The 51,673-nt window shown below is 65.3% G+C and carries 58 protein-coding genes, 1 tRNA gene and 2 pseudogenes (1 of these 61 running past the window's edge); 30 read left to right on the top strand and 31 right to left on the bottom strand.

Annotated elements, in window-relative coordinates; genetic code table 11:
- Nucleotides 1-106: 106 nt before the first annotated feature.
- The 5 genes from K0S66_RS11425 to K0S66_RS11405 form a co-directional block, all read right to left on the bottom strand.
- A complete protein-coding gene (locus K0S66_RS11425; RefSeq protein ID WP_301075523.1) occupies nucleotides 107-1,084 on the bottom strand; it encodes an aldo/keto reductase in 978 nt (325 codons plus the stop codon).
- Nucleotides 1,085-1,164: 80 nt separating this feature from the next.
- Nucleotides 1,165-2,010: a type 1 glutamine amidotransferase gene (locus K0S66_RS11420; RefSeq protein WP_301075522.1), complete on the bottom strand. Its 846-nt coding sequence runs from the start codon at nucleotides 2,008-2,010 to the stop codon at nucleotides 1,165-1,167.
- A 108-nt stretch (nucleotides 2,011-2,118) separates the two neighbouring features.
- Nucleotides 2,119-2,445 (bottom strand): hypothetical protein, encoded by a 327-nt coding sequence (locus K0S66_RS11415; RefSeq protein ID WP_301075520.1) that lies wholly within the window; start codon nucleotides 2,443-2,445, stop codon nucleotides 2,119-2,121.
- 192 nt (nucleotides 2,446-2,637) lie between these two features.
- Nucleotides 2,638-2,714: transfer RNA gene (locus tag K0S66_RS11410), tRNA-Pro, on the bottom strand.
- A 122-nt stretch (nucleotides 2,715-2,836) separates the two neighbouring features.
- Nucleotides 2,837-3,616, bottom strand: a complete 780-nt coding sequence (locus K0S66_RS11405) for a CsgG/HfaB family protein (RefSeq protein ID WP_301075519.1) — start codon at nucleotides 3,614-3,616, stop codon at nucleotides 2,837-2,839.
- 235 nt (nucleotides 3,617-3,851) lie between these two features.
- On the opposite strand from K0S66_RS11405, the gene lepA reads away from it, so the two are divergent.
- The 5 genes and pseudogenes from lepA (at nucleotide 3,852) to K0S66_RS11380 (ending at nucleotide 7,671) form a co-directional block, all read left to right on the top strand.
- The gene (gene lepA / locus K0S66_RS11400) at nucleotides 3,852-5,648 is read left to right on the top strand and encodes a translation elongation factor 4 (protein ID WP_301075518.1); all 1,797 of its coding nucleotides are present in this window, start codon (nucleotides 3,852-3,854) and stop codon (nucleotides 5,646-5,648) included.
- A gap of 185 nt (nucleotides 5,649-5,833) precedes the next feature.
- The gene (locus K0S66_RS11395; RefSeq protein ID WP_301075517.1) at nucleotides 5,834-6,022 is read left to right on the top strand and encodes a stability determinant; all 189 of its coding nucleotides are present in this window, start codon (nucleotides 5,834-5,836) and stop codon (nucleotides 6,020-6,022) included.
- Nucleotides 6,019-6,291: a type II toxin-antitoxin system RelE/ParE family toxin gene (locus K0S66_RS11390; protein ID WP_301075516.1), complete on the top strand. Its 273-nt coding sequence runs from the start codon at nucleotides 6,019-6,021 to the stop codon at nucleotides 6,289-6,291. The genes K0S66_RS11395 and K0S66_RS11390 overlap by 4 nt, the downstream gene beginning before the upstream one ends.
- 6 nt (nucleotides 6,292-6,297) lie before the next feature.
- Nucleotides 6,298-6,507: pseudogene (locus K0S66_RS11385) on the top strand (elongation factor 4); the annotation flags it as partial.
- 291 nt (nucleotides 6,508-6,798) lie between these two features.
- Nucleotides 6,799-7,671, top strand: a complete 873-nt coding sequence (locus K0S66_RS11380) for a hypothetical protein (RefSeq protein WP_301075515.1) — start codon at nucleotides 6,799-6,801, stop codon at nucleotides 7,669-7,671.
- Between the two features lie 201 nt (nucleotides 7,672-7,872).
- Here K0S66_RS11380 and K0S66_RS11375 read toward each other — a convergent pair whose 3' ends face one another.
- The 8 genes from K0S66_RS11375 to aroQ all read right to left on the bottom strand — a co-directional run bounded on the left by K0S66_RS11375 (nucleotide 7,873) and on the right by aroQ (nucleotide 16,189).
- Nucleotides 7,873-8,913, bottom strand: coding sequence for a hypothetical protein (locus tag K0S66_RS11375; protein ID WP_301075514.1), 1,041 nt, complete (start codon nucleotides 8,911-8,913; stop codon nucleotides 7,873-7,875).
- A gap of 64 nt (nucleotides 8,914-8,977) precedes the next feature.
- On the bottom strand, nucleotides 8,978-11,230 hold the full coding sequence (gene purL, locus K0S66_RS11370) for a phosphoribosylformylglycinamidine synthase subunit PurL (protein WP_301075513.1): 2,253 nt from the start codon (nucleotides 11,228-11,230) through the stop codon (nucleotides 8,978-8,980).
- 66 nt (nucleotides 11,231-11,296) lie between these two features.
- Nucleotides 11,297-12,739, bottom strand: coding sequence for a phospholipase D-like domain-containing protein (locus tag K0S66_RS11365; protein ID WP_301075512.1), 1,443 nt, complete (start codon nucleotides 12,737-12,739; stop codon nucleotides 11,297-11,299).
- Nucleotides 12,736-13,056 carry an ArsC/Spx/MgsR family protein gene (locus K0S66_RS11360; RefSeq protein WP_301075511.1) on the bottom strand — a complete coding sequence of 107 codons (321 nt, stop codon included), beginning with the start codon at nucleotides 13,054-13,056 and terminating at the stop codon, nucleotides 12,736-12,738. Before K0S66_RS11360 ends, K0S66_RS11365 begins: the two co-directional genes overlap by 4 nt.
- A 9-nt stretch (nucleotides 13,057-13,065) precedes the next feature.
- Entirely contained in the window at nucleotides 13,066-13,755 is a 690-nt protein-coding gene (locus tag K0S66_RS11355; protein WP_301075510.1) for a hypothetical protein, read from the bottom strand.
- A 127-nt stretch (nucleotides 13,756-13,882) separates the two neighbouring features.
- Nucleotides 13,883-15,232, bottom strand: a complete 1,350-nt coding sequence (gene accC, locus K0S66_RS11350; protein WP_301075509.1) for an acetyl-CoA carboxylase biotin carboxylase subunit — start codon at nucleotides 15,230-15,232, stop codon at nucleotides 13,883-13,885.
- Between the two features lies 1 nt (nucleotide 15,233).
- A complete protein-coding gene (gene accB / locus K0S66_RS11345) occupies nucleotides 15,234-15,722 on the bottom strand; it encodes an acetyl-CoA carboxylase biotin carboxyl carrier protein (protein ID WP_301075508.1) in 489 nt (162 codons plus the stop codon).
- Nucleotides 15,723-15,757: 35 nt separating this feature from the next.
- The gene (aroQ, locus tag K0S66_RS11340; RefSeq protein ID WP_301075507.1) at nucleotides 15,758-16,189 is read right to left on the bottom strand and encodes a type II 3-dehydroquinate dehydratase; all 432 of its coding nucleotides are present in this window, start codon (nucleotides 16,187-16,189) and stop codon (nucleotides 15,758-15,760) included.
- A 101-nt stretch (nucleotides 16,190-16,290) separates the two neighbouring features.
- On the opposite strand from aroQ, the gene thiS reads away from it, so the two are divergent.
- Entirely contained in the window at nucleotides 16,291-17,298 is a 1,008-nt protein-coding gene (thiS, locus tag K0S66_RS11335) for a sulfur carrier protein ThiS (protein WP_301075505.1), read from the top strand.
- Between the two features lie 70 nt (nucleotides 17,299-17,368).
- Here thiS and K0S66_RS11330 read toward each other — a convergent pair whose 3' ends face one another.
- The 5 genes from K0S66_RS11330 to rsmI form a co-directional block, all read right to left on the bottom strand.
- Entirely contained in the window at nucleotides 17,369-17,983 is a 615-nt protein-coding gene (locus tag K0S66_RS11330; RefSeq protein WP_301075504.1) for a DedA family protein, read from the bottom strand.
- A gap of 132 nt (nucleotides 17,984-18,115) precedes the next feature.
- Nucleotides 18,116-19,078, bottom strand: coding sequence for a glutathione synthase (gene gshB, locus K0S66_RS11325; protein WP_301075503.1), 963 nt, complete (start codon nucleotides 19,076-19,078; stop codon nucleotides 18,116-18,118).
- Nucleotides 19,079-19,132: 54 nt separating this feature from the next.
- Nucleotides 19,133-19,513 carry a YraN family protein gene (locus K0S66_RS11320; protein ID WP_301075502.1) on the bottom strand — a complete coding sequence of 127 codons (381 nt, stop codon included), beginning with the start codon at nucleotides 19,511-19,513 and terminating at the stop codon, nucleotides 19,133-19,135.
- A 54-nt stretch (nucleotides 19,514-19,567) separates the two neighbouring features.
- The gene (locus K0S66_RS11315; protein ID WP_301075501.1) at nucleotides 19,568-20,275 is read right to left on the bottom strand and encodes a VIT family protein; all 708 of its coding nucleotides are present in this window, start codon (nucleotides 20,273-20,275) and stop codon (nucleotides 19,568-19,570) included.
- An 87-nt stretch (nucleotides 20,276-20,362) separates the two neighbouring features.
- Nucleotides 20,363-21,232, bottom strand: a complete 870-nt coding sequence (rsmI, locus tag K0S66_RS11310) for a 16S rRNA (cytidine(1402)-2'-O)-methyltransferase (RefSeq protein ID WP_301075500.1) — start codon at nucleotides 21,230-21,232, stop codon at nucleotides 20,363-20,365.
- Here rsmI and K0S66_RS11305 point away from each other — a divergent pair.
- Genes K0S66_RS11305 through K0S66_RS11295 form a run of 3 tightly spaced genes read left to right on the top strand, consistent with a single transcriptional unit; the run spans nucleotide 21,231 to nucleotide 24,209 of the window.
- Nucleotides 21,231-22,472 carry a penicillin-binding protein activator gene (locus tag K0S66_RS11305; RefSeq protein WP_301075499.1) on the top strand — a complete coding sequence of 414 codons (1,242 nt, stop codon included), beginning with the start codon at nucleotides 21,231-21,233 and terminating at the stop codon, nucleotides 22,470-22,472. The two genes, rsmI and K0S66_RS11305, sit on opposite strands and share 2 nt — an antisense overlap.
- Before the next feature lie 58 nt (nucleotides 22,473-22,530).
- Nucleotides 22,531-23,181, top strand: a complete 651-nt coding sequence (locus tag K0S66_RS11300) for a DUF47 family protein (protein WP_301075497.1) — start codon at nucleotides 22,531-22,533, stop codon at nucleotides 23,179-23,181.
- 14 nt (nucleotides 23,182-23,195) lie between these two features.
- On the top strand, nucleotides 23,196-24,209 hold the full coding sequence (locus K0S66_RS11295) for an inorganic phosphate transporter (protein ID WP_301075496.1): 1,014 nt from the start codon (nucleotides 23,196-23,198) through the stop codon (nucleotides 24,207-24,209).
- A gap of 109 nt (nucleotides 24,210-24,318) precedes the next feature.
- Here K0S66_RS11295 and K0S66_RS11290 read toward each other — a convergent pair whose 3' ends face one another.
- Both K0S66_RS11290 and K0S66_RS11285 read right to left on the bottom strand, forming a co-directional pair.
- A complete protein-coding gene (locus tag K0S66_RS11290) occupies nucleotides 24,319-24,621 on the bottom strand; it encodes a polyhydroxyalkanoic acid system family protein (protein ID WP_301075494.1) in 303 nt (100 codons plus the stop codon).
- Nucleotides 24,618-25,049 carry a VOC family protein gene (locus K0S66_RS11285; protein WP_301075493.1) on the bottom strand — a complete coding sequence of 144 codons (432 nt, stop codon included), beginning with the start codon at nucleotides 25,047-25,049 and terminating at the stop codon, nucleotides 24,618-24,620. Before K0S66_RS11285 ends, K0S66_RS11290 begins: the two co-directional genes overlap by 4 nt.
- Nucleotides 25,050-25,175: 126 nt before the next feature.
- Between K0S66_RS11285 and lnt the strand changes: the two genes are divergently transcribed.
- Both lnt and metK read left to right on the top strand, forming a co-directional pair.
- Nucleotides 25,176-26,717: an apolipoprotein N-acyltransferase gene (gene lnt, locus K0S66_RS11280; RefSeq protein WP_301075492.1), complete on the top strand. Its 1,542-nt coding sequence runs from the start codon at nucleotides 25,176-25,178 to the stop codon at nucleotides 26,715-26,717.
- 58 nt (nucleotides 26,718-26,775) lie between these two features.
- Nucleotides 26,776-27,984 carry a methionine adenosyltransferase gene (metK, locus tag K0S66_RS11275; protein WP_301075491.1) on the top strand — a complete coding sequence of 403 codons (1,209 nt, stop codon included), beginning with the start codon at nucleotides 26,776-26,778 and terminating at the stop codon, nucleotides 27,982-27,984.
- Between the two features lie 56 nt (nucleotides 27,985-28,040).
- On the opposite strand, the gene K0S66_RS11270 is transcribed toward metK, so the two are convergent.
- Nucleotides 28,041-28,685, bottom strand: coding sequence for a phosphatase PAP2 family protein (locus K0S66_RS11270; protein WP_301075490.1), 645 nt, complete (start codon nucleotides 28,683-28,685; stop codon nucleotides 28,041-28,043).
- A 65-nt stretch (nucleotides 28,686-28,750) separates the two neighbouring features.
- Here K0S66_RS11270 and K0S66_RS11265 point away from each other — a divergent pair, with 65 nt between their 5' ends.
- A complete protein-coding gene (locus K0S66_RS11265) occupies nucleotides 28,751-29,431 on the top strand; it encodes a tRNA (guanine(46)-N(7))-methyltransferase TrmB (protein WP_301075489.1) in 681 nt (226 codons plus the stop codon).
- Here the strand turns inward: K0S66_RS11265 and K0S66_RS11260 are convergent, their stop codons facing one another.
- From K0S66_RS11260 to K0S66_RS11250, 3 genes are all read right to left on the bottom strand, one after another.
- Nucleotides 29,432-30,013: a CHAP domain-containing protein gene (locus K0S66_RS11260; RefSeq protein ID WP_301075488.1), complete on the bottom strand. Its 582-nt coding sequence runs from the start codon at nucleotides 30,011-30,013 to the stop codon at nucleotides 29,432-29,434.
- 132 nt (nucleotides 30,014-30,145) lie between these two features.
- Nucleotides 30,146-30,802: a M10 family metallopeptidase C-terminal domain-containing protein gene (locus K0S66_RS11255; protein WP_301075487.1), complete on the bottom strand. Its 657-nt coding sequence runs from the start codon at nucleotides 30,800-30,802 to the stop codon at nucleotides 30,146-30,148.
- 816 nt (nucleotides 30,803-31,618) lie between these two features.
- Entirely contained in the window at nucleotides 31,619-32,428 is an 810-nt protein-coding gene (locus K0S66_RS11250; protein WP_301075486.1) for a methyltransferase domain-containing protein, read from the bottom strand.
- A gap of 51 nt (nucleotides 32,429-32,479) precedes the next feature.
- On the opposite strand from K0S66_RS11250, the gene K0S66_RS11245 reads away from it, so the two are divergent.
- The 11 genes and pseudogenes from K0S66_RS11245 (at nucleotide 32,480) to K0S66_RS11195 (ending at nucleotide 38,815) form a co-directional block, all read left to right on the top strand.
- Complete coding sequence (locus K0S66_RS11245; RefSeq protein ID WP_301075485.1) at nucleotides 32,480-32,671, top strand: hypothetical protein; 192 nt, start codon at nucleotides 32,480-32,482, stop codon at nucleotides 32,669-32,671.
- Between the two features lie 139 nt (nucleotides 32,672-32,810).
- Entirely contained in the window at nucleotides 32,811-33,008 is a 198-nt protein-coding gene (locus K0S66_RS11240) for a hypothetical protein (protein ID WP_301075484.1), read from the top strand.
- Nucleotides 33,009-33,122: 114 nt separating this feature from the next.
- Nucleotides 33,123-33,287 (top strand): annotated as a pseudogene (locus K0S66_RS16810) (antibiotic acetyltransferase); the annotation flags it as partial.
- A gap of 152 nt (nucleotides 33,288-33,439) precedes the next feature.
- Nucleotides 33,440-33,751: a glycosyltransferase gene (locus tag K0S66_RS11230; protein ID WP_301075482.1), complete on the top strand. Its 312-nt coding sequence runs from the start codon at nucleotides 33,440-33,442 to the stop codon at nucleotides 33,749-33,751.
- 100 nt (nucleotides 33,752-33,851) lie between these two features.
- Nucleotides 33,852-34,157, top strand: a complete 306-nt coding sequence (locus K0S66_RS11225) for a glycosyltransferase family 2 protein (protein ID WP_301075481.1) — start codon at nucleotides 33,852-33,854, stop codon at nucleotides 34,155-34,157.
- 112 nt (nucleotides 34,158-34,269) lie between these two features.
- Nucleotides 34,270-34,680, top strand: coding sequence for a glycosyltransferase (locus tag K0S66_RS11220; protein WP_301075480.1), 411 nt, complete (start codon nucleotides 34,270-34,272; stop codon nucleotides 34,678-34,680).
- A gap of 84 nt (nucleotides 34,681-34,764) precedes the next feature.
- Entirely contained in the window at nucleotides 34,765-35,190 is a 426-nt protein-coding gene (locus K0S66_RS11215) for a glycosyltransferase family 2 protein (protein WP_301075479.1), read from the top strand.
- A 272-nt stretch (nucleotides 35,191-35,462) separates the two neighbouring features.
- Nucleotides 35,463-35,873, top strand: a complete 411-nt coding sequence (locus K0S66_RS11210) for a hypothetical protein (protein ID WP_301075478.1) — start codon at nucleotides 35,463-35,465, stop codon at nucleotides 35,871-35,873.
- Between the two features lie 340 nt (nucleotides 35,874-36,213).
- Nucleotides 36,214-36,822, top strand: coding sequence for an SRPBCC family protein (locus K0S66_RS11205; RefSeq protein WP_301075476.1), 609 nt, complete (start codon nucleotides 36,214-36,216; stop codon nucleotides 36,820-36,822).
- Nucleotides 36,822-38,018, top strand: a complete 1,197-nt coding sequence (locus K0S66_RS11200) for a zinc-dependent alcohol dehydrogenase (protein WP_301075475.1) — start codon at nucleotides 36,822-36,824, stop codon at nucleotides 38,016-38,018. The genes K0S66_RS11205 and K0S66_RS11200 overlap by 1 nt, the downstream gene beginning before the upstream one ends.
- 11 nt (nucleotides 38,019-38,029) lie before the next feature.
- Nucleotides 38,030-38,815 carry an SDR family NAD(P)-dependent oxidoreductase gene (locus K0S66_RS11195; RefSeq protein ID WP_301075474.1) on the top strand — a complete coding sequence of 262 codons (786 nt, stop codon included), beginning with the start codon at nucleotides 38,030-38,032 and terminating at the stop codon, nucleotides 38,813-38,815.
- Nucleotides 38,816-38,844: 29 nt separating this feature from the next.
- Here the strand turns inward: K0S66_RS11195 and K0S66_RS11190 are convergent, their stop codons facing one another.
- Nucleotides 38,845-39,513 (bottom strand): CerR family C-terminal domain-containing protein, encoded by a 669-nt coding sequence (locus K0S66_RS11190; RefSeq protein WP_301075473.1) that lies wholly within the window; start codon nucleotides 39,511-39,513, stop codon nucleotides 38,845-38,847.
- Between the two features lie 81 nt (nucleotides 39,514-39,594).
- Between K0S66_RS11190 and K0S66_RS11185 the strand changes: the two genes are divergently transcribed.
- From K0S66_RS11185 to K0S66_RS11170, 4 genes are all read left to right on the top strand, one after another.
- Nucleotides 39,595-40,509, top strand: a complete 915-nt coding sequence (locus K0S66_RS11185) for an oxygenase MpaB family protein (RefSeq protein ID WP_301075472.1) — start codon at nucleotides 39,595-39,597, stop codon at nucleotides 40,507-40,509.
- Between the two features lie 96 nt (nucleotides 40,510-40,605).
- On the top strand, nucleotides 40,606-43,140 hold the full coding sequence (locus K0S66_RS11180) for a TonB-dependent receptor (RefSeq protein WP_301075471.1): 2,535 nt from the start codon (nucleotides 40,606-40,608) through the stop codon (nucleotides 43,138-43,140).
- A gap of 27 nt (nucleotides 43,141-43,167) precedes the next feature.
- A complete protein-coding gene (locus K0S66_RS11175; RefSeq protein ID WP_301075470.1) occupies nucleotides 43,168-44,700 on the top strand; it encodes a long-chain-fatty-acid--CoA ligase in 1,533 nt (510 codons plus the stop codon).
- Nucleotides 44,697-45,443, top strand: a complete 747-nt coding sequence (locus K0S66_RS11170; protein ID WP_301075469.1) for an acyl-CoA dehydrogenase family protein — start codon at nucleotides 44,697-44,699, stop codon at nucleotides 45,441-45,443. The genes K0S66_RS11175 and K0S66_RS11170 overlap by 4 nt, the downstream gene beginning before the upstream one ends.
- Nucleotides 45,444-45,462: 19 nt before the next feature.
- On the opposite strand, the gene K0S66_RS11165 is transcribed toward K0S66_RS11170, so the two are convergent.
- A complete protein-coding gene (locus tag K0S66_RS11165) occupies nucleotides 45,463-45,876 on the bottom strand; it encodes a hypothetical protein (RefSeq protein WP_301075468.1) in 414 nt (137 codons plus the stop codon).
- Between the two features lie 113 nt (nucleotides 45,877-45,989).
- Between K0S66_RS11165 and K0S66_RS11160 the strand changes: the two genes are divergently transcribed.
- A complete protein-coding gene (locus tag K0S66_RS11160; protein WP_301075467.1) occupies nucleotides 45,990-46,352 on the top strand; it encodes a VOC family protein in 363 nt (120 codons plus the stop codon).
- Nucleotides 46,353-46,380: 28 nt separating this feature from the next.
- Here K0S66_RS11160 and K0S66_RS11155 read toward each other — a convergent pair whose 3' ends face one another.
- Together K0S66_RS11155 and K0S66_RS11150 are read right to left on the bottom strand one after the other, a co-directional pair.
- Nucleotides 46,381-47,565: an acyl-CoA dehydrogenase family protein gene (locus tag K0S66_RS11155; RefSeq protein ID WP_366520821.1), complete on the bottom strand. Its 1,185-nt coding sequence runs from the start codon at nucleotides 47,563-47,565 to the stop codon at nucleotides 46,381-46,383.
- A 32-nt stretch (nucleotides 47,566-47,597) separates the two neighbouring features.
- On the bottom strand, nucleotides 47,598-48,344 hold the full coding sequence (locus K0S66_RS11150) for a LuxR C-terminal-related transcriptional regulator (RefSeq protein ID WP_301075466.1): 747 nt from the start codon (nucleotides 48,342-48,344) through the stop codon (nucleotides 47,598-47,600).
- A gap of 127 nt (nucleotides 48,345-48,471) precedes the next feature.
- Between K0S66_RS11150 and K0S66_RS11145 the strand changes: the two genes are divergently transcribed.
- Entirely contained in the window at nucleotides 48,472-49,251 is a 780-nt protein-coding gene (locus K0S66_RS11145; RefSeq protein ID WP_301075465.1) for an SDR family oxidoreductase, read from the top strand.
- A gap of 50 nt (nucleotides 49,252-49,301) precedes the next feature.
- On the opposite strand, the gene K0S66_RS11140 is transcribed toward K0S66_RS11145, so the two are convergent.
- Genes K0S66_RS11140 through K0S66_RS11130 form a run of 3 tightly spaced genes read right to left on the bottom strand, consistent with a single transcriptional unit; the run spans nucleotide 49,302 to nucleotide 50,919 of the window.
- Nucleotides 49,302-49,760 (bottom strand): cytidine deaminase, encoded by a 459-nt coding sequence (locus K0S66_RS11140; RefSeq protein WP_301075464.1) that lies wholly within the window; start codon nucleotides 49,758-49,760, stop codon nucleotides 49,302-49,304.
- The gene (locus K0S66_RS11135; RefSeq protein WP_301075463.1) at nucleotides 49,757-50,422 is read right to left on the bottom strand and encodes a GH25 family lysozyme; all 666 of its coding nucleotides are present in this window, start codon (nucleotides 50,420-50,422) and stop codon (nucleotides 49,757-49,759) included. Before K0S66_RS11135 ends, K0S66_RS11140 begins: the two co-directional genes overlap by 4 nt.
- Nucleotides 50,423-50,436: 14 nt before the next feature.
- Nucleotides 50,437-50,919, bottom strand: coding sequence for a UPF0262 family protein (locus K0S66_RS11130; RefSeq protein ID WP_301075526.1), 483 nt, complete (start codon nucleotides 50,917-50,919; stop codon nucleotides 50,437-50,439).
- Nucleotides 50,920-51,038: 119 nt separating this feature from the next.
- Here K0S66_RS11130 and K0S66_RS11125 point away from each other — a divergent pair, with 119 nt between their 5' ends.
- Nucleotides 51,039-51,673: the beginning of a replicative DNA helicase gene (locus tag K0S66_RS11125; RefSeq protein ID WP_301075462.1), read on the top strand. Its footprint extends 856 nt past the window's final position; 635 of the gene's 1,491 nt are visible here — the first part of the coding sequence; its start codon is at nucleotides 51,039-51,041; its stop codon lies beyond the right edge, outside the window.

Here is a 51,673-nt window from a genome sequence, read left to right as displayed (position 1 = left end):
TCCTGCCGCCCCAGCCAGCGTTTTCTTGTCACCTCCGTCGGTACTTGGCTGCTCCGCGGTGATGCCCGCTCGTAAATATGCCGGGAGCTGCCCGTGCCGACGGGTGCTACCGGTCGACCTGCGGCGTGCGCTTTTTGGCGAACACCGGGAAACTGCTCGCCTCTCCGTAGTCGATCTCGCTTCCGGCATTCTCAAGAATACTCATGTCGTCTTCTGACAAGGCGAAATCGATATCGGCATTGTCGCGAAGGTGGATGATGTTCGACGTCTTGGGGAGTGGCAAGAGACCAAGCTGGAGGCAATAGCGGATACAGACCTGCGCGATGGTGACACCATAGCGCTCAGCGATGTGCGCGAGCTTCTTGCTCTGCAGGGCTGCGCCATGCGCCACCGGAGAATAGGCCTCGAGCAAGATGTCGCGCGATTGGCAATGATCGATCAGGTCGAATGGAGTGTTGCCGACGTGGGCGAGGACCTGATTGACCATCGGCGCGACTGTGCCGGACTCGAACAGATTGTCCAGATCCACGGCCTCGAAATTCGACACGCCGATCGCGCGTAGTTTCCCGCTGGCATAGGCTTCCTCCAGCGCTCTCCACGCTTCTCGGTTGCCCTCGAAGAAGCGGTCGCCTTCACGAAATGTCGTCCATGGCTGTGGACTGTGGATGAGCATCAGGTCAATGTGATCGAGGCCAAGCGCCTTGAGCGAAGCGTCGATGCGGTCGCGCGCGTCGGCGAAGGTTTTGCATTCGGCGGCAAGTTTGGTGGTGACGAAAACACGGTCGCGATCCACACCACTTTCGCGCAGGCCCTGACCGACGCCACGTTCATTGTCATAGGCCTGAGCGGTGTCGACGTGGCGGTATCCCATCGCGATGGCGTCATGAACCACGCGACTCACCTCTTCGTCGGGGATCTGCCAGGTCCCCAGCCCGAGCTTGGGGATTTGTACGCCGTTGGCCAGGGTGAACGTTTCATCCAGGATCATGTTTGCCACCTGCGATTTATGATCGAGCCTGCTTCGATCGATGCCTGCCGCTCCGCCGGGCTGGTCGAAGCACCTGTCGACCATCGCGAAGAACATCGCCGCTGTGGATGCGGGATATCCCCTGCGCTGGTCGGCGTTCGGTCAGTCCGCGGCGTGCTCACCTGCTCTCGGCGAGGTCACCGACGATCAAGTGAGGGCAGGGCGGCGATGAAGTTTGTCAGTTCGCGTCTCCGGCCGATCTCGTCGGCAAACTCTCCGTTAACGCCAAGCAACCAGCGCAGCGATCGTGCCTCGGGCTTCTGGTGCAAGCGATCGAGCAGGGCGGCACGACCTTCAACATCGTCTTCGTGGTCGGCCAGACCGGCCTCGATCAGAGAGCTCGCTTGCCTGCGCAGTGCGATGGCGATTTCACGCAATGACAGTTCCGGATGGTATTGGACGCCCCAGAAAATGCCGCGGTCGTGGCGGATCTCCGCAGCCTGAACACGCGTCACATCGTTGCCGGCCAATAGCGTCGCGCCCTCGGGCAGTTGCTCAACCTCATCGGTGTGGACAGCGGGCGCGTCCCAAGTGGGCGCGCGACCACTCAGCAGAGGATGATCCTGCCCTTCCGCCGTACGGGTGATCCGGCGGGAGAGCCCGGCTTCCATTCGCTGGGGCATGGAACGGACGCTGCCGCCGGCAGCCGCGACAGCAACTTGGAGGCCGGCGCAGGAGCCGAAGGACGGCGCACCTGACGCAAAGACCGTGCGCATGAACTCCAACTGGCGTCGGACTGCTGGTGTGTCCTGATAAACATGGAGGGGAGATCCGGACAGGAATACAGCATCGTAGCGCTTCAGATCGGCCGGCCGAGAAGCGGTTGCTCCTTCGTCGGCGGGCTCGGCAATGTCGACCGAGCAGTCCGGCACAAGCTGGCGAAGAGTGGCGGCATAGGTCTCACCCGAGCTTTTTCCCGCATGGCGACGACGCGCCTCACGCTCTTCGGGGCTTTCACTTTGTGCGACAAGGAAGTGGCTCAAGGGGCGACCCAAATGGTTGAGCCGACATAACGCACGTGGCCGGTGAGTGGGCCGAGCACTCGCGATGTTTTCTGGCGGCCGGGTTCACCAGCCGCCAGCCAACATTATTCAGCGATAACGGCGATCATAATAATAGTTGGGACGGCCGTAATAGCCACGCGCCCGCTCTGCCCGATAATGGCGAGAGGCACGCGGATCGCGGTAGCCGCGGTACGCACGATAGCCGCGCGGGTCGCGATATCCGCGGTAGCCCCGATGACCATAGTGGCGGCGCGGGTTCTTATAGCGACGCCGATCTTCGCGGTAATGCCGGTATCCGCGGTCGCCGCCGCGGTATGACTGGGCCTGCGCCTCTGTGGTGGTCACGACGCTCACACCAACACCGGTGAACGTCATCGCGAGGGCAGCAAAGAGCCCCGTGAGCTTGTTACGCATCTACACGTCTCCTGGCGCTTAAGGCGCCTGTTGAAGCAACGGCCATCGAGAGGCCATCGTTCCGATCAGGATGACAGTAGCTTTCGGTAGAAGGATGCGACGATGCGGCGAGCGGGCCGCATCAAGCCGGTCTGGCGCAGTCCACGCCGCGGCTCTTAACGGCCACAAACTAACGAGATATTGGAAATTAAATGGTCGGGGAAAGAGGATTCGAACCTCCGGCCCCTGCGTCCCGAACACAGTGCTCTACCAGGCTGAGCTATTCCCCGACCAGGGTGCCAACCGGCAGGTGCCGGTGACAGGCGGCGGCTTATATCAGCGAATTTTCACGTAGCAAGAGGCTAATCGTGATGGTCCGAGCGGGCGGATTTTTGCCCGCTCGGACCCGATGTTACTGGGCGCGTGGCGCCGCTGCTGAGGCGCTCGCGGGCAGGCCGCCGAGCTGCGAAACAAGCTTGGTATAGGCGTCCAGGTAGCTCAGCACGATGATCTGGCCGATCGCGGTATCCTGATAGCCGCCGCCCGCCGCCCCGCCGAAGGTGCCGCCCGAGAACAGGCCACCGCCCGCACCAAAGCTGACGTCGGACTTGCGGGCGTATCCCTCAGTCATCGCCTCTTCCTCGGTGGTGCGGGCGTTGACCAGGCTCAGCGTGGTCTTCGCCTCACCCTTCTTGACGTTGATCCCGCCGGCGATCGCGCCGATCGCGCGGCCTGCGCCGCCGAACAACCCGCCTACACCGCCGATGACACCGCCGAGGCCGTTACCGCCAGAGTTGCGGTTGGCAGTGACGATGTCCGGCTGAAGGAAGTAATCGGCCGCACGGACCTGACCCTTGCCGAGATTCGAATTCGCCTGAAGTTCTCCCGAATCGGCCATGGCGCGTTCCATGTTGCGGCTGACCATCGCGCGGCCGCGGTTCACCATGGTGAAGCAGCCGGATTTCTGGACGAAGATCTTGATGATCGTTTCGGGGCTGCCGAGGTTGAATTCGCGCCACCATTGATTGTCAGGTTCGACGATTGCGAGGGTGCCCAAGCGTTTGGTGCACACCGGAATTTGCGCTTCGCCTTGTTGCTGCGCCTGGTGTGCGGATGAGCCCCTGTTCTGCGACAGTGCAGGCGTGGCGAAGAGTAGCGCCGCGATTGATGCGGCGGCGAGCGTGATGCGCATGGTTCCCCCCCCTGTATTCACTCGCGTCAATCTGTTGCGACCGAGTGTTGATGTGTTGTTGATCCCTGAGCCCGCCGGATAGCATTGGCGCAACTCTACTGCCAGCGGGCGGTGACGGTTTCGCGTCGGTTTCCGCGTGCGCCAGCGCTGCGGCGGGGATGGGGTGCGGGATGCTTTGGCAATGGGCGTGGGAGGTGCTAACGGCCGCGGCACTCACTCAAGCTGGCAGAATTTCGTGGCGACCGAGCTTTCCAAGATCCGTAACTTCTCGATCATTGCCCATATCGACCATGGCAAGTCGACGCTGGCCGACCGGCTGATCCAACGTACCGGCGGGCTGACCGAGCGCGAGATGTCCGCGCAAGTCCTTGATAACATGGACATTGAGAAGGAGCGCGGGATCACCATCAAGGCGCAGACGGTGCGCCTGGAGTGGAAGGGCCATGTCCTGAACCTCATGGACACGCCGGGCCACGTCGATTTCGCCTACGAAGTGTCGCGCAGCCTGGCGGCGTGCGAAGGCGCGCTGCTGGTCGTCGACGCGGCGCAGGGCGTCGAGGCGCAGACGCTGGCCAACGTGTACCAATCAATCGAGCATGACCATGAGATCGTGCCCGTCATCAACAAGATCGATCTGCCCGCGGCCGAACCGGAAAAGGTGCGCAAGGAGATCGAGGACGTCATCGGGCTGGACGCCAGCGGCGCGGTGCTGGCCAGCGCCAAGTCCGGCATCGGCATCGAGGAGATCCTGGACGCGATCGTCGAGCGGATCCCGGCGCCGAAGGGCGACGCCACCGCGCCGCTGAAGGCGATGCTGGTCGACAGCTGGTACGACCCGTATCTGGGCGTCGTCATCCTGGTGCGGGTGATCGACGGCGTGCTGAAGAAGGGCCAGCAGGTCACGTTCATGCAGGCCGGCACGCAGCATCTGGTGGACCGCGTGGGATGTTTCCGCCCCAAGATCGAGCAGCTGGCGGACCTGGGGCCGGGCGAAATCGGTTTCATCACCGCGCAGATCAAGGACGTGGCGCAGGCGCGCGTCGGCGACACGCTGACCGATACCAAGCGGCCCGCGGCACAGGCGCTGCCGGGCTTCAAGGAAGTGCAGCCGGTGGTGTTCTGCGGGCTGTTCCCGGTCGACGCCAACGACTTCGAGAAACTGCGCGAATCGATCAGCAAGCTGCGGCTGAACGACGCATCGTTCAGTTTCGAGATGGAGACGAGCGCGGCGCTGGGATTCGGCTTTCGCTGCGGCTTCCTGGGGCTGCTCCACCTGGAGATCATCCAGGAGCGGCTGACGCGCGAATACGACCTGGACCTGATCACGACCGCGCCGAGCGTGGTGTACGAGATCGAGCTGACGCACGACGGCGGCATGATCGAGCTGCACAACCCGGCCGACATGCCCGATCCCAACAAGATTGCGATGATCAGCGAGCCGTGGATCGAGGCGACGATCTACGTCCCCGACGAATATCTCGGCAGCATCCTGAAGCTGTGCCAGGACCGCCGCGGCATCCAGAAGAACCTGACGTATGTCGGCGGGCGCGCGCAGGTGACGTACGAACTGCCGCTCAACGAAGTGGTGTTCGATTTCTATGACCGGCTGAAGAGCATCAGCCGCGGCTATGCCAGCTTCGACTATCACCAGATCGGCTATCGCGAGGGCGACCTGGTCAAGATGAGCATCCTGGTCAACAACGAGCCGGTCGATGCGCTGAGCATGATCGTCCACCGCGGCACCGCGGAGACGCGCGGGCGCGGCATGTGCGAGCGGCTGAAGGACCTGATCCCGCGCCACATGTTCAAGATCCCGATCCAGGCGGCGATCGGCGGCAAGGTGATCGCGCGCGAGACGATCGCGGCGCTGCGCAAGGACGTGACCGCGAAATGCTATGGCGGCGACGCGACGCGCAAGCGCAAGCTGCTGGAGAAGCAGAAGGAAGGCAAGAAGCGCATGCGGGAATATGGCTCAGTGAGCATCCCGCAGGAGGCGTTCATCGCGGCGTTGAGGATGGGCGACGACGCCTGAGGCTAGGGAGGCGATTGCGCCAGCAATCGCCGAGCTAGCGAAGATCAGCGGCGCGCCCGGCCGACGACCGCCCGGGTTCACCGGGCGTGTCGATCGACGACGCGGCTTTGCCGCGGCGCGGGGCGGATTGATCCAGAGTCGGCTCACCTCGTTGCATTTCGCCATCGAAGGCGTACGTTTGTCGGGTGAACGAGCTTTCGCCCATCGTGTCCGAGTTCGACAGCGAGGAAGCGGCCGAGGCCTATGATGCCTGGTTTCGCGCGAAGGTTGCTGCGTCGTTGGCGGATGATCAACCGGTCATCGCGCATGATGATGCGATGGCGCAGGTCCGCGCGATTATTGACCGGCACGATCGTGGGGCACAGGGCGCTTGAGGCTGGTCTGGCGCGGTACCGCGCTGAACGATCTCAAGGCCATCATCTCCTATATCGCTGAGCGCAACGTGGCGGCGGCGCGGCGTTTGCAGGACGACATCGAGGCATGTGCCGAACGCTTGCCTGACCACCCTTTTATGTATCGGCGCGGGCGCGTGGCTGGAACACGCGAGGCTGTCGTGCACCCCAACTATATTCTCGTGTATCACGTTGGAGAGGACGTGATTGAGATCGTCAACGTGATGCACAGTCGAAGGCTGTATCCGTAATTCTTTGTAAGGGCGGCGATCGGCGGCAAGGTGATCGCGCGCGAGACGATCGCGGCGCCGCGCAAGGACGTGACCGCGAAATGCTATGGCGGCGACGCGACGCGCAAGCTGCTGGAGAAGCAGAAGGAAGGCAAGAAGCGCACGCCGGAGTATGGCTCGGTGAGCATCCGGCAGGAACCGTTCATCGCAGCGTTTCGGATGGGCGACGACGCCTGAGGGTAGGGAGGCGATTGCGCAGCAATCGCCGAGCTAGGCGAGGACTAGCGTCGCGCCCGGCCGACGACCGCCCGGGCTCACCGGGGGTACCGATGGATGGCGCGGCTTTGCCGCGGCGGGATAGCTATGCCTCATTCCGGCCAATGCAGACTTATTTGTCCCTTCCCCAAAGCAGCCATGCCCGCCCGCGCAGCGGGAGCCCATCTGCTACTTTGGCGAGACATCGGCACGATTGTGCGGCACATTGCCGAAATGCGCTCCCGTTTACCCCAAGGCACCATAGTAAGGGCGATGAACCCAATTGGTACTTACTGGCGCGAATCTGTGCTGACGGATGGGGCGGCTTACGTCGTTAAACCGGATCTCATTTTTACAGCGGTTCACTTCAAGGTGAGTGAGGCCGATTACTATTCGGAATTTGAAGAGCCTCTGCCCGAAGAGATCGCTCTTCTCGCTGCTCTAGAGCTCTCGGTTGGCTGGGACCGCGGAAGGCTTACGCAGTATCCTGCATACAACTCTGTGCGCGATGAGAGAAAGACGGATTTGCGGGCAGCGCCAGAGCTGGACCGCTTGGAATTGCTCTTGAGAGACGCCTTGCGCACAGACAAGCCGACGCCAAACACCCCTCCTGATCCGCCAGGACGCTACCAGTACTTTCACTGGCCCAATCCCACCACGATCCAGACAGAAATTCTAAGCAACATCGACCCTTCCGATGACTTACTCATAAGGCGACTGGGAACTTGGCTGAAAGCGGGGATGCTGAGTCTCCACCCGATGTTCTCAGAGGAGGCAAACTACCCGCTTTGGATATCTTTGGATGCGTCTCTCAACTTGGTGCTGGAGCACCTTGAGAGCGAAGGAACTAAGAACCCATCTACCAAGGACGCTCAAGAGTTTATTCATCGCGCGTTTGGTGAGGAGTCGTCCGGTTTGCGCTACTTCGAAGATTATTACGAGGATCGTATTCGTACGATGCATCCCAAAAATCGATTCGGAGTCACGCCCGTCGCACCGATAAAGCATTGCGACTTCTACTGCCTCCACATGGAGCTTCGCGAAGTATATCGCTACTTCCTATTAGGCGAAGTCCTGGATCCACAAATCGATCATGACACTCAAGAATTTTGGGAGCGATTTCGAGCTGAAGCCGTGGGAAGCTAAAACGCGAAAGCCGGCGTGATCTCGCCTGCATCCGAATTTGGCGCCAGCGATGCAGCTTCCATTAACCAGGCTACCCAGCACTAGCACTCTGATCTCGGTACCTCCACCCGCCGCGGCACAGCCGCGTCGTCGAGCGACACGCCCGGCACCGCCGAGCGGACGCCGCCCGAGGCCGCTACCGCGACGCGCGCAAAGCCCCGCTCACCGCCCCGAAGCGGCCTTAAACGCCGCCCAAGTCTCCTCGGTCGCGCTCGCCTCCCACACCGCCAGCGACGCCGCGATCCGCCGCTGCGCCTCGGCCCGCGCATGCTGGCGCTCCTTCGCCGTGTCCCCCTGATAGCTCATGTTCGTGTGCGGCAGGAATTCGCGCAGGTCGATCGGCGGGCGGGGTGGCTCGCCGGCGGCTTCCCAGATCTCGCGGCGCATCTTGTCGAGGATCGGGGTGAGCGGGCCGCAGTTGATCTGGCGGTCATACATATCCTCGCCGCCGTTTTCGATGGTGTGCATGTCGATGAGGTCCATGCGGTGGCCGCAGCCTTCGAGGATCAGCTCGAAGAAGTTGAGCTGGCGCAGGTAGAAATCGGCGGCGGCCCAATCGCCGGCGAGGCGCTCACGCCGCTCGGCCTGCACCTTGATCTGATAGGTGCGCATGAGGTGGGCGAGGAATTCCTCGTTGCTTTGCTTGGCGGCCTCCGCCTCGGCGAAGGCGCGGCGGGCGGCGGTTTCCTCGCGCTCGCGGCAGACGGGGCATTGCTTGGCTGCCTCGCGCGCGATCGTCTCGGGATGCTTCGTGCCGGGGGCGAGCGCGCGCTGCCCGGCCGCGGCGGCGCCGTAGCGATCGGGCTGGTGGTGCTTCAGCATGAACATCAGCAGGCGATCATTGTACCAGCGGCGCTCGCCGACCTGCTCGCCCTTGTGGAAGACGGGGATGGGGACGCCCTCCACCGCGCGCTCCATGGCGATGTCGGTGAGGCGCTGCACGCCGCTGGCGAGCGCGGCCTCCCATGCGGCGCGGAAGCTGTCGGCGCCCGGCTGTCGCCGCATGTGATAGGCGCCCTCCGTCGTCTTGCCGATGCGGCGGGCGGCGGCCTTTACCGATCCGGTTTCGGCGAGCGCGTGGATGAAGCCGCGCTGCCGCTCCGCCGTCCAGCCATCGTGGCGGTAGCGGCGGGGGACGGGGGTGAAGGCGAGCGGGTCGGCGGGTGCGCGCTCTGGTTCGGGCGGGGGAAGGGCTGGCTGCATGTTGCGGAACGTAGCGCGAACATGCAGCCGTAGGACAGAGGGGGCCTGGGAGCGGGAGGGCCGGTCAGCCCTCCAGCGATACCTCCGCGCCCATCAGCTTCGGGAAGAAGCCCTCATGTGCCGCGCGCAGCGTGTCGAGCGTGACGACATCGTCGCGGTCGGGCCGCTCGAAGATCAGGCGCTTGCCGCCGGTGCGGCCCATCGGCTCCGCCTCGACGCCGGCCTCAAGCGCGGCCTGGAGGAAATCGGCCAGCGCGTGATCGTGGACGGTGACGATGTAGACGCCCTGATCCTCTCCGAAGAAGGAATGCGCGCAGTCGAACGGCTGCTTGCGATCGATGATCGCGCCGATGTTGCCGGCGAGCGCCATTTCGGCGAGCGTGACGGCGACGCCGCCATCGGAGACGTCGTGGACGGCGGAGAGCTGACCCAGGTCAATCGCGTGGCGGATGAGATCGCCGGTGGCCTTCTCCTGCGCCAGATCGACGCGGGGCGGGGGGCCTTCCTCGCGGCCATGGACTTCGCGCAGCCAGAGCGACTGGCCAAGATCGCCGCGGCGGGTGCCGACCGCGAGGATGACGTCGCCCGCGCCCTTGAAGGCGATGGTCGCGCTCTTCGTCCAGTCCGCCATCAGGCCGACGCCCCCGATCGCGGGGGTGGGGAGGATCGCCGAACCGCCGCCGGTCGCCTTCGATTCATTGTAGAGCGAGACGTTGCCGGAGACGATCGGATAGTCGAGCGCGCGGCACGCCTGCGCCATGCCATCGAGGCAGCCGACGATCTGGCCCATGATCTCCGGGCGCTGCGGGTTGGCGAAATTGAGGCAGTTGGTGATCGCAAGCGGCTTGGCGCCGACCGCGGTCAGGTTGCGCCAAGTTTCGGCGACCGCCTGCTTCCCGCCCTCAACCGGATCGGCGTAGCAATAGCGCGGGGTGCAATCGGTGGTGATCGCCAGCGCCTTGTCGGTGCCATGGACGCGCACCACCGCGGCATCGCCGCCCGGGCGCTGCACCGTGTCGGCGCCGACCATGTGGTCGTACTGCTCCCAGATCCAGCGGCGCGACGCGATATCGGGCGAGCCCATCAGCGTGACGAGATCGGCAGCGATGTCCTTGCACTCCGGCACGTTGACCAGCGCCTTGGCGGGCGGGGTGGGGACGTGCGGGCGATCGTAGAGCGGGGCATCATCGGCGAGCGGGGCGAGCGGGATGTCGCAGACGGTGTCGCCCTTCCACTTCAGCACCATGCGGCCGGTGTCGGTGACATGGCCGATGACGGCGAAGTCGAGTTCCCACTTGCGGAAGATCGCCTCGGCAAAGGCCTCGCGGCCCGGCTTCAGCACCATCAGCATGCGCTCCTGCGATTCGGAGAGCATCATCTCGTACGGCGTCATGCCCTCTTCACGCTGCGGCACGTCGTCCATGATCAGTTCGATGCCGACGCCGCCCTTGGACGCCATCTCGACGCTGGAGGAGGTGAGGCCGGCGGCGCCCATGTCCTGGATCGCGACGATCGCGTCGGAGGCCATCAGTTCGAGGCAGGCCTCGATCAGCAGCTTTTCGGTGAAAGGATCGCCGACCTGCACCGTCGGGCGCTTTTCCTCGGCATCCTCGCCGAAGTCGGCCGAGGCCATGGTGGCGCCGTGGATGCCATCGCGGCCGGTCTTCGAGCCGACATAGACGATCGGATTGCCGATGCCGCTGGCGGCCGAATAGAAGATCTTGTCCTGATCGGCGACGCCGACCGTCATCGCGTTGACGAGGATGTTCCCATCATAGGCCGGGTGGAAGTTCACCTCGCCGCCTACGGTCGGCACGCCGACGCAATTGCCATAGCCGCCGATGCCATGGACCACGCCCGAGATCAGGTGGCGCATCTTGGGATGATCGGGGCGGCCGAAGCGAAGCGCGTTCATGTTCGCGATCGGGCGCGCGCCCATCGTGAACACGTCGCGAAGGATGCCGCCGACGCCGGTCGCCGCGCCCTGATACGGCTCGATGTACGAGGGGTGGTTGTGCGATTCCATCTTGAAGATGGCGGCCTGAGGTTTTCCGTCAGGTCCTGGGCCGATGTCGATCACGCCGGCATTCTCGCCGGGGCCGCAGATGACCCAGGGCGCCTCCGTCGGCAGCTTTTTCAGATGGATTCGCGACGACTTGTAGGAGCAATGCTCCGACCACATCACCGAGAAGATGCCGAGTTCCACCAGGTTCGGCTCACGGCCGAGCGCGTGGAGGACGCAGTCATATTCCTCAGGGCTGAGGCCGTGCTGGGCAACGACGTCGGCGGTGATCTGGGTGGCATTGCTGGCGGTCATGCGCGCGCGATAGCGGCCACGGCCGCCGGTGTCACCCGCTGTGCGCAGTTGAGCGCGGCCGCCCCGTCACTGCCGCTGTCGGCGGCGCCCGATACGCTGGCGTAACCGGCCCAGCAGCGGCTTGCGCGCGGACAGCGCCTCAAACATCTCGCCCGGCCCCTCCGGATCGAGGATCTTGTTGTCGGCCAGCCATTCCTCGACCGCTGACAGATCGGGCACCTCATAGGGCACGAGCGTCTTGCCCTGGCCGCGAAGCCGTTCGATCGCGCCGATCAGGCCGTGCTCGGCAATCGCCTCGCTCACCTGCGCCGGCTCCACCGCCAGATGCTCAGCAATCAGGTCGTCACGAATGGCCGCGATGCGATCACCGTCATGTTCGATCGTCACGTCGCATTCGGTATCGAGGCGAAGCGAGCGGTTGTTGAAATTCGAAGAGCCGACGCGGATCACCTCATCGTCGATCACCAGCACCTTGGCATGGACATAGATCGGCGTGCCGCCCGCGGTATAGGGATGATACATGCGCAGGCGATCATGCGGATCGCGCTGTTTCAGCGCCTGGAACAAGCGCGTGCGCGCGGTGTCCATCGCGATCGGCTCAAGCCAGCCCTGCGCAGTCACCGGATTGATGATGACGATTTCGGGGCCATTCGGCTCTTCCAGCCGCCGCGCGATCGCTTCCGCGACGCGGCGCGAGGCGAAATACTGGCTCTCGGCGTAGATCCGCCGCTTCGCCCGGGCGATCAGCTCGAGATAAAGATTCTCGATCTCGCGCACTTCCTGCTGGCCCGCATGATCGGGCTGCGAGCGGGAAATGGCGACATCGACGTCTCGGAAATGCGGCTCGAGGTCCTCTGGCCAGCAATCATTCTCGCCCGTCGGCGCCTCAATCGGGTCGCCCCCGGCGATTTCCCAGCGTGCCCGGCAGAGCTCGCCCAGCGCGGTCGCCACCGGCCCCTGAAGCGCGGTCGTTGCGTCGTGCCATGGCGAGTTGGCGAAGCCATTGGGGGAGAGGCGATGCGGATCGTCATCGCGATGCTGGCGGGTGTCCCAGCGCTCGTCGGTCATGTCGATGCCGCCGCAGAAAGCGAGGCAATCGTCGATCACCACGATCTTCTGATGGTGTGAGGCGCCGATCGGGTGATGGGCGTCCAGTTTCAGGTGGATGCGTTTACGCAGAAAGCGCCATTTGGTGAGGGTGAGCAGCGTCTTGCCGCGCAGCAGCGTCTTCAGCGCGCCCTTGTCCCAGCGCAGGATGTAGACGTTCAGGTCCGGCCGTTGCTTCACCAGCCAGTTGATGAATTCGCCCACGTCAGTCGGAACGCCGGGCGGCTCATTTTTCCAGGCAAGGCGGATGCGGGCGTCGAAATCCCAGCCGACGAGCAGGATCTGCTTGTGCGCCTTCATCATCGCGGCGCGGGCGAGACGGAAATAATCGTCGGCATCGACGATCACGGCCGCCCGGGAGGCGCGCTCAATACGCCAGCGGCTCTTTTCGTCGAGCTTCACAGAATGTCGCGGAGCCGCTCGGGCGGGCGGGCCAGCACCACGCCCTTTTCCGTTTCGATCAACGGCCGTTCGATCATGGCCGGATCAGTGGCCATGATGTCGAGCGCGGCCGCATCATCGGCAGCGGGCGGCGCATCCTTTCGCATCGCGTCACGCGGCGCGATCCCGGCGCGGGCGTAGAGCCGCGCGAGTTCGTCGCGCGATGGCGGCGTGTTCAGATACTCGACCACATGGATCGTTGCCCCCGCTTCCTCCAGCAGGGCAAGCGCCTGCCGTGACTTCGAGCAGCGGGGATTGTGCCAGATCGTAGCCTTCATCCCGCCCGTCTATAGCGTCCACAGGCGCGGTCCAAGCGCGAAGCTGCGCGTTTGCCCGACCCAGGTCGCGAGCAGCGCCAGCAGGGCAAAAGCAGCCAGCGCGGTCAGCGGCAATGAGGGATGAATCGGATCGATGATGCGGGTCGGCGGGGCGGCGGACCAGTCGATCACCTGCGCGGCGAGCATCGCGGTGGCCAGAGCGGCGAGAGCCAGAGTCGAATGACGCCGCATGGGCCGGGTGCGGGATACGAACCAGCCGAACGCCGCGGCGATCAGCGTCAGTTCCAGCATCCGCGCGATGAGCGGGTCGGCCCACAGCCCAAGGCCAAGACGGGGTGGCTGGCCGGCGATCGTCAGGTCGGGAAGGTGAACCAGCCAGTCGAGCGGCCAGTGCGACAGCACGACCAGCGCACCGATCACCGTCTCGCGCCATGGCCGGCCGGCGAGCCGGGCGCCGGCGGCCCATAAGGCGGCAAAGGCCACGGTGCCGAGCAGGCTGTGCGTATAGGGCATGTGGTAGAGATCGAGCGAGGTCTGCGCCGTGGTGCCGGGCACGAGGCGAAGATGTTCGATGTTGAGCAGCGCCAGCGTGAAAAAGGCGAAATCGACCAATTGGGCAGCGACGAACAGCGTACCCAATCGCGGCGCGCGGGGCAGGGCAGCAGCAAGAAGTGCCGGCGCATAATGGCCGATGAACATAGGTCCTCCCGCGGGATCGAGGGGGAGAAGCTAGCGCACCCGAGCGCGCGCGTCATGTTTCGGCAACGGCCGTGGTCCGGCGGCGGCGCAACCCGAGGGTGCGCCGCCTACGGGGGAGAGGAGGTGACTAGTCCTGGCGGGCCAGCCACTCCTCCAGCCACTTGATCGTATATTCGCCTTCCTGGAACTCGGGATCGTCCAGCAGCGCCTGGTGCAGCGGGATGGTGGTCTTCATCCCGTCGATGACGAATTCCTCCAGCGCACGGCGCAGGCGGCGAAGCGCGCCCTGGCGGGTGGTGCCATAGACGATCAGCTTGGCGATCATGCTGTCGTAATAAGGCGGCACCTTGTAGCCAGCGTAAAGGCCCGAATCGACGCGCACATGCATGCCGCCGGGCGCGTGATATTGCTTCACTAGGCCAGGCGAGGGCGCGAAGGTTCGCGGATCCTCTGCATTGATACGGCATTCGATGGCGTGGCCACGGAAGACGACATCCTCCTGACGCAGCGTCAGCGGATGGCCCTCCGCGATGCGGATCTGTTCGCGCACCAGGTCGAGGCCAGTGATCGCCTCCGTCACCGGATGCTCCACCTGAAGGCGGGTGTTCATCTCGATGAAGTAGAATTCACCGTCTTCCCACAGGAACTCGATCGTGCCCGCGCCGCGATAGCCCATGTCGGCCATCGCGCGGGCGACGATGCCGCCCATCCGCTCGCGCTCCTCCGGCGTGATGACGGGGGAGGGGGCCTCCTCCAGCACCTTCTGGTGGCGGCGCTGCAGCGAACAGTCACGTTCGCCGAGATGGATCGCAGTGCCCTTGCCGTCGCCGAACACCTGGAATTCGATGTGCCGCGGATTGCCGAGGTACTTTTCCATGTAGACGGTGGCGTCGCCGAACGCGGACTTCGCCTCGTTGCCGGCCTGCGCCATCAACGTTTCCATCTGATCCTCGGAGGGCACGACCTTCATGCCGCGCCCGCCGCCGCCCGACGCGGCCTTGATCAGCACCGGATATCCGATCTCGCGCGCCAGCCGCTTGGCTTCGGCCGGATCGGTGAGCGCGCCGTCAGACCCGGGGACCAGAGGCAGACCGAGCGCGCCGGCTGTGCGCTTTGCCTCCACCTTGTCGCCCATGGTGCGGATATGCTCGGGCTTCGGCCCGACGAAGATCAGCCCGTGCGCCTCGACGATCTCAGCGAACTTCGCATTCTCGCTGAGGAAGCCGTAGCCCGGGTGGATCGCATCCGCGCCCGAAATCTCGGCCGCGGAAATGATGTTGGCGATGTTGAGATAGCTTTCCGCCGCGGCCGGTGGGCCGATGCAGATCGCCTGGTCCGCGAGGCGGACGTGCATCGCATCGGAATCGGCGGTGGAATGCACCGCGACCGTCTTGATCCCCATCTCGTGACAGGCGCGGTGAATCCGCAGCGCGATCTCACCGCGATTGGCGATCAGGAGCTTCTTGATTTCGGGCATCTTACTCGACGACCACCAGCGGCTGATCGAATTCGATCGGCTGACCGTTGTCGACCAGGATGGCCTTTACCGTGCCGGCGCTGGTGGCGAGGATCGGGTTCATGACCTTCATCGCCTCGACGATCAGCAGCGTGTCGCCAGCCTGGACCTGCTTGCCGACGGCAACGAACGGCGCCGCGCCAGGCTCTGCCGCCAGGTAGACGGTGCCGACCATCGGCGAGCGCACCGCATTGGCGAGCGAAGGCTCAGCCGCGACCGGCTCCGCCGCAGCCAGTGCTGCGGTGGCCGACGCCGGTGCCGGCATCGGCGCAGCAGACGGCGCCGCGTGATAGACGGCCGGTGCCGCGGCGGTCACTTCCCGCGCGACGCGGATGCGGCGGTCGCCGTCTTCCACCTCAATCTCGGTGAGCTGCGTTGCGTCGAGCAGCTCGGCAAGCTGGCGGACGAGATCGACGTCGACCTTCATCGCTCCATGTTCCTTATCGCTCATTGCGACCCCTTCCCTGTAACAGGGCGCGCGCTGTGTCAGAATCGCGCCGCCGCTTCAAGCGCGAGCAGATATGACATCGCACCGAACCCGGCGATAGTTCCCCGTGCCGCACGCCCCACATAGGAGATATGACGAAATTCCTCGCGGGTGTGCGGATTGGACAAATGCACCTCGATCACCGGGGTGCGGACGGATTTGATCGCGTCGTGAATCGCGATCGACGTGTGGGTGAAGGCCCCGGCATTCAGGATCACGGCGCGCGCGCCCTGCGCCTGCGCCTCGTGCAGCCAATCGACCAGATGCCCCTCATGGTTGGACTGGCGCATGTCGATTTCGAGCCCCAGCTCGCGACCGCGGTCCTCGAGCTGGCCAGCGATGTCGTCCAGCGTGTCGTGCCCGTAGATCTCCGGCTCGCGCGTGCCGAGCAGGTTGAGGTTCGGGCCATTCAGGACGTAGACGAGAGGCAAAGGCGGCTCCTTCCTTGAACGCCATGTGCGCCAAGCCTAGGTGGAAGGCAAATCACTCCGCCTGCCAGGACGATGGGGCGTGCAGCCCCGCAAAGGATATCATGCCTCACACCGACGGAACCGTATCGATCACCGTGAATGGCGCGCACCGCCGTGTCGTCGCCGGCCTCACCCTTGCGCAGCTGGCGACCGAACTGGGGCTGGTGCCCGAGAAGGTGGCGGTAGAGCGCAACATGGAAGTGGTGCCGCGTTCGACGCTGGCGGATGTGTGCGTCGAGGACGGCGACGATATCGAGATCGTCCATTTCGTCGGCGGCGGCGATCATGCCGCGGCGAGCGGCGACGACACCTGGACGGTGGCCGGCAAGACGTTCCGATCGCGGCTGATCGTCGGCACGGGCAAGTATAAGGATTTTGCCCAGAACGCCGCCGCGCTGGAAGCATCGGGGGCGGAAATCGTCACCGTCGCGGTGCGCCGCGTCAACGTCAGTGATCGCAATGCGCCGATGCTGACCGACTTCATCGATCCCAAGCGGTTCACCTATTTGCCCAATACTGCCGGCTGCTTCACCGCGGACGACGCGATCCGCACGCTGCGGCTGGCGCGCGAGGCGGGTGGCTGGGATCTCGTCAAGCTGGAGGTGCTGGGCGAGGCGCGCACGCTGTATCCCGACATGCGCGAGACGCTGAAGGCGACTGAAGTCCTGGTGAAGGAGGGCTTCAAGCCGATGGTCTATTGCGTCGACGATCCGATCGCCGCGAAGCAGCTGGAAGAGGCGGGCGCCGTGGCGATCATGCCGCTGGGCGCGCCGATCGGCTCCGGCCTGGGTATCCAGAACCGAGTCACCATTCGCCTGATCGTCGAAGGCGCCAAGGTGCCGGTGCTGGTCGATGCGGGCGTCGGCACGGCGTCCGATGCGGCCGTCGCGATGGAGCTGGGTTGTGACGGCGTGCTGATGAACACTGCCATCGCCGAGGCGAAGGATCCGGTGATGATGGCCGCGGCGATGAAGGCGGCGGTTTCGGCGGGTCGTCTGTCCTACCGCGCAGGACGGATGGGCATTCGTCGCTACGCCGACCCCTCTTCGCCGCTGGCTGGCCTTATCTGACCTGAGATCGTCCGTACCCGCGCCGCCGTGTCATAGCGCCGCCGTGTCATTCGGGGGCGGGATGGGTGCATCAGGCGCCGGGGCGGTCGCAGCTCGGCTTCCACGTGATTACGCGGTACAGATAACCGACGACGATCAATACCGTCAGGCCGATCGCCACGGGGCCGACGTAGCGATCCAGCTCCTCGAAGCGGCGCCCGAGGAACAGCCCAGCACCGGCGAGCACGGTGTTCCAGATTGCACTGCCGACAAAGGTGAACAGCAGGAATTTCCACATCGGCATCTTGGCCATGCCCGCCGGCAGCGAGATCAGCGTGCGGAAGCTGGGCAGGAAGCGAAAGACGAACACCACCCAGTGACCATGGCGGTGGAAGAAACGGTTCAGCCGCTCGACATCCTCCCAATCCATCGTCAGCCAGCGCTGGTGCCGGTCAACAAAGGGCTTGAACCGCGCGACGCCCATGCGGCGGCCGATTTCATACCAGAACATGTTGCCGACGGTGGTGCCCGCAGTGCCCCACAGGATCAGCGGCACCATCGCCATGTCGCCGCGCGCCACGGCGATCCCGCCGAGGCCCATGATCACCTCCGACGGGACCGGCGGCACCACATTCTCCAGCGCCATCAGGAGAAAAATGCCGACGTATCCGCCCCAGGCAATCCAATCGATGATGAATTCGGTCATGCGCCTCGTGGATCGATCGACGATGGGAACATGCGCATCGACCAGCGCAGGACGAACGAAACCCGGGCCGTGGCCCTGGTCCATCCGTGCCCGTCCGATCGAAGCACGTCCCGGGAAGCGAACAAACCTGCTTTATCGTTCCCCGCGTTCGGCCACGCGACGCTCGATCGCGTCCCAGATCAGGCCGGCGACGCCGGTCCCGTCGAACCGCTCGATCGCGACGATGCCGGTCGGCGATGTGACGTTGATCTCAGTCAGCCACTGACCGGCGATCACGTCGATCCCGACGAAGATCAGGCCGCGGCGTTTCAGCTCAGGCCCAAGTGCCTCGCAGATTTCCCGCTCGCGCGCGGTGAGCTCGGTCTTCTCCGCCGAGCCGCCGACCGCCAGATTGCTGCGGAATTCACCCTCGCCGGGCAGGCGGTTAATCGCGCCGGCGACTTCGCCATCGACCAGCACGATCCGCTTGTCGCCCTGCGCCACGCCGGGGAGGAACGCCTGCACCATATGCGGTTCGCGCCACGTCTGGTTGAACACCTCGATCAGCGCGGAGAGGTTCTCCCCCTCCGGCCCGACGCGGAAGATCGCCTTGCCGCCATTGCCGTGCAGCGGCTTCACCACGATCGCGCCATGCTCCTTCAGAAAGGCGCGCGCCTCCTCAAGCGACCGGGTGACGAGGGTGGGCGGCATGAAGCGCGCATAATCGAGCACGAACACCTTTTCGGGCGCGTTCCGAACGCTGGCCGGATCGTTGACGACGAGCGTGCGGTCGGCGATCCGCTCCAGCAGATGAGTGGCGGTGATATAGCCAAGGTCAAACGGCGGGTCCTGACGCATTAGGACGACATCCGCCTCAGCGCCCAGATCAAGGCTGACCGGCGCGCCGGCAGTGAAATGGTCGCCGGCGACACGCTGCACGGTGACGGGACGCGCCTTGGTCCACAGCTTCCCGTCCGACCAGTTCAGATCCTCGGCGGCATAATGGAAAAGCCGGTGCCCACGCTGCTGCGCGGAGAGCATCAGCGCAAAGCTGGAATCGCCCGCGATGTTGATCGTTTCGAGCGGGTCCATCTGGACGGCGACGGTCAGGGCCAAGGTGTTTCTCCACACAGGATATGGGGCGGGAGGTAGGCGCACGACGCGGGATTGTCACCCGATCCAGGCATTCTCGATATGCCGCGGGGCCGTGCCCGGCGCGAGCAGGACCACATCGACGCGAATGTCCTCTCCGTGGAGCGCGTAGCGGGGCATCAGATATTCAGCCGCCGCGGCGACGCGGGCGAGCCGGCGCTGATCGATCGCGGTGTCCAGCGCGGCGGGGGAGGCACGTGTCTTGACCTCGACAAAGGCGATCAGGCTGCCGCGCTTCGCCACCAGATCGACTTCGCCAGCCGGCGTGCGCACACGCTGGTCAAGGATCTGCCACCCCTTCAGCCGAAGCCACCAGCTGACGAACCGCTCACCGCGCCGGCCCGCGGCGTCGGCGCGGCGGCGTTCATCGACGGAGCGTGGGGGTGGGGGTGGCGGCATACCGGCAGTGTGACGACGGGCGCGGCAGGTGCAAGCCCTCCCTCGCGCGTCGGCTCAGACGGCGGCACCGAAGAGCCGGCCTACCGCCGAGGTAAGCGCCATCGCCATCGCACCCCAGAAGACCACCCGGATGACGGGCCTCAGCATCGGGGCGCCGCCGGTGCGGGCGCCGATCGCGCCCAGCAGGGCGAGGAACAGGATCGAGCCGGCGGCCACGCCCGGCCCGATCGAGGGCAGGGGAAGCGCAGCCGTCAGGACGAGGGGAAGCGCCGCGCCAACGGTGAAGCTGGCAGCAGAGGCCATGGCGGCGACCACCGGCCGGGCGATGGTTTCGTCGGTGATGTGGAGTTCGTCGCGTGCATGCGCCTGAAGCGCGTCATGCGCCATCATCTGGCTGGCGACGTCGCGCGCCGTCGCCGGATCGACACCGCGAGCGATGTAGATGCCGGTCAGCTCCTGCAATTCCGCCTCCGGTGCGGTGGCCAGTTCGCGCCGCTCGCGCGCCAGGTCCGACTTCTCGGTATCCGCCTGCGAGCTGACCGAGACATATTCGCCCGCCGCCATCGACATCGCGCCGGCAACGAGGGAGGCGACCCCGGCGGTCAGCACGGCGCCGTGGCTGGAGCCGGCGGAGGCGACCCCCAGGATCAGGCTGGAGGTCGATACGATGCCATCGTTCGCGCCGAGGACCGCGGCACGCAGCCAGCCAACGCGAGTAACGAGGTGGCTTTCCTTATGCGCCTGCGCGGTCTGGGCCTGCATCTTGCCTCGCCTGTTGCGCCCGCACCGGGGCTTTGCCGGCGATGCTAGCGTGTGGCGACGTGCAGGGCGAGGGTGGGAAGCGCGTAATCAGCCGCTCTGCGAATCGCCTTCTGCCTCCCCCTTCATCGTCAGTGCGCGGGCATAGAGTTCCTTGCGATCCAGCTTGAACTTCTTCGCCACCTCGCCGGCCGCCTTGGCAATCGGAAGCCGCGTCAGCGCTTCGATCAGCGCCGCATCGGCATCCTCAGCGCTCGTCGGTGGCGGCGCACCGGGTGGGCCGACGACGATGACGATCTCCCCCTTGGGCGGCGCATCGGCATAGCGCGCGGCGAGGACGGGGAGGGTGCCGGTGACCGCTTCCTCGAAGCGCTTCGTGATCTCGCGCGTGACCGCGGCGTCGCGATCGCCCAGCCCCTCCGCGAGAGCAGCGAGTGTCGCCCCAAGGCGCGGGCCGCTCTCGTACAGCACCAGCGTCGCGCGGATCGCGCCCAGCTCCGCAATTGCCTCGCTGCGCGCCTTTGCCTTGGCCGGGAGGAAGCCCGCGAACAGGAAGCGATCGGTCGGCAATCCGGCGAGCGTCAGGGCGGCAACGGCCGCGCAGGGGCCGGGGATCGTCACCACGGTGTGACCCGCCGCTCGGGCATCGCGCACAAGCTTGTACCCCGGGTCGGAGATCAGCGGCGTGCCCGCGTCCGACACCAGCGCCACCGCCTCGGTCGCCATACGCGCGATTAATTGCGGCCGCATCTGATCGGCATTGTGATCGTGATAGGGGACCATCGGGCGCTTCGTTCCGATGTGCCGTAGTAACACAGCTGTAACACGAGTGTCTTCTGCAGCGATTACGGCCGCGCGCGACAGAATATCGGCGGCCCGAGGAGACAGGTCCCCGAGATTGCCGATCGGGGTTGCGACGATGTACAGGCCAGGACTTAGGTTTTCCACGAGGAGTGTCATGGCAGAGGCCGCAACCGTATCGCAACGGGCGAAGGTGATCGTTCGTGGAATTCATTTCGATGCGCCCGTGGCGCGTCGCATGAGCGGCCGGGTGGCCGTTGCGCTGACCGCGCTGCTTGTCTCTGCCTGCTCCACCGTGGTGCCGCGCGGGCCCTCTGCGCCGCCGCCTACCAAGGCGCCGCCGCCCACCGCGCGTCCCGATGTGGGCGTAGAGGCCGGTATTCCGCGCGACACCGCGCGTAACCGGGTGGCGTTGCTGGTGCCGCTGTCGGGCCCAAACGCTGGCGTGGGCAAGAGCCTGGCCAACGCGACTCAGCTCGCACTGCTCGACACGCGCAACGAACAGATCCGCATCACCAATTACGATACCGCGCAGGGCGCGGCCGCCGCGGCCCAGCGGGCAGTGGCCGATGGGGCGCAGCTTATCCTGGGGCCGCTTCTGTCGGAGGACGTTCGCGCCGTGGCGCCGATCGCCCGGCGGGCGGGGCTGCCCGTTCTGTCCTTCTCCAACGATTCCAGTGTCGCGGGCGATGGTGTGTACCTGATGGGCTACACCCCCTCGCAATCGATCGAGCGCGTGGTCGATTATGCGCGCAGCAAGGGCGTGACCAATTTCGGCGGGCTGGTGCCCAACGCCCTGTACGGCACGCGCGCCTCGACGGTTTTCCTGCGCGCGGTGGAGGCTGCTGGCGGCCGCGTCGTCGCGCTGCAGACCTACGACCGAACGCCGGGCGGGATTGGCGCTGCGGTAACCCGGATGGCCAAGGACGCGCCGTTCGACGGCGTGCTGATCGCCGATTCGGCAGCAACCGCTGCCACCGCGGTGCCGCTGCTTCGCAAGACCAGCCCGAACACCCGGGTGATGGGCACCGAATTGTGGAACACAGACAATGGGGTGGCCGCTCGCCCGGCGCTTAATGGCGCGTGGTATGCGAGTGTTTCCAACACCTTGTACCGGCAATATGCGACCAAATATCGTTCCCGCTTCGGTGCGGCGCCATACCGCCTGTCCAGCCTTGGCTATGACGCGGTGCTGCTGACGGCGCGGATTGCCCGTGACTGGAAGGTCGGCGCGCCATTCCCCGAAGCACGGCTGCGGTCGGGCGAAGGCTTCTCGGGGATCGACGGCGCCTTCCGGTTCGGCCGTGACGGCATCGCCGAGCGCGCGCTTGAAGTTCAGGAAATCCGCAACGGCAGCACTGCCGTCGTCTCACCAGCGCCCGCCGGCTTCGGGCGCTGATTTTTTTTCGTCCCTTCTTTTTCCTTCTTCCCCTTATTTTTCTTCAAGGATTGTCTTGATGTTCGCCTGGTTTCATCGCCTTCTTCCAAAGCGCGGTAATTTCTTCGAACTGTTTGACGCGCATGCGGCGGTGACGCTGAAGGCCGCCGAGGCCACCACCCGGATCTTCGCCGGTGAGCCAGACATCGAGGCGCTGATCGCCGAGGTGAAGGATTACGAGCATCAGGCGGACGACATCACCCGCACGGTGCTGCAGACCGTCCGCGTCACCTTTCTGACGCCGTTCGACCGCAGCGCGATCAGCGACCTGATCAACCGGATGGACGATGCGATCGACGCGATGGATGCGGCGCTGACCGCGGTCAGCCTGTACGGCGTACGCAGCTTCGCGCCCGACATGCACGCCATGTCCAAACTGATGTTGGAGGCATCGCGCGTGTCGGTTGAGGCAATGGAGCTGCTGCGCGACGTGGCCCGCAACGGCCCGCGGCTGCACACGCTGACCGAGCGTCTGGTGCGTCTGGAAGGCGAGGTCGACGGCCTCCACGAACAGGGTCTTCGTCGCTTGTTCGAAAAGCACCATCATGAGGGCGGCGATCCGATGCGGTTCGTTGTCGACCGCGAAATCTACAAGCATCTCGAGAAGATCTCCGACGCGTTCGAGGACGTCGCGAACGAGATCGACGGCATCGTCATCGATCACGCCTGAGCGATCGCAGACCCATGCATGAACTCGCGTTCCCGTTGCTCGTCGGCCTCATCGTCGTCGCGCTCGCGTTCGATTTCCTCAACGGGTTGCACGATGCAGCCAATTCTATCGCCACCGTCGTAGCGACGCGGTTGCTGTCGCCGGTTCAGGCGGTGGCGTTCGCGGCCTTCTTCAATTTCGCCGCCTATTTTGTCACGCTTGCCTTCCCGAGCCTTCATGCCGTCGCAGAAACGATCGGTAAGGGGCTGATCGACCAGGAAGTTGTGACCCCGGCGGTCATCTTCGGTGCGCTGGGCGGGGCGATGTTCTGGAACGTCGTCACCTGGCAGAAGGGCATCCCGTCCTCGTCCAGCCATGCGCTGATTGGCGGCCTGGTGGGCGCGGGTGTGACGCATGCCGGCATCCACAGCATTCACGTCGGCGGCCTGACCAAGACGATGGTCGCCATCGTCGTGTCGCCGACGCTGGGCATGATCCTGGCGCTGCTGGTGATGCTGGCGAGCAGTTGGGCGCTGCGCCGCTATACCGCACGCCAGGCGGAGCGCAGCTTCCGTGCGCTGCACCTGGTATCCTCTGCGGCCTATTCGCTGAGCCACGGCCTCAACGATGCGCAGAAGACGATGGGGATCATCACCGTCCTGCTGTATTCGACCGGCCGCCTGACGGGCGAGTTCGAAGTGCCGCATTGGGTGGCGATCAGCTGCTATGTTGCGATCGGCCTTGGGACGTTGTCTGGCGGGTGGAAGATCATCGAGACGATGGGCTCGCGCATTACCAAATTGTCGCAACACCAGGGTTTCGCCGCCTCCACCGGCGGATCGATCGTGCTGTTCACCGCCTCTGCGATGGGCATTCCGGTGTCGACCACCCATACGATCACCGGGGCGATCATCGGTTCCGGTGTCGCGCGGCGTACCTCCGCGGTGCGCTGGGGCACGGCGAGCAACGTGGTGGTGGCCTGGATCATCACCATCCCCTGTTCGGCCTTGGTCGGCAGCGCTTTCTACGCGCTCACGCTGTTGTTCTAGCCGAATGAAAGCAGCGGATTAGCGTTGGCTTTTGAGCTGACGTAGAAACAAGAACGGCCGCCTCCTCGAACAGGAGTGCGGCCGTTTTCGTTAGTAGTTGCGGCATCGACTATTCGAGCAGCTTGGGCGCCTCCCGCTGCAGCTTGTCGCGGATCTTGTCGGAGAACATCGCGAGGAAAGCGGGCAGCTCGAACGTTGCATGGACGTTGCTGTCGGCGACATCGAGCCGCGCGGCGACGCGTTGTCCCAGCCCTTCCACGGTGAAGGTCAGGGCATCCCCGTCCCAGCGATGTTCGGTGATCGCGCCGCCGGGAATGAAATCAGCCAGCTTGCCAAAGCTGCTGCCGATGCGCTGCTTGGCGGCTTCGGTGCCCAGCTTGTGCGGGATGTCGACTTCGATCGGGGCGGTCATTCAGCAAACTCCGTGGCAAACAATTGGGCGTCGTCGGCAAACGCCTTGAACTCCAGCGCGTTGCCGGAAGGATCGCGGAAGAACATGGTGGCCTGCTCGCCAGGCTGGCCCTTGAACCGGATATGCGGTGCGATGCCGAACGTCACCCCCACCGCCGCGACCCGTGCGGCCAGCGCCTCCCAATCATCCATCGTCAGTACGATGCCGAAATGCGGCACGGGAACGTCGTGACCGTCGACCGGATTGCTCGCCCCGGCGGGACGGGCATTCTCATCGAGATGGGCGACGAGTTGGTGGCCGCCAAGATCGAAATCGATCCAGCGATCGCTTGAGCGGCCCTCGCGGCAACCCAGTACCCCGCCGTAAAAGGCGCGGGCGGCAGCAAGGTCATGGACCGGAAAGGCGAGGTGGAAGGGGCGTAGTGTCATGGCCTCATGATACACCATCTGCGGCAAGCGCGGGAAGAGGGGGGCGGTCGCTGAGAGCAGGTATAACCCGGTCCGCTGTTCATGGCCCCTCCACGCCGGGCGGATGATTTGGTAGCGGCAGGCATAATGATATCCCTTCTCGACAAATATCCGCGCCTTGCCGCGCTGTTGCTGGGTGCGGCGGCGGCCTGCGGCTTTGCCCCGTTGCAGCTGTGGCCGCTGACCATCGCTGCCCTCGCGATATGGATGCTGCTGGTGCATCGCGCGCCGACGCTGCGCGCCGCCCTGTGGCGTGGCTGGATGTTTGGCGTCGGCCATTTCACCATCAATAACAACTGGTTCCAGCACGCTTTTACGTTCCAGGATCAGATGCGGCCGGTGCTGGGCTATGCCGCACCGGTCGCGCTGGCGCTGTATCTGGCGGTGTATCCGGCGCTCGCGGCTGGGCTGGCCTGGAAGATACGCGGCCGCCGGGTGGATGCGCCCTTCGTGCTCGCCTTCGCTGCGGCATGGATCGTGTCGGAGTGGCTGCGCAGCGTGATGTTCACCGGCTATGCCTGGGATCCGATTGGCGTGATCTGGGTGCCGGTGCAGCCGATCGCGGCGCTTTCGGCCTGGGTCGGTACCTATGCACTGTCGGGGCTGACGGTGCTGCTGGCGGGCGGCCTGTTGCTGCTGCCGCACCGCCCGGTGCCGATCGGTGCCGCCGTCGCGGGCCTCGCGGCGCTGATCGTGGCTCAGGTCTTCAGCTATCGCGGCGTGAACGAGCCGGTGGCGCGCGACACCCCGCTGGTGCGCGTCGTTCAGCCCAACGTGCCGCAGGACGAGCGTGGTGAGAGCGACGGCGAGATGATGCTCACCCGGCTGACGGAGCTGTCCGGCACGCCCGGTCCCGCGCCGCGGCTGATCGTCTGGCCAGAGGGTGTCGTCCGCGACTATTTCGAGGATGGCTATCCCGATTACGTCTATAACGCCGATCCATTCTGGCTTCGGTGGCGGATGGCGCGACTGCTCGGGCCGCGCGACATGCTGCTGACCGGCGGAACGGCGCTGCAGTTCGACCGCGCCGGTACCGCGACCAGCGCAACCAATTCGGTTTTCGCGGTCGACCCGCGTGCGCGCATTCGTGGCCGGTACGACAAGGCGCATCTGGTGCCTTATGGCGAGTATCTGCCGATGCCGTGGCTGCTGAAGCCGCTTGGTCTGGCGCGGCTGGTGCCCGGGTCGCTCGACTTTGCCGAGGGACCAGGGCCGCTGGCGCTGGACGTGCCCGGTTTCGGGTCGATCGGCATGCAGGTCTGTTACGAGATCATCTTCTCGGGCCAGGTGGTCGATCCGGTCCATCGTCCGAGGGTAATCTTCAATCCCTCCAACGATGCGTGGTTCGGCAGCTGGGGCCCGCCGCAGCATCTGGCGCAGGCGCGGATGCGCGCGATCGAGGAGGGGCTGCCGGTGATCCGCGCGACCCCTAACGGCATCTCCGCGGTGATCGCTGCCGATGGGCGGTTAGTGGGCACGGTGCCGCATCAGAAGGCGGGTGCGATCGAGGTGCCGATCCCCGAGGCGCTGCCGCCGACGCTGTTCTCGCGTCTTGGCAATTGGCTGGCCGGGATCGTCGCGCTGCTGCTCGCCGGGGCGGCCATTGCCATCCGGCGGCGCCATCGATAGAGAGATATAAAGTTATCTTTATATCCTTATCTCCTCATCAAACTCAGGCGGAGTAACCATGCGCCAATCGTATCTGTTCACCAGCGAATCGGTTTCCGAAGGTCATCCGGACAAGGTCGCGGACCAGATCTCCGACGCGATCGTCGATCTGTTCCTGTCCAAGGATCCCGAAGCGCGCATCGCCTGCGAGACGCTGACCACCACTCAGTTGGTCGTGCTGGCCGGCGAGATCCGCTGCAAGGGCGTGTACGAGAACGGCGAGTGGGCGCCGGGCGCCCAGGAGGAGATTGAGGCAACGGTGCGCGAGACCGTGAAGCGCATCGGCTATGAGCAGGATGGCTTCCACTGGAAGACCTTCCGCTTCGAGAATAATTTGCACGGCCAGTCGGTGCAGATTGCACAGGGCGTCGATGCCAGCGGAAACAAGGACGAGGGCGCCGGCGACCAGGGCATCATGTTCGGTTTCGCGTGCGACGAGACGCCCGACCTGATGCCGGCGACGCTGTATTACAGCCACCGCATCCTGCAGCGCATGGCCGACGATCGCCATTCGGGCGCGGCGCCGTTCCTGCAGCCGGACGCCAAGAGCCAGGTCACGCTGCGCTTCGAGAACGGCAAGCCCGTCGCCTGCACCGCCATCGTGGTGTCGACGCAGCATGCCGCCGGCTATGACAAGGGCGACCAGGAAGCCGAGCTTCACGCTTATGTGAAGAAGGTGGTGGCCGACGTGCTGCCGGCCGAGCTGCTTTCAGACGCGACCGTTTATCACATCAACCCGACCGGCAGCTTCGAGATTGGCGGCCCCGATGGCGACGCTGGCCTCACCGGCCGCAAGATCATCGTCGACACCTATGGCGGCGCGAGTCCGCATGGCGGCGGCGCGTTCAGCGGCAAGGATCCGACCAAGGTCGATCGCTCCGCGGCGTACATCACCCGTTATCTGGCGAAGAACATCGTTGCGGCCGGCATCGCTAGCCGCTGCACGATCCAGCTCTCCTATGCGATCGGCATCGCCAAACCGCTGTCGCTCTATGTCGACACGCATGGCACCGGCACCGTTCCCGACGACAAGATCGAGGCGGCGATCGCCAGCATCGACAAGCTGGGCGACCTGACGCCGCGCGGTATCCGCACGCATCTGGGTCTGAACAAGCCGATCTATCAGGTGACTGCGGCCTATGGCCACTTCGGCCGCCAGGCGGAAGGCGGTCAGTTCCCATGGGAAAAGCTGGACCTGGTCGACGATCTGAAGGCGGCGCTCGCCTGATCGACAAGGGGCCGTCAATGAGGGCGGCCCCGTTCTACCGCGCCCTGTAGGGCGGATTAGCTGGGGTGTGCCTCTGCCTCTTCGATCGCGCGATCCTCATCATTTCCCTTGAGGCGACGATCGATCGCGCGCTCGGCAGCGTCGACCGCCATACCGGCGAGTCGATCGGCGACCCAGCCGATCCCGGCGCCCACCGCGACATCACTGGGATAATGCGCGCCGCGGGGTAGCTGAATCGCGGCTACGATCGCCGCGCCGCCGCGTGCTGGGCCCGCGTAACCCGGCGCCGTTTGTGCGATCGCCTCCGCAACGCTGACCGCACCGGCAGTATGCCCGGAGGGGAAGGAATTGAGGTCGGTGTCGTCGCTGCCGCTTCCCGAGCCTGCGTGATGCTGCCCATCCTTAAGCGAGCGGCGGGGGCGAGAGCGATCTATCGCTCGCTTCAGCACTGTCTTTCCCGCCGTGGCGAGAGCATGGGCCAGCAACATGCGCGCGCCGGTGCGGGTCACGTCGCGACGCCGGAGCACGACCCCGACAGCGATTGTCGCGAGCGACAGCACGACGAGCGGCGGCTGATCCGCAACGTCGCTGGCCTTGCCCAGGAAGGCGACCGGCGCCGTATCCGCCGCACGCGCAACATGCCCCACCGTGGCATGTTCTGCCTTGGCGAGTTCGCGCGCCTTCTTTTTCTTCTTTCCCATGATCTGCGCAAAACGATGCGCGGGCCGCTTTGCTCCCGCTGCCGGGGGCGCTATCGCGCCGGCCGATGAACGATCCCGCTACGATCCGCCGGCTCTATGGGCGTGCCCAAGGCCACAAGCTGCGCAAGGGCCAGGCCGCGCTGGTCGAGGAACTGCTGCCGCGCGTGGCCGTGCCGGAAACCGGGCCGCTCGACGCGATGCGCCTGTTCGGCGACGATCGGCCGCTGCGGCTGGAGATCGGCTTTGGCGCCGGCGAGCACCTGGCGGGGCAGGCGGCCGCAGCGCCGGACAGCGGCTTCATCGGCTGCGAGCCGTTCCTGAACGGGGTGGTCGGCGCGCTCGGCCATGTCCGCGATGGCGCGCTGGACAATGTGCGGCTGCACATGGGTGACGCGCTGGACGTGGTGGAGCGGCTCCCCGATCAATCGCTCGAAACCGTATATTTGCTGCACCCGGATCCTTGGCGGAAGGCGCGGCATGCCAAGCGGCGGATGATGAATCACGGCCCGCTTGACCTGATCGCCTCCAAGCTGAAGCCGGGGGCGGAATTCCGCCTGGGCACGGACGATCCCACTTATTGCCGCTGGTCGATGATGATCATGGCGCAGCGCCGCGACTTCACCTGGCTGGCGGAGCGGCCGGCGGATTTCCTTGAGCGGCCAGCCGACTGGCCCGAGACCCGCTACGAGCGCAAGGCGCGCCGGCAGGGTCATGAGGTGTGGTACTTCCGCTACCGCCGCGACTGATCAGCGCGAGGCTCGCTCGCTGCTGCTGCCCCCAGCGCCCGCGCCGGGCACATAAGCGTCGATCAGTGCGCCGACATAGTCCGGGTTGCGCGCGGTCAGGTTCTCATGCGGGCGGCCGGGAGCGTAGATGAAGCCGTGGACGGTGTAGATCGTCCCGCCGAGCCCGTTCGAATCGCGGTACCACACCTTTACGCGGCTCCAGTCGTTCGCTTCGCTGACGTCGAACACGGTCACGTCCTGCTCTGCGTGGCCGCGTGTTCCGCCGACGCGGGACCAATTTGCGTGCGTGAGCATCAGGACGCGGTCCTCGACCACTCGGCTGACCACCGCGACATGCCCCAGCGGAAGGCGCGACTGGCGCGCAAAGGCGATCACGGAACCGACGCGCGGGCGATCGCCACGTTTGTAGCGGCCATCCGCCTGATCCCACCAGGTCCAGGCATCGCCATAGATCTCGATGCCTGACGCCTGGCGCGCGAAGGGCACGCATTGGCCAACATAGTCCAGCAGCGATCGCGCGTGCGCGGGTGAAGCGATGGCACAAACGAACGCTGCGACGAGAGCGAGGGGGGAGCGCTTCATCACGGGCCAAAAACTAGCGTGCGACCGTGTGCGAGAAGTTGCGCGGCATGGTTAACGAAAGGTGGCGCTTGTCTCGTGATGTACGTGTCACCTGCGTAACGATTGCGTTTGCCCTGCGAATTGCGGGTGGCGCTAGAGGATGAAGGCATCGCGCGTCAGCGAATCGACGCCCATGACCATGATGGTGATATCCGCCCGCCCGTCACCATCCACGTCGGCGCTGACGATCGCGCCTGCGGCCGTCGTTTCGTAACGCAACTCGCCAGCTGTGCCGGAGAAAGCGTCCGTCCCCACGAAGCAGAAGGCCTCATCTGCGGCAGTGCGGATGTCGGCATCGATCGGGGAGAGGCCGATCCGACCGCCCTGACGCAGGGAGAAGTCTGTGAGCGTGTCATGATCACCGATCGAATCGGCGCGGAACAGGAACATGTCCGCGCCGCTGCCGCCGGTGAGCAGATCGTCGCCGCTGCCGCCCTCCAGTGTGTCGCGTCCTGCACTGCCCAGAAGGCGATCGGCACCGGCGCCACCGACCAGCATGTCGTCCCCCGTGCCACCTTCCATCCAGTCGGCGCCGTCGCCGCCCTGAAGAGTGTCGTTGCCGCTGTCGCCGTAGAGCTGGTCGTCCCCGGCGCCACCCTGGATCGAATCGTCACCAGCGCCGCCGAACAGGCGGTCCGCCCCGTCCGACCGACCATCCGGTTGTCGAGCACATTGCCGCGCACCGTCAGCTCGCCCGCTCCAAGCCGCACCGTTTCGACATGGGCAGTCAGTGACATTTTTCGCCGACATCCACCGCACTGTGGCGGAACTGTCGAGTGATCGCGTACGGCTGGTCGGCAGCTTCCTTGCGGCTTTCTGAGGCTCGGCGCGGGGACGGAGTACGTAGCGCCACGCCAGGTGCCAGCGCTCGGGCTGAAGCCGCGCCAATCAGGCCGCTGAAGGCGCGGAGAGGTTGCGACGGCCCCGCGGCGTTTTCCGCTGCTGTCGATCTATCATCGCGCTGATTAGTGATCGCTAATCTGCTCCGCGCCGGGCGCTGCCGAGCATGGGGGCGTATCAACACCAAGTCGATCGGGCCGCGCAGAGGCTCTTTTCTCTCAACGCGGGCTGATCGCCGGGTGCCGCGCAGGCCGGCAAGCGGGCGTTTGATCGCAAGCGCGCGCTTGCTTCCGAGAGTGACGGGTGGTCGGCTAATCCCGCCGCCAAGCTGGGCTTCTGTCGGCCCCCCTTGCCTGGGCGAGTTGGCGTCGAAAGGGCTGTCGCCGTTCAGTTAGCGCGCGGCGGATCGAAGGAGCAGCTTTACCGCGAGTTTAGCGACCGTCTGTCTCGCCGCGTGCGTGCGGTCTGCACCGCAATTCTTCGGCATCATGGCCATGTCTCGCTGCGCGCGCAAAACTCAGCGCATCAAGCGGACTTCAGCATGAGCTAAGTGCGGTGGTTAGCGATCGGGCGGCCCGATCGCGACCGGGACAATCGTCTGGGCCGCGTCCCTGACCCTTGTGAAACTGCGCACCCCACCGCACTTCTTACTGTGTGTTCGAGCTCCACGCGACAGGGAAGGGCATACCCGTCCTTCCGTGTCGACATGTCGGAAGGTCTACCAGCTCACTTCGGTTTGACGAACTTCAAGGTGAAGCGGTCGCTCTCGCCAATGGCGGCGTATTTGGCGCGATCGACGTCCTTCAAGGCGAACGTCGGTGGCAGCGTCCAGACGCCGCTCGGGTGACCGTGCGTGTCCTTGGAGTTGGCGTTGATCTCGCTCTCCCCCGCCAGTTTGAAGCCGGCCTGCTCGGCAAGCTGCGTCACGGTGGAGCGCTTTATGTAGCCGCTCTTTTTCTCCAGCGCGGTGTCCATCGCCTCTGGCAGCCGATGATCGGTGATGCCCAGCACACCGCCCGGCTTCAACATGGTGAACAACGCCTTGAAGGTGCGTGCGGCGACCTGCGGATCGTCGTTCATCAGCAAATTGTGCACGTTGCGGAAGGTGAGGACCACGTCGGCGCTGCCGGCAGGAACGGTGCTGGTGCCCGCTGCCGGATCGATGGTGGCGACCGTCGCGGGGCCGAACCACGCCTGCTTGGCGGTCAGCATCTTCTGCGTGCTGTCGACGCCGCGCGGGTTGACCAGCGCGACATAGCGGCCCTTGCCCTTGGTCAGCGGCGCAAGGATTTCCGTGTACCAGCCGCCGCCAGGGCTGAATTCGACGATCGTGTCGGTTGGCTTCACACCGAAGAAGGCGAGCGTTTGCGCAGGACGGCGATATTGGTCGCGCTGGCGGTTGGCGGCACTGCGCTGGGCATCGTTGACCGCGCCGGTGATCGCTGCCGAAGGTTGCGGCGCGGCCGGGCGTGACGATTGGGCGGATACCGCCGCAGCACTGGCAAGCAGAACGGTCGCAATGGCAATGGTGCGCATTATCTTTATCTCTCCCGGGCAAGACCCCGGTGGGGGTGTGGAGGCAAGTGAATGGCAACGCAAGCGGTGCTGTATGGGGTGGCGGCATCATGCGCAGCGGCGGCGGCCGGGGCGGCGTGGGGTGATCGGCGCCGCACGCAGCGGCACGATCCCGATGCGGTCGGCGTGGTCGACTGGCGTACAGTGCAACTGATCGCCATCATCGCAGGGTTGGTCGTGGCAGCCTTTGCGGTGCGAAGCTGACGGCCGTGCTGAAGCGCGCCGGGCTGAGGCACTGGCGCATCCGGCGGCGTTCAGAATTAGGTCCGTTTTAGACCGGCTAAAGCGTCATCTCCGTTCCGGCGCGGTATGTCCCACCCATCTTGGCAGATGAGGATGAGGGATGCGGCGGTTGGTGGGACGCGCGGTGGAAAAGGCGCGGCTTTGGCGCTGGCAACGCGATCCGTTCCGAAGCCTGGCGCTGCGCCGCTGGTTCCGCGAACGCTACCGGGTCGATGTCGGGCTCTACAGCTATGGCTGCTTCGATCCCTGGCGGATGCCAGGGCCACTCGTGATCGGGCGATACTGCTCGATCGCCTAGACGGTCTATTCGGCGCCAATCAATCATCTTGTGACCGGCATCACGACCCATCCCGTGTTGTACGAGCGGCAGTTTGGGGTGGTGGAGGAAGACCGGCATTATGATGCGCCGCAGGTCATCGAGGATGATGTGTGGATCGGCCATCACGCGGTGATTCTGCCGGGGTGCCGGCGGATCGGCCGTGGCAGCATCATCGGTGCGGACTCTGTCGGGACTCGCGACGTGCCGCGCTATGCCATCATCGCGGGCAGTCCGGCTCGGGTGCTGCGCGAACGGTTTTCACCATCGGTCCAGGCGAAGCTGGAGCAAAGCCGTTGGTGGTAGATGGACCTGGCGCAATTGCGTGAGCTGGCGCGGCGCGACCGAGATTTCGTGTTCGATCCGGTACGGAGGGGCGCAGCGGCCAATGTTGCTGGGCTGGCGACCGCGGCATGAGCGCGATGATAGAGGTCAGCGTCATCATTCCGCATTATGATGATCTTGCAGGGCTGGATCGCTGCCTTGCCGCGCTGATGCGGCAGACGATGGCGCGCGATCGCTACGAGATCATCGTCGCCGACAATATGAGCCCGTGCGGTGAAACGGCGGTTCGTGACATCGTGGCGGGGCGGGCGCTGGTGGTGACCGCGGCGGAGCGCGATGCCGGGCCGGCGCGCAACGTGGCGGTCGCCCACTCGCGCCCGGGTGGCTCGAGGCGGGAATGGCGGCGCTGTGGGATCACGACATCGTCGGTGGGCAGGTAGACGTGCTGATCGATAGCCCTGACGGAAAAGCGGGTCGCAGGCCTATCAGGCGGTCTTCGCGTTCCACAATCGCGTTTATATCGAGCGGCAGGGGTTCTCCGTGACGGCCAATCTGTTCTGCCGGCGCAGCGTGTATGCCGCGACGGGGCCGTTTCACGTTGGCACGTCGGAGGATCGCGACTGGTGCGTGCGGGCGGGTGAACGGGGGTTTCGCATTGGCTATGCCGCCGCCGCAGTGGTCGGCCATCCGGCGCGCCCGGACTGGCCGGCCTTGCTGCGCAAATGGCGTCGAATGAACGCGGAGATGTTCGTTTTTTCCCGTCAGCGCCCCGGCGGGCGCGTGCGGTGGCTCGTCGCCAGTGCGGCGATGCCGCTCTCGATCCTGGCACACAGCCCCGTTTGCTGACCAGCCCGGCGTTGAGCGACTGGCGCGAACGGCGGCGCGGGCTGGCGACACTCGCCGGGCTGCGACTGTGGCGATGTGCAGACGGCATGCTGCGGCTGGTCGGCGGCCGCGCATGAGTGCCATTGGCGTCTGCATCGTGTCGTTTCGCGATCCGGCGCTGGTAGCGCGCTGTCTGGCGGCAGTTGCAGAATCGACGTTCACCGATTTCGCGGTGGTGATCTGCGAGAATGGCGGCGCGGCGGCGCGGCGAGCGGTGCAGGAGCAGCTTCCCGCCAAGCTGCCGGGCGGCCAGCCAGTGACGATCGTGCCGCAGGCCGCCAACCTTGGCTATGCCGGCGGGGTCAACGCCTGCATCGCCGAGCGCCCCGATGCGGCGGCCTGGTGGGTGCTCAATCCCGACACGGTCCCGGAGCCCGGCGCTCTTGCCGCGCTGGTCGAGCGGCTGGGCCGCGGCGATTGCGACGCGGTGGGCGGCATCTTGTACCACCCGAACGGCCGGGTGCAGGCCTATGGTGGTCGTTGACATCCGGCGCTGGCCCGCGCCACCTCGATCGGCCTGGGAGAATCGATCGAGGACCCGGTCGACCCGGCTGCGGTCGACCGGCACATGAACTATCTGCTCGGGGCGTGTATGCTGGTCAGCCGATCGTTCGTCCGGACGGCCGGGCCGATGCGCGACGATTACTCCCTTTCCGCCGAAGAGATCGAATGGTGCCTGCGCGCGCAGGCGAGGGGCCTGCGGCTGGGCTTCGCTCCACGGGCGCGGGTCTGCCATGGGCAGGGCGCGATCACGGGATCGGCGGATGCGATCCGGCAGCGGCCGCGGCTGCCGATCTTCCTCGATGAGCGCAACAAGCTTCACGTGGTGCGGGACACCACACCCGTACATCTGCCGATTGCTGCCCTTTCCGCCTTGCTGCTGGGCGCCGCGCGGTTCGCCGCGCGGGGGGCGTGGGCACAGTGGCGTAATGCGCTGGCGGGTTGGTGGGCGGGCATCCGCAACCATCGCGGTGCGCCGGATTGGATCGCCTGACCGCTAACGCTCCAGAGTGCGGAGCTGCGCGTCGGAGACAGCTGAACAAAATATACCGACCGGTATAAATAGTTGTTGACCGACTTTGTGGCCGCCACTATACCGACTGGTACACAACAGCTGCTCTGCCGTCATCAACGAATGACAGCGATCAGCGCCGAGGATGCCTGGCGTGACCCGCCCGGTGATCACGAATTAACAGACTGCCGCTGCATGGCCGCCCCGCGCGGACGTGTGAGGTCGCGCGCCCGTCCGGGCAGAAGGGAAGCATCATGGCCTATATCGCCTTCAACACCATCGACGCGGCGCTGCCGCTGGCACCCCTGGCAGATCCCGTTCCAGCCAGCACCGCGTGGGACACACGCTATGCCGATGATGCCCGCCTCGGGGCGCTGGAATGGTCGGTCATCGCGCTCGCAAGCAATGATCGCCTGTCCTCGTTGCGCGAGCCGGGGCGCCTTTCGGTCGCATTGCGCACGGTGATGAAGCAGAACAACCCGCGACTTGCCGACGAGCGGCTTGAGGCGTTGCGCCGCATGGCGGTGCTTGCCTGGCACCAGAGCTTCCAGGTCGCCGCGAGCGAGCTACGTGCCTTCTTCGATGCCGGTTTCACCCATGGCCAGTATGAAACGATGATGGCGAGCATTGCGGCCGCCCGTGCGCAGGAGCGCCGCCGCCGTTGATGCATCCGCCAGCCGCCTCGTGCGTTGGGAATAACGCTTGAGAGGGCTGCCACTACCGCGCGGGGCAGATCACAAGTCCTGCTGATGACGCAGAAAGTAAACGACGCCGGACGAGATCGATGAAGCTCGTCCGGTGTAAGTCATGCGACAGGTTAAACTGATCTGCATCAATAATAGATCGACTTTGTCGATCGCTGACGAGGTCCATGTCTGCGTTTCGCGTTGCGCCTATACCATTTCCGCTGCCCGGGGCGCCGGCAAGTTTTTGAATTGATCGGTTTTCAGCCGGAACGCGCTGGCTGTTGAACTCGTTAAGGCCGCAATTCCTCAGGAGGATGCAATGGCCGATACGATCGACCCGGCGCGTGCCGACGACGCGCCGCTTTCCACATCGAAACACCGCGGCGCGGCCGTCGAGGCCGCCGGTGCCACGACCCTTTCACCCCCGGCGGACGGCAATGCCGACACGCTGATCGGGCGCACCGTTACCATCCGCCGCCCGCGTGCCGAGCTGTTCGCCTTCTGGCGCGACTTCACGAACCTTCCGAGCGTGCTCGAGAATGTCGAACGGATCGAGGTGTTGGACGACCGCCGCACGCATTGGACCGTAACGGCGCCAGGCGGGAACTCCGTCGAATGGGTCGCCAGGATCACCGATGAGAAGGAGGGCGAATATATCGCCTGGGCGTCCGAGGAGGGCGCCGACGTGCCGAATAGCGGGCGCATCGATTTCCGCGACGCGCAGGGTGATCGCGGGACGATCGTCACCGCGACGATCCTGTATGATCCGCCCGCCGGGCTGATTGGCAAGGTCATCGCCAAGATGTTTCAGCGTGAGCCCGCGATCCAGGCGCGGCGCGACCTGCGCCGATTCAAGCAGCTGATGGAAACGGGCGAAATCGCCACCGGCGCGCGCAACCGCCGCCTTCTGGACGAGGGGAAGAACTGATGCGAGCACTGGCCTGGCACGGCAAGCATGACGTGCGCGTCGACACCGTCGACGATCCCGAGATCCTGAATCCGCGCGATTCGATCATCAAGATCACCTCGACCGCGATCTGCGGGTCCGATCTTCACCTCTACGACGGCTACATTCCCACGATGCAGTCGGGCGACATCCTGGGCCATGAATTCATGGGCGAGGTGGTCGAGACCGGCCCCAAGTCGACGCTGAAGAAGGGGCAGCGCGTAGTCGTGCCGTTCACCATCTCGTGCGGTGCCTGCTATCACTGCAGCAAGCACCAATATTCCGCCTGTGACAACGGATTGCCGGCCGACAACCAGGATCTGGGGCAGGAAATGTACGGCCAGCCGATGGCCGGCCTGTTCGGCTACAGCCACCTGACCGGCGGCTATTCGGGCGGCCAGGCGGAATATGTCCGCGTGCCGTTCAGCGACGTCGGGCCGATCGTTGTCCCCGATGGCGTTTCGGATGAGAAGGTGCTGTTCCTTTCCGACATTCTGCCCACCGGATGGATGGCAGCCGAAAATGCCGAAATCGAGCCGGGCGATACCGTCGCGGTGTGGGGCTGCGGCCCGGTCGGACTGTTCGCTGTCCAGTCCGCCTTCCTGATGGGCGCGGCGCGGGTGATCGCGATTGATCACTTCCCCCGCCGTCTGGAACTGGCGAAGAAGTTCGGCGCCGAGACGATCAACTTCGAGGAAAGCGCCACTTATGAGGCGCTGATGGAGATGACCGGCGGCATCGGCCCGGATGCCTGTATCGATTCCGTTGGCCTGGAAGCGCACGGCCTGTTCGTCGACAATGTGATCGACCAGATAAAGGCATCGACGTTCCTAGGTACCGATCGGCCGCACTCGATCCGCCAGGCGATTCTCGCCTGTCGCAAGGGTGGGCGGGTTTCGATGCCGGCGGTCTATGGCGGCTTTGTCGATAAATTTCCGCTCGGCGCGTTCATGGAAAAGGGCCTGACGCTCAAGACCGGCCAGACGCACGTCCAGCATTATATGCCGGGGTTGCTGAACGCGATCATGGAAGAGAAGATCGATACGACCTTCCTGATCAGCCACACCTTGCCGCTGGAAAACGCACCGGACGGTTACCGCATCTTCCACGACAAGCAGAATGAAGTGACCAAGGTGGTGTTGAAGCCAGGCCTTGAGCGCATCGAAGTCGATCTTTGAGGAGAGGCCCAATGGCTAATAAGCTCGCCCTTGTTACCGGCGCCTCTACGGGCATCGGCTTCGAACTGGCCACGCTCGCGGCGCGCGAAGACTATGACCTGATTGTCGTCGCCGACGAACAGCTGATCCAGGCTGCCGCCAACGATTTCCAGCAGTTTGGCACCAATGTCGTTGCGGTGGAGGCTGACCTGTCCACCATCGAGGGCGTCGATACGACGCTCGCGGCGGCGGCGGGGCGGCAGATCGATCTGGTCTGCGCCAATGCCGGGATCAGCAAGGGCGGGCCGTTCCTCGACGAAAGCGTCGAGGATTGGTGCCATTCTATCGACACCAATGTCACCGGCACCGTCTATCTGCTGCAAAAGACGCTGCGTGACATGGTAGCGCGCGGATCGGGGAAGATCCTGGTGACCGGGTCCATCGTCGGCTACATTCCGGGCAGCTTCAACGCGATCTACAATGCGACAAAGGCGTTCATCGACAATTTCACCGAGGCGCTGCGCAACGAGATCAAGGATGTGGAGGGCGTGACGCTCACCACGTTGATGCCGGGCCCGGTCGATACAGAGTTCTTCGCCCGCGCCGACATGCTCGACACGTCCGTCGGGCAGAGCGAGAACAAGTCCGACCCGGTCGATGTGGCAAAGGACGGATGGGATGCGCTTATGGCGGGCAAGGGGCACATTGTGTCTGGCCTGAAGAACAAGATCCAGGTGCTGGGCGCCGGCGTCGTCCCGCAATCGGTTCTGGCTGAACGGCACCGCGCCATGGCGGAACCGGGATCGGGCAAGGAGTAAGCGCTGCCCGCTGACGCGCGCGCGTTGGTCTAGAGCGCCGCGATCCTGGCCTGAAGCCGGGCCACGATCGCGGCCACCAACGATGCATCGATCGCGGTCCATCCACCGAAATCCAGCGCGACACGCCGCGCTGTGGTGAAGGCGGAAAAGCTGGACAGAAGCAGCAGCGCCTCCAGCCGATCGGCCTCACTGGCTTCGGCGCGCCCGCCGATCGCCGCCACTAGCCCGGCGACGAGCGCCAGCCCCGGTTTCCACAGATCGCGATAGAGCAGGTCGTGCGCCGGCCCGGTATCGTTCATTTCGCGCATCATGAACGTCACCCAGCTGTCGTCATCGGCGGCGTCCAGCAACATGCCAGCGAGCAGGGTGACGACTTGCTGCAGGGCCGCGCGGGCGACATCCGGCGGCACCGGCATGCTGGCGTAAATCGTCTCCACCCCCGTCTGCATCCGGCTGCGATAGCGCTCCACCACATGTTCGGCGCAGGCGCGGTACAGCCCTTCCTTGCTACCGAAATGATAGGTGATGGCGGGCAGCGCGATGCCGGTGCTGGCGGCAATGTCGCGCGTGCTCGCCCCATCGAAGCCGTGCCTGCTGAACAGCGATAGCGCGGCATTGATCAGCCGCTGCCGCGTCTCTGCGCTGCTCCGATACGGGCCACGGGGCGCCCGGGCGCGCGGCGATGATCCACTGCTCACCAGTCACCCATAATGCGCTCTGCGCTTGCGCGACAGCCTGCCTTGTCGTACCAAATCCTATCGAATGATCGGAATTATCCCATGGCTGCAACTGATCCCGGCTATCAGGTCGATTATGCCCGCCCGGTGGGCGAGGCGTCGCTCGTGCCGCCGACCTCGCCGCAATGGCGCGTGTTCAAGAATCCGGTTGCGATCGCGATTGGCGGAGTGGCGGCAGTGCTGCTGGAATTTGCCGATGCGCGGATACGATCGGGCGTGTGGGATCATTCGACGTACAAGGTCGATCCGATCGGCCGGTCGAAACGTACCGGCGTTGCTGCGATGGCCGGCGTGTTCGGCCCCGCCAGCACCGCGCGGCGGATCATCGGCGGGGTCAACCGGATGCATCGCAAGGTAACGGGGGAGACGCCCACTGGAGAGGCGTACCGTGCGCTGGACCCCGATCTGCTCGACTGGGTGAGTGCGACCGCGGCCTACGGCTTTTTGGAGGCGTATCATCGTTTTGTCGCGCCGCTGAGCGAGGCGGAGCGGCGCGACTATTATCGCGATGGTGAACCAGTGGTGCGCTTGTACGGCGTGGAGAATCCGCTCACCAGCGATGCCGATTTCTTCGCCATGCTGGATCATCTGCTTCCTAGGTTCGAGGCGCATCCGATCAACCTGGAATTCCTGGCGATCATCCAGTCGGGCAAGGCCGCGCCTGCGGTGCCACGCTTCCTGCATCGCGCGCTCGCCCGTGCCGCGGTGTCGCTGCTGCCTGACGAGGTACGCCGGCGGCTGGAGTTGGGCGCGGCGTTTGATCTTACCCGTGCCGACCGACTGATGCTGCGCCCGGCCGGCAGGCTGGCGGATCGCGTGCGCGATCGTCGCTCGCCTGCCTGGCAGGCGGCGCAGCGGCTTGGGCTGCCGGGCGATTTTGCGTGGCTCTCGTCCGCCGCCCAGAAACGGATGCTGGGTCAGCACGCGGTGGCGCAGGGCGCCGTTCCAGCGACCTGACAGAGGTGTCAGGCGCTGCGTTCGCAGGCGCTGCTAGTAGAACGGAATCTAGATGCCCGAATAACGGGCGCAGACTTTGGATCGGGGAGAGGGTCAATGACCGCAACAGGTCGCACGCGGCGTGCAATGTATCTGGGCGCCAGCATTCTGGCGGTAGTGGCGGCGGGGAGCGCACAGGCGCAGGACGCTGCGCCCACAACCACCACCGAACCGGCAGCACCCGCCCAGGCAGAGGCGCCGGCCACTGGCCAGCAGCCCGCACGCGCCAACGATGCCGCGCTCAGCGACATCGTGGTGACAGCGCAGCGGCGCGCGGAATCGATCAACCGCGTCGGCATTTCGGTCCAGGCGCTCGAATCTGAGACGTTGCAGGAACTGCGCGTCCAGAACGTTCGCGATCTGACCGCCGTCGTTCCCAGCTTCACCGTGGCGCAAAGCTACCAGGGCGTGCCGACCTACACGCTGCGCGGCATCGGCTTCAATTCGATCAACCTGTCGGCGCAATCGACCGTCGGCACCTATGTCGATGAAGTCGCCTATGCCTATCCGATCATGAACACCGGCCCGCTGATCGATATCGAGCGGGTCGAGGTGCTGAAGGGCCCGCAGGGCACGCTCTATGGTCGTAACACGACCGCAGGCCTCATCAACTTCGTCACCGGCAAGCCGAGCGAGGATGCGTCGGGCGCGATGTCGGTCGACATCGGCAATTACGAGACGTTCAACGTCGGCGGCTATGTCACTGGCCCGATCGCGGAAGGGATCCAGGGTCGTATCGGCTACCGCGTCGACCTCAGCAACGACGGCTGGCAGATCAGCAACAGCCGACCGGACGAGCGGCTGGGCCGCGTGAAGCGTTATGGCGTTCGTGGTTCGTTGGCACTTCAGCCCGGCCCGTTCGAGATCGACCTTTCGGCAACCTATTGGGTCAACAAGTCGGACACGGTGGTCGGCCAGGCGATCGGGTTCACGCCGGCGACGACGCCAGGCAGCGGTGGCGCGGCGAGCAACTTCAACGCACCGGGCGCGGCCGCCTATATCGCCGCCAATCGCCCGAGCAGTGGCAGCCAGGCGGATTGGGCACCCTATGCCCGCCGGTCGGCCGACATCGGGCGCGGCGCGGGGTTGAAGGGTCCGCTGGCGGAGGACAATTACTTCCTCGGCCTGAAGGCGCGCGTGCAGCTCGACTTGTCCGAGAACATCCGCGCGATCTCGCTCACCGGCTATAACGAATATGATCGCCAGGCGACGTTCGACTGGTCCGGCATCCCCGCCGAAGTGCTGATTCAGGAAGCCGACGGCCACATCGAAAGCTTCGCGCAGGAGCTTCGCGTCGAAGGTGATGGGCCGGGCTACAACTGGCTGGTCGGTGGCTATTACGCCAAGGACAAGATCCGCGACACCAACCGGACGCTGCTGGGCCAGAACGCCAATTCGGCGCTGCTGCGTTTCGCCAGTTCGCAGCTGGTCAACACGCCGATCAACACCTTTGGCTACACGCTGGCCGATGCCGCCACCACCTTCCGCACCTATCGTGACGAAGGCGCGTTTGACACCACCACCTGGAGCATCTTCGCCAATGGCGACTATGCCTTCTCCGATCTCATCAAGCTGACGCTGGGCGCGCGCTACACGCAGGATCTGCAGAAGTTCACTGGCTGCTCGCGCGATTTCAACGGCAGCATGGTGACCAACATCAACCTGTTCAACCGCGGCCTCTACCAGCAGCTGTTCAACCCGACGCTGCCGCTCGCCGCGCCGATCGGGATCAACGAGTGCAACACCTTCAACCCCGCGACCAACAGCTTCGGGATCGTCAACTCGCGGCTGGATGAGGACAATTTCGCCTGGCGCGGCTCGATCGACGTGACGCCAAATGCGACCACGCTGTTCTATGCTTCGATCTCGCGCGGATATAAATCGGGCACCTCGCCGATCAACGCGGCCAGCAACGCGGCGCAGAACCTTCCGGCCCGGCAGGAGCAGCTGACCGCTTATGAAATCGGCGCAAAGCTCGGCTTCCTCGACCGCCGCGTGCAGCTGAACGTCGCTGGCTTCTATTACGATTACAAGGACAAGCAGATCAGCGCCTATTTCGCTGATCCGATCTACACCGCGCTGGCCCGTCTTGATAACATCCCGAAATCCGAGGCCTATGGCATCGAAGGCGAGCTGACAGTCCGGCCGGTGCGCCCATTGACGCTGGTTGCCAACGCGTTGTGGCTGAAGACGCGGATCAACGGCTATATCGGCACCAACGCCGCCGGCCGGCCGCAGGATTTCGACGGCGCACGGTTCATCTACAGCCCGGAATGGACGGTGTCGGGTACGGCGCTGTTCGACCAGCCGGTCAACGACAACGTCAGCTTCACCGCCAATGCGAACGTCCGCTGGCAATCGCGCCAGACGACGATCTTCGAATACAACCCGCTGTACGACATCAAGCCCTATGCCGTCGTCAACGCCGGTTTCGGCGTGAAGGCAGCGGATGAAAGCTGGGCGCTGAACGTCTGGGGCCGCAACCTCTTCGACGAATATTACTGGAATGCCGTGGCCAGCAACGCCAACATCGTCGTTCGCTTCCCCGGCCAGGTGCGCACTTATGGTGCAACGGCAACCTTCCGGTTCTGAGGCGATGAGAGAGGAGCGGGAGAGGGCATGACGAACTTGCCGCCGACATTCGGGGAAGCGCTGGCGCGTCATGCGGCGGAGCGGCCGCAGCAGGTGGCGCTGCGGTTCGAGGATCGGGTGACCGATTATGCGCCCTTCGACGCGCATGTGTCGCAGATCGCCAACGGCCTCCTCGCCATGGGGCTCAACCATGGTGATCGCGTCGCCTATGTCGGCAAGAACAGCGACTGGGCGGTGGAACTGGCGCTGGGCACCGCCCGGGCGGGCATGGTGCTGGTGCCGATCATCTGGCGGCTTGCCCCGGCCGAGGTCGACGGCATCCTGGCCGATTCCGGGTCGCAATTGCTGTTCGTCGAGCCTGCCTTCTCCCGCGACTTCGCAGTGGGCCAGGTCGTCGTCATGGACGATGGGTTCGCTCGCTGGCGCGATGCCCAAAGCCCCGTGGCGCCGGCAGTGACCGTCACCGAGCATGACGTGGTGCTGCAGCTTTACACCTCGGGCACGACCGGCGCGCCCAAGGGCGTCATGCTGAGCCACGCCAATGGTATTCGGCAGCGGCAGAAGCAGATCGATGCACGGATCGACTGGCTGCTTGCCGATCCGGGCGACACGACGATCATCGCCATGCCCTATGGCCATATCGGTGGCGTCGGCGTCGCGCTGGGCGCGGTGAACAGCGGGCAGGAGCTGATCATCCATGCCGAATATGACGCGGCCAACGTCATGGACGCGATCGCCGAACATCGCGTGCGGCGGCTGTTTCTCGTTCCCGCCGCAATCGGCCTGATGCTTCAGCATTCCAAGGCGGCGACGGCCGATTTCTCCTCGATCGAGACGCTGTCCTACGGCGCCAGTCCGATCCCGCTGCCCTTGTTACAGCAGGCGGTGCAACGGATCGGATGCGGCTTCGTCCAGGTCTATGGCATGACGGAAACCTGGGGGTCGATCGTGGCGCTGCCACCCGAGGATCATCTGCCTGGCCGAGAGGACAAGATGACCGCCGCGGGCAAGGCGCTGCCCGGTGTCGAACTGAAGATCATCGACGAGGACGGCAACACGCTGCCCCCGGGCGAGATCGGCGAAGTCGCGATCCGCAGTTCGAACAACACCCGCGGTTATTGGAACAAGCCGGAGGAAAGCGCCAAGGCGCTGATCGGCGATGGCTGGCTGCGCACGGGCGATGCCGGCATCCTGGACGAGCACGGCTATCTCTTCATCCAGGATCGCATCAAGGACATGATCATCACCGGCGCGGAGAACGTTTATCCGGCCGAGGTGGAAAGCGCGATCTATGGCCATCCGGCGGTGGCCGATGTCGCCGTGATCGGCGTGCCTGATCCCAAATGGGGCGAGGCGGTGAAGGCGATCGTCGTGCTGAAGCCGGGCGCCGACTGCGATCCCGCCGCGATCATCACTCATGCGCGTGAGCGGATCGCGGGCTTCAAATGTCCCAAGAGCGTCGATTTCATCGAGGCGCTGCCGCGCAATCCATCGGGCAAGATCCTGCGGCGAACGCTGCGAGAGCCCTTCTGGGCCGGTCACGAACGGAGAGTGAATTGACGAGCTTCGCGCGCACCGACGAACAGCGGATGCTGGCCGAAACGCTGGACGCCGCGCTAGCGAATGGCGCCGACTGGCAGGCGGCAGTGATCGACACCGGCCTTGCTGAGCTAGGCATTGCGGCGGACGAGGAGGGGCTTGGCACCGACCTTCGCGATGCTGCGGTGGTGGCAGCGGCGTTCGGCCGGGCGAATGTCGATCTGCCCTGGTCCGAACATTGGGTTGCGACGCGGCTTGGTGCGCGGGAGGGGGGTAGCCCGCGCGCTGACGCCAGCGCCGCGGCGCTCGCGCGTGCAAGGGAGCAGCGCGAGCGCCAATGGGCCGAGGACGCGCTGACCGTCCTTCACTGTGCGGAGATCGTGGGCCTGTGCCGCACGATGCTGCGCGACGCAGCGACCTTTTCAAAGGAACGGCGGCAGTTCGGCGTGGCGATCGCCAGCTTCCAGGCGCTACGGCATCGCATGGCCGACATGGCGATGATCGTCGAACAGGCGGATGCGATCACCGGTGCCGCGATCGACGCCGTCGAGGGTGGCGACGACGCTGTACGGGCACGTGCCGTCTCCGCGGCGCGGGTGGTGTGCGACGATGCGGCTCGGCTGGTCGGTGAAGGCGCGGTGCAGATCCATGGTGCGATGGGGCTGACGGCCGAACTGCGCCTCGGCGGCTATTTCCGCCGCGCACGGACGCTGGCGCAGGGCGACGGCACAGCGCGCCATCACCTGCGGCGCTACGCCGCCTGACGAAGATGGCGGCCGTTGGCTAGCGGGCGTTCGGCTGCCGCGCCGACGCCCACCACGTCCAGCCCGTGACCCCGCCGCTCGCAGCGCCCATGCCGGCAAGCCAATAGCCGTCGTACACGTCGATGACGAAGACGATCATGGCCGCGAGCGCCGCGCCGGCGATGATGCCGACCCCGGCATAGGCCAGTGCGCTTTCACGCGCATGGCGCGTCAGCCATGCGGTCAGCGGCAACCCGATCAGCACCGCGCCGCCCGCCACGATCGGCACGGCGACCAGAAGCGGCATGATCGCCAGGAACAAAGACAATGGAATGTCGCTGAGGCGTTCAATCCGGATCAGCCCAAACAGGCCGAACATCATGGAGACGATCAGGAAGGGCGCCGCCCCAATTAGCGCACCCGCCAGCACCGATTTGGCAAACGCCCGTAACATGCCCCACTACAACAGCTGCGGGGCGAAACGGCAAGACGCACTGGCGTAATGGACAATCAGACCCAGCATCGCGCACTGTGTTGTGAACCCAGGGCAAGCAGGGGAGGAGCGACATGCCGGTTGAGGCGCTCGACCACGTCCAGATCGCGATGCCGCCCGGCGGGGAGGCGGCGGCGCACAGCTTTTATGCCGGTCTTCTCGGGATTCCCGAGCTCCCGAAGCCGGCCAATCTGGCGGCGCGCGGCGGCTGCTGGTTCGAGCGCGGCGCGCTGAAGGTGCATCTGGGACTCGAGCCGGATTTCCGACCTGCCCGCAAGGCGCATCCGGCGTTCCTCGTCACCGATCTGGCGGCGCTTGTTGCCGCTCTCGCCGCGGACGGGTTCGCGGCGGTCGAGGACGAGCCCCTGGCAGGATACGTCCGCCGCTATGTCGCGGACCCGTTCGGCAACCGCATCGAGCTGCTCGAACGCTGCTAAGCCGCCACCGCGCCGATTGTTTGGCGCGTCAGGCCGCCTGGTCCACCACCACCCGCGCGATCAGATCGCGCTGGATTTCGTTCGATCCGGCGTAGATGCTCGCCGCCCGATTGTTCAAATACTTCGGCATCGCGATGGCGATTGCATCGGGCGCATCCTCGATCGGGCCGTCCCATCCGGCGGCGATCTCCAGCGCCAAAAGGTCGATGCGTTGCGAGGCTTCGGTCCCAAGCACCTTCAGCATTGACGGGCGCACGGCGTCCGCCGGCCCGCCACCCTCGAGGCCCGCCAGTTCGATCGCGCGCAACGCCTCCACCGCAATCGCCTCCCGCGCCAGCCGCTCGCGATTGCCTTCGTGGCTGAGCCAGCCGGCCGTCTCGGCCGCCTCGCGTACCATGTCGAGCGTCGCGGCAAGGCCCGGCGCATAGCGGCCGGAGCGCTCGAACGTCAGCAGGTGCTTTGCCACAGTCCAGCCGTCATTCTCCTCGCCCAGCCTGCCGCTAACCGGCACGCGGACGTCGTCGAAGAACACCTGGTTGAACTCATGCTCGCCCGCTAGCGTATGGATTGGCGAGACGGTGATGCCGGGCGTGTTCATCTCCAGCAGGAGGAAGGTGATTCCGGTCTGCGGCCGCCCCTCCGTGCTGGTACGCACCAGGCAGAACATGCGATTGGCGAAATGTGCGTGCGTGGTCCAGATCTTGGAGCCGTTCAGCACATAATCGTCGCCGTCGCGTACCGCACGCAGCTTCAGCGAAGCAAGGTCGGAGCCCGAGCCGGGTTCCGAATAGCCTTGGCACCAGCGATCCTCGCCGGAGAGTATGCGTGGCAGCAGCGTCGCCTTCTGCTCCGGCGAGCCATAATGCATGATGACCGGCGCCACCATCTTCAGCCCCATCGGCGACAGGCCCGGTGCATGGGCGCGGGCATATTCCTCCGCCCAGATGTAGCGCTGGATCTCGTTCCAGCCGGTGCCGCCATATTCGACCGGCCAATCCGGCGCGGCCCAGCCTTGCGCGTGCAGGATCCGCTGCCACGCATCGGCAACCTCGGGATGCAGGAACACGCTGGTCCCGCGCCGTGCGCCGCGCCGCAGCTCGGGCGTCAGCTTCTCGGACAGAAAGGTGCGCACCTCGTCACGAAAGGCGCGCGCGTCTGCGCTGTTCAGGCTCTCCATGCCGGCCACCGTGCGCTGACCGGCGCGGCCATGCACCTGACGCTCCTGTCAGGGCGACGGCGCCGCGCTCAGGCGTGCGGGCCGAGGAAGCCGTGGCCGGTCGCGATCTGGATCATCCGCGCGCGCGTCGTGGCGCCCAGCTTTTCCGCCGCGTTGCGCAGGTGGAAGCGGACGGTCGAGACCGAGAGCGACAGGATGGTGCCAATCTCGGCATTGGTCTTCCCCGCCGCCGCCCAGCGCACGCATTGCGCCTCGCGCGCGGACAATTGCCCTGGCGGCGTCCGCACGCGGCGCATGGTCAGTTCGGTGTGCGCCGCCAGCAGGCGATAGGCGAGCGCGAACATCGGCTCGGCCCAGGTGGCGAAGATCGCCGGCATGTCGACCGGTGCGGTCGCGACCCACAGCACAGTTCCCACCTGTCCCCCGGCCAGGTGAACGGGCGCGATCACCGCGCCGGTGAAGCCGAACTCCTGCGTCACCCGCGAACAATCGATCGCATCGAGCAGGCCGGTCGGGCGCCACGAACCCAGCCGTCCGTCGGCATACCAGATCGGCTCGGCAAAGATGCGCGCGGCGTGGAGAAAGCTTGATCGCAGCGCCAGGCTGCGGTTGCGCCAATAGGTGTCGGTCACACACACCCATGGCATCCGTTCGGCATAGGCGCGGCCGTCGCGGTCGGCCATCGGCACGGGATCGCCCAGGTCGCTCTGCGCCGCGAGATAGGGCAGCCCGGCGCGCTCGCCGAGCGCCACTGCCTCGGCGGCGAGCGCGTCCACATCCTCCCACGACAAGGCTGCCGATCGATCCGACTGCATGTGCGCTCCCGCTCCCTGCCGCTGCGCTAGCCGCCCGCCGGGATGCGGACAAGGGCGGGTCTTGCGCTCGATCGCGGATCACGCGATGTAAGGGCATAACTATAGTTATGGTACGGAGGGGAAAGCCATGAGCCAGGATTATTCCGGCAAGCACGTGTTCGTCGCGGGTGCATCCAGCGGCATCAATCTGGAGATCGCACACAGCTTCGCGCGTGCTGGCGCGAAGGTGACGGTGCTGAGCCGCAGCGCCGACAAGATCGAGGCCGCGGCGCAGGGTATCCGTGACGCCGGCGCTGAGGCGCTGGGGATCGCATGCGACGTGCGCGACTATGAAGGGCTGGAGGCAGCCTATGCGCAGGCGACGGCGAAGTTCGGCCCGGTCGACGTTCTGATCTCCGGCGCCGCGGGCAATTTCCTCGCGCCTGCGGTGAAGCTGTCGGCCAATGCGTTCAAGACCGTGGTCGACATCGACCTGTTGGGCACGTTCAACGTGTTTCGCGCGAGCTACGATCACCTGACGAAGCCGGGCGCCTCGCTGATCGCGATCACTGCGGGGCAGGCGGTGCATCCCTCGGCGTTCCAGATCCACGCCTGCGCTGCGAAGGCAGGCGTCAACATGGTGACGAAGTGCCTGGCGCTCGAATGGGGCCCTGCCGGTATCCGCGTGAACGGCATTTCGCCGGGGCCGATCGGTGATACCGAGGGGATGAAGCGGCTCGGCGGCGATCCGGCGCGCGAGGCGCAGATCAAGGGCCGATTGGCGCTTCGCGACTATGGCACCAAGGCGGACGTCGCCGAAGCCGCGCTGTGGCTGTCCAGCCCGGCGGCGAAATATGTCACCGGCGCGATCCTGAACGTCGATGGTGGCAGCGACCTGGGTGACGCCGGCGCCAACGCGCTCGGCTGAGCAGAACCTTCACCGGCCGTTTCCGCATCGGCGGGCGGCCGGCAGGTCGGTCAATCACGTCGCGCGGTGATGCCCAGATCGGCAGGGCCGAAAGCGTCCGGCAGCAATTCGGACAAGCGATAGCTGGTCAGCGCATCGCCTTGCGCCCCCGCGCAATGCACGCGGACATCGCGACCGCCGATCTGCGCCGCCTCGTTGATCACCTGTCGGCAGCGTCCGCACGGGCGCACCACATCGGTGCCAGCAATTGCGCCGTCGCGGATCATGCCGCCGACCACGCCGATCGCGACGACATCCGCGAGGCGGCCCTGCGCATTGACCGTGGCGATCGCAACCGTTTCAGCGCACAGCGACAGGCCGTAGCTGGCGTTCTCGAAATTGGCGCCGCTCACCACCCGTCCGTCTGACAGCAGAACCGCGGCGCCGACGCCGAAGTTGGAATAAGGCGCGTGCGCGTGAAGCGCGGCGGCGCGTGCCAGGTCGATCAGGGTGCTTGCTTCGTCGTTCATGATGCTGCCACGTTCCAGTTCACGGGACCGTCGATACCGTCGATCCGCCGTATGTCGCTCGCCCGCCACATGCGCCACGGCCGAGCAGCGTAATCGGGCATGAAGAAAAATCCGCTCGCCCATACCGGGCGTGGCAGCGCGCTGGCGAGGTCATAATCGCGTTCGAACGCGCGCGATACGCGCAGCAGCACGGGTTTCCCTGTATGCGCCTCTATCAACGCGGCGGCGCTGCGCACGTCCTCGATCAGTGTCGCGGGATCAGGGCGGGAAGTGCAGTCTTCCGAATAGTCGAAATCGATCGCCGCGGGCAGCGCGTCGTCGGTTCGCGGAACGACCGTGTTGAACGCATTGGCCTGGTCGATCGCCGGATCGCACAGCGACCAGCGATGTACCGCGCCGCGCCGCATCCCGGCGTTGGCGATGCCATCCCAATTCTCGCCGAACCGCTGGTCGCGCCGCGTCGCCCCATGGGTGGCGGTGGCATAAGCGAAATCGGCGCCGCCCCCGGCAACGACCTTCCATTCGACGGCGCCGTTGGTGTCGCTGACGTCGACGCCCTGCACGGCATAGTCTGCAACCGACGGGTGCCATTGCACCGCCGCGCGCCATGCGAAGAGGGCGCCGACGACAAGCACGCCGACGAGCAGCAGGAAACGCCTCAACCGAAACACGACATTTAACCTTTGATGTGAAGCACGCAGATCAGCGTGAACAGCCGGCGTGCGGTATCGAAATCGAGCTCTATCTTGCCCGCCAGACGATCCTTCAGCAACTCCGCCGCTTCGTTGTGAATCCCGCGACGGGCCATATCGATGGTTTCGATCTGCTGCGGCGTCGACTGGCGGATGGCCTGAAAATAGCTGTCGCAGATCGCGAAATAATCCCGGATCGGACGGCGGAAACGCGCCATTCCCAGGATGTGCGCCTCCAGCGGGCTGCCATCCTCACGCTTGATCTGAAGGATCAGCCGGCCTTCCTCCACCGACAGGGCCAGCTTGTAGGGGCCGGCATAGCCATCGGGGTGCTGCTTTTGCGGAGCGAAATAATTGCCCTCGATCAAATCGAAGATCGCGATCCGCCGTTCCTGCTCGATATCGGCCGATCGCCACAGGATCGTGCGTTCGTCCAATTCGATATCGATGATCCGCGGATCGGCCATCGGGATGCGATACTGGCCAACGGCGGCCCCGACAATCTCGCCTGCGACAATCTCGTCCACAGGATTGTGCGTCCCGCCGGTTCCCGCGTGCACCGATCCGGGGTAGACGCAGACGCCTGATGGCGACTCTGGCATTCCCCAACCCGGCTCCGGCCGAACCTATTCAGCTGCCCCGCAACGTCGAGGCGGAGGCCGCGCTGCTCGGCGCGATGATGATCGACAATCGGCTCGCCGACGACATTGTCGACCGGATCGAGCCGGCGCATTTCTTCGAACCCGTTCACGGCCGCATCTTCGCTGCGATCAAGACGCTGCGCTCCAACGACATGCTGGCGACACCGGTCACGCTGCGGCCGATGTTCGATGCGGACGAGGGGATGCGTGAACTCGGCGGCCCGGCGTATCTCGCCCAGCTGACGGGATCAGGCGCCGGCCTGATCGGCGCGCGCCAGTTCGCGCAGCAGATTTACGATCTCGCCATGCTCCGCTCGCTGGTTACGGTCGGGCGTACGCTTGTCGAACGCGCGATCGACACCTCGGAGGAGGTTAACCCGCGCGCCCAGATCGAGCTGGCCGAGGAGGAATTGTTCAAGGTCGCCGCCGACGGCACGACCGAAAATGCGATCAAGAGCTTTGCGCAGGCGACCAAGGTCGCGCTGAAGATGGCCGAGACCGCGCTCAATTCGGGCGGCAAGGTTTCAGGCATCACCACCGGTTTCGACACGGTGAACGCCCGCATCGGCGGCATGCACCG

The organism is Sphingomonas sp. (genome assembly GCF_029239295.1).
Lineage (GTDB): Bacteria > Pseudomonadota > Alphaproteobacteria > Sphingomonadales > Sphingomonadaceae > Sphingomonas.
Note: the sequence above shows the minus strand (reverse complement) of the source record. Positions and strands in the feature narration are given on the sequence as shown.

Coding starts and splice junctions, on each gene's coding strand:
- K0S66_RS11230 (WP_301075482.1), top strand. CDS start 33,440: ATGAGCGCGATGATAGAGGTCAGCGTCATCATTCCGCATTATGATGAT.
- K0S66_RS11160 (WP_301075467.1), top strand. CDS start 45,990: ATGCCGGTTGAGGCGCTCGACCACGTCCAGATCGCGATGCCGCCCGGC.
- K0S66_RS11295 (WP_301075496.1), top strand. CDS start 23,196: ATGCATGAACTCGCGTTCCCGTTGCTCGTCGGCCTCATCGTCGTCGCG.
- K0S66_RS11130 (WP_301075526.1), bottom strand. CDS start 50,919: ATGGCCGATCCGCGGATCATCGATATCGAATTGGACGAACGCACGATC.
- K0S66_RS11240 (WP_301075484.1), top strand. CDS start 32,811: ATGCGGCGGTTGGTGGGACGCGCGGTGGAAAAGGCGCGGCTTTGGCGC.
- K0S66_RS11255 (WP_301075487.1), bottom strand. CDS start 30,802: ATGTCGGCGAAAAATGTCACTGACTGCCCATGTCGAAACGGTGCGGCT.
- K0S66_RS11180 (WP_301075471.1), top strand. CDS start 40,606: ATGACCGCAACAGGTCGCACGCGGCGTGCAATGTATCTGGGCGCCAGC.
- K0S66_RS11285 (WP_301075493.1), bottom strand. CDS start 25,049: ATGACACTACGCCCCTTCCACCTCGCCTTTCCGGTCCATGACCTTGCT.
- K0S66_RS11305 (WP_301075499.1), top strand. CDS start 21,231: ATGGCAGAGGCCGCAACCGTATCGCAACGGGCGAAGGTGATCGTTCGT.
- K0S66_RS11260 (WP_301075488.1), bottom strand. CDS start 30,013: ATGAAGCGCTCCCCCCTCGCTCTCGTCGCAGCGTTCGTTTGTGCCATC.
- K0S66_RS11415 (WP_301075520.1), bottom strand. CDS start 2,445: ATGCGTAACAAGCTCACGGGGCTCTTTGCTGCCCTCGCGATGACGTTC.
- K0S66_RS11375 (WP_301075514.1), bottom strand. CDS start 8,913: ATGCAGCCAGCCCTTCCCCCGCCCGAACCAGAGCGCGCACCCGCCGAC.
- K0S66_RS11165 (WP_301075468.1), bottom strand. CDS start 45,876: ATGTTACGGGCGTTTGCCAAATCGGTGCTGGCGGGTGCGCTAATTGGG.
- metK (WP_301075491.1), top strand. CDS start 26,776: ATGCGCCAATCGTATCTGTTCACCAGCGAATCGGTTTCCGAAGGTCAT.
- rsmI (WP_301075500.1), bottom strand. CDS start 21,232: ATGACACTCCTCGTGGAAAACCTAAGTCCTGGCCTGTACATCGTCGCA.
- purL (WP_301075513.1), bottom strand. CDS start 11,230: ATGACCGCCAGCAATGCCACCCAGATCACCGCCGACGTCGTTGCCCAG.
- K0S66_RS11210 (WP_301075478.1), top strand. CDS start 35,463: ATGGCCTATATCGCCTTCAACACCATCGACGCGGCGCTGCCGCTGGCA.
- K0S66_RS11205 (WP_301075476.1), top strand. CDS start 36,214: ATGGCCGATACGATCGACCCGGCGCGTGCCGACGACGCGCCGCTTTCC.
- K0S66_RS11270 (WP_301075490.1), bottom strand. CDS start 28,685: ATGGGAAAGAAGAAAAAGAAGGCGCGCGAACTCGCCAAGGCAGAACAT.
- K0S66_RS11140 (WP_301075464.1), bottom strand. CDS start 49,760: ATGAACGACGAAGCAAGCACCCTGATCGACCTGGCACGCGCCGCCGCG.
- K0S66_RS11330 (WP_301075504.1), bottom strand. CDS start 17,983: ATGACCGAATTCATCATCGATTGGATTGCCTGGGGCGGATACGTCGGC.
- K0S66_RS11220 (WP_301075480.1), top strand. CDS start 34,270: ATGAGTGCCATTGGCGTCTGCATCGTGTCGTTTCGCGATCCGGCGCTG.
- K0S66_RS11265 (WP_301075489.1), top strand. CDS start 28,751: ATGAACGATCCCGCTACGATCCGCCGGCTCTATGGGCGTGCCCAAGGC.
- K0S66_RS11215 (WP_301075479.1), top strand. CDS start 34,765: ATGAACTATCTGCTCGGGGCGTGTATGCTGGTCAGCCGATCGTTCGTC.
- accC (WP_301075509.1), bottom strand. CDS start 15,232: ATGCCCGAAATCAAGAAGCTCCTGATCGCCAATCGCGGTGAGATCGCG.
- K0S66_RS11300 (WP_301075497.1), top strand. CDS start 22,531: ATGTTCGCCTGGTTTCATCGCCTTCTTCCAAAGCGCGGTAATTTCTTC.
- K0S66_RS11355 (WP_301075510.1), bottom strand. CDS start 13,755: ATGTTCATCGGCCATTATGCGCCGGCACTTCTTGCTGCTGCCCTGCCC.
- K0S66_RS11405 (WP_301075519.1), bottom strand. CDS start 3,616: ATGCGCATCACGCTCGCCGCCGCATCAATCGCGGCGCTACTCTTCGCC.
- K0S66_RS11175 (WP_301075470.1), top strand. CDS start 43,168: ATGACGAACTTGCCGCCGACATTCGGGGAAGCGCTGGCGCGTCATGCG.
- accB (WP_301075508.1), bottom strand. CDS start 15,722: ATGAGCGATAAGGAACATGGAGCGATGAAGGTCGACGTCGATCTCGTC.
- K0S66_RS11185 (WP_301075472.1), top strand. CDS start 39,595: ATGGCTGCAACTGATCCCGGCTATCAGGTCGATTATGCCCGCCCGGTG.
- K0S66_RS11380 (WP_301075515.1), top strand. CDS start 6,799: ATGAACCCAATTGGTACTTACTGGCGCGAATCTGTGCTGACGGATGGG.
- K0S66_RS11200 (WP_301075475.1), top strand. CDS start 36,822: ATGCGAGCACTGGCCTGGCACGGCAAGCATGACGTGCGCGTCGACACC.
- K0S66_RS11315 (WP_301075501.1), bottom strand. CDS start 20,275: ATGCAGGCCCAGACCGCGCAGGCGCATAAGGAAAGCCACCTCGTTACT.
- K0S66_RS11245 (WP_301075485.1), top strand. CDS start 32,480: ATGGCAACGCAAGCGGTGCTGTATGGGGTGGCGGCATCATGCGCAGCG.
- lnt (WP_301075492.1), top strand. CDS start 25,176: ATGATATCCCTTCTCGACAAATATCCGCGCCTTGCCGCGCTGTTGCTG.
- K0S66_RS11195 (WP_301075474.1), top strand. CDS start 38,030: ATGGCTAATAAGCTCGCCCTTGTTACCGGCGCCTCTACGGGCATCGGC.
- K0S66_RS11250 (WP_301075486.1), bottom strand. CDS start 32,428: ATGCGCACCATTGCCATTGCGACCGTTCTGCTTGCCAGTGCTGCGGCG.
- thiS (WP_301075505.1), top strand. CDS start 16,291: ATGCCTCACACCGACGGAACCGTATCGATCACCGTGAATGGCGCGCAC.
- K0S66_RS11425 (WP_301075523.1), bottom strand. CDS start 1,084: ATGTTCTTCGCGATGGTCGACAGGTGCTTCGACCAGCCCGGCGGAGCG.
- K0S66_RS11145 (WP_301075465.1), top strand. CDS start 48,472: ATGAGCCAGGATTATTCCGGCAAGCACGTGTTCGTCGCGGGTGCATCC.
- K0S66_RS11290 (WP_301075494.1), bottom strand. CDS start 24,621: ATGACCGCCCCGATCGAAGTCGACATCCCGCACAAGCTGGGCACCGAA.
- K0S66_RS11360 (WP_301075511.1), bottom strand. CDS start 13,056: ATGAAGGCTACGATCTGGCACAATCCCCGCTGCTCGAAGTCACGGCAG.
- K0S66_RS11150 (WP_301075466.1), bottom strand. CDS start 48,344: ATGCAGTCGGATCGATCGGCAGCCTTGTCGTGGGAGGATGTGGACGCG.
- K0S66_RS11320 (WP_301075502.1), bottom strand. CDS start 19,513: ATGCCGCCACCCCCACCCCCACGCTCCGTCGATGAACGCCGCCGCGCC.